The sequence below is a fragment of the Natrinema ejinorense genome, from assembly GCF_002494345.1.
GTDB classification, from domain to species: domain Archaea; phylum Halobacteriota; class Halobacteria; order Halobacteriales; family Natrialbaceae; genus Natrinema; species Natrinema longum.
In genome coordinates this window covers 729,163-785,103 of sequence record NZ_NXNI01000001.1, presented here as the reverse complement: position 1 = coordinate 785,103, position 55,941 = coordinate 729,163, and the positions used below count along the sequence as shown (strand labels likewise).

General features: G+C 64.0%; 59 protein-coding genes (2 of these 59 cut by a window edge). 31 read left to right on the top strand and 28 right to left on the bottom strand.

Annotated features, from left to right (window positions below):
• On the bottom strand, positions 1–1,383 hold the 5' portion of the coding sequence (locus CP557_RS04035; protein ID WP_097378720.1) for a PrkA family serine protein kinase. Its footprint begins 690 nt before the window's first position; the window shows 1,383 of its 2,073 coding nt (coding positions 1–1,383); the start codon lies at positions 1,381–1,383; its stop codon lies off the left edge, out of view.
• A gap of 527 nt (positions 1,384–1,910) precedes the next feature.
• Between CP557_RS04035 and CP557_RS04025 the strand changes: the two genes are divergently transcribed.
• Positions 1,911–2,333: a DUF5820 family protein gene (locus CP557_RS04025; protein ID WP_097381523.1), complete on the top strand. Its 423-nt coding sequence runs from the start codon at positions 1,911–1,913 to the stop codon at positions 2,331–2,333.
• Between the two features lie 154 nt (positions 2,334–2,487).
• Complete coding sequence (locus CP557_RS04020) at positions 2,488–2,934, top strand: UPF0179 family protein (RefSeq protein ID WP_097378718.1); 447 nt, start codon at positions 2,488–2,490, stop codon at positions 2,932–2,934.
• 191 nt (positions 2,935–3,125) lie between these two features.
• Here the strand turns inward: CP557_RS04020 and CP557_RS04015 are convergent, their stop codons facing one another.
• Both CP557_RS04015 and CP557_RS04010 read right to left on the bottom strand, forming a co-directional pair.
• On the bottom strand, positions 3,126–5,393 hold the full coding sequence (locus CP557_RS04015) for a CDC48 family AAA ATPase (RefSeq protein WP_097378717.1): 2,268 nt from the start codon (positions 5,391–5,393) through the stop codon (positions 3,126–3,128).
• Entirely contained in the window at positions 5,390–5,638 is a 249-nt protein-coding gene (locus CP557_RS04010) for a DUF7127 family protein (protein WP_097378716.1), read from the bottom strand. Before CP557_RS04010 ends, CP557_RS04015 begins: the two co-directional genes overlap by 4 nt.
• Positions 5,639–5,868: 230 nt before the next feature.
• On the opposite strand from CP557_RS04010, the gene CP557_RS04005 reads away from it, so the two are divergent.
• The gene (locus tag CP557_RS04005; protein ID WP_097378715.1) at positions 5,869–6,666 is read left to right on the top strand and encodes an alpha/beta fold hydrolase; all 798 of its coding nucleotides are present in this window, start codon (positions 5,869–5,871) and stop codon (positions 6,664–6,666) included.
• A gap of 113 nt (positions 6,667–6,779) precedes the next feature.
• Here CP557_RS04005 and CP557_RS04000 read toward each other — a convergent pair whose 3' ends face one another.
• Together CP557_RS04000 and panB are read right to left on the bottom strand one after the other, a co-directional pair.
• Positions 6,780–6,977 carry a DUF7511 domain-containing protein gene (locus tag CP557_RS04000; protein ID WP_097378714.1) on the bottom strand — a complete coding sequence of 66 codons (198 nt, stop codon included), beginning with the start codon at positions 6,975–6,977 and terminating at the stop codon, positions 6,780–6,782.
• A gap of 209 nt (positions 6,978–7,186) precedes the next feature.
• Complete coding sequence (gene panB, locus CP557_RS03995) at positions 7,187–7,999, bottom strand: 3-methyl-2-oxobutanoate hydroxymethyltransferase (protein WP_097378713.1); 813 nt, start codon at positions 7,997–7,999, stop codon at positions 7,187–7,189.
• Positions 8,000–8,117: 118 nt separating this feature from the next.
• Here panB and CP557_RS03990 point away from each other — a divergent pair, with 118 nt between their 5' ends.
• The gene (locus CP557_RS03990) at positions 8,118–8,351 is read left to right on the top strand and encodes a DUF5822 domain-containing protein (RefSeq protein WP_097378712.1); all 234 of its coding nucleotides are present in this window, start codon (positions 8,118–8,120) and stop codon (positions 8,349–8,351) included.
• A 52-nt stretch (positions 8,352–8,403) separates the two neighbouring features.
• Here CP557_RS03990 and CP557_RS03985 read toward each other — a convergent pair whose 3' ends face one another.
• Positions 8,404–8,943: an HAD family hydrolase gene (locus tag CP557_RS03985; protein ID WP_097378711.1), complete on the bottom strand. Its 540-nt coding sequence runs from the start codon at positions 8,941–8,943 to the stop codon at positions 8,404–8,406.
• Positions 8,944–9,134: 191 nt separating this feature from the next.
• Between CP557_RS03985 and CP557_RS03980 the strand changes: the two genes are divergently transcribed.
• Complete coding sequence (locus CP557_RS03980) at positions 9,135–9,977, top strand: hypothetical protein (RefSeq protein ID WP_245852895.1); 843 nt, start codon at positions 9,135–9,137, stop codon at positions 9,975–9,977.
• 54 nt (positions 9,978–10,031) lie between these two features.
• Here CP557_RS03980 and CP557_RS03975 read toward each other — a convergent pair whose 3' ends face one another.
• From CP557_RS03975 to CP557_RS03965, 3 genes are all read right to left on the bottom strand, one after another.
• Entirely contained in the window at positions 10,032–10,967 is a 936-nt protein-coding gene (locus tag CP557_RS03975; protein WP_097378710.1) for a dihydrodipicolinate synthase family protein, read from the bottom strand.
• A 122-nt stretch (positions 10,968–11,089) separates the two neighbouring features.
• Positions 11,090–11,770, bottom strand: a complete 681-nt coding sequence (locus tag CP557_RS03970) for a helix-turn-helix domain-containing protein (protein ID WP_097378709.1) — start codon at positions 11,768–11,770, stop codon at positions 11,090–11,092.
• A gap of 314 nt (positions 11,771–12,084) precedes the next feature.
• Positions 12,085–13,383: an HAD family hydrolase gene (locus CP557_RS03965; protein WP_097378708.1), complete on the bottom strand. Its 1,299-nt coding sequence runs from the start codon at positions 13,381–13,383 to the stop codon at positions 12,085–12,087.
• Positions 13,384–13,511: 128 nt separating this feature from the next.
• Here CP557_RS03965 and CP557_RS03960 point away from each other — a divergent pair, with 128 nt between their 5' ends.
• Positions 13,512–14,636: a glucose 1-dehydrogenase gene (locus CP557_RS03960; protein ID WP_097378707.1), complete on the top strand. Its 1,125-nt coding sequence runs from the start codon at positions 13,512–13,514 to the stop codon at positions 14,634–14,636.
• Entirely contained in the window at positions 14,633–15,286 is a 654-nt protein-coding gene (gfcR, locus tag CP557_RS03955) for a transcriptional regulator GfcR (protein WP_097378706.1), read from the top strand. Before CP557_RS03960 ends, gfcR begins: the two co-directional genes overlap by 4 nt.
• A 122-nt stretch (positions 15,287–15,408) precedes the next feature.
• On the opposite strand, the gene CP557_RS03950 is transcribed toward gfcR, so the two are convergent.
• A complete protein-coding gene (locus CP557_RS03950) occupies positions 15,409–16,371 on the bottom strand; it encodes a transcription initiation factor IIB (RefSeq protein ID WP_006184711.1) in 963 nt (320 codons plus the stop codon).
• 162 nt (positions 16,372–16,533) lie between these two features.
• Here CP557_RS03950 and rnhA point away from each other — a divergent pair, with 162 nt between their 5' ends.
• Together rnhA and CP557_RS03940 are read left to right on the top strand one after the other, a co-directional pair.
• Positions 16,534–17,127, top strand: coding sequence for a ribonuclease HI (gene rnhA / locus CP557_RS03945; protein ID WP_097378705.1), 594 nt, complete (start codon positions 16,534–16,536; stop codon positions 17,125–17,127).
• 67 nt (positions 17,128–17,194) lie between these two features.
• Positions 17,195–17,812, top strand: coding sequence for a DUF7108 family protein (locus CP557_RS03940; RefSeq protein WP_097378704.1), 618 nt, complete (start codon positions 17,195–17,197; stop codon positions 17,810–17,812).
• Here CP557_RS03940 and CP557_RS03935 read toward each other — a convergent pair.
• Positions 17,809–18,168, bottom strand: a complete 360-nt coding sequence (locus CP557_RS03935) for a PadR family transcriptional regulator (protein WP_097378703.1) — start codon at positions 18,166–18,168, stop codon at positions 17,809–17,811. The two genes, CP557_RS03940 and CP557_RS03935, sit on opposite strands and share 4 nt — an antisense overlap.
• Positions 18,169–18,373: 205 nt before the next feature.
• Here CP557_RS03935 and CP557_RS03930 point away from each other — a divergent pair, with 205 nt between their 5' ends.
• From CP557_RS03930 to CP557_RS03900, 8 genes are all read left to right on the top strand, one after another.
• Positions 18,374–18,904, top strand: coding sequence for an inorganic diphosphatase (locus tag CP557_RS03930; protein WP_006182111.1), 531 nt, complete (start codon positions 18,374–18,376; stop codon positions 18,902–18,904).
• A 137-nt stretch (positions 18,905–19,041) separates the two neighbouring features.
• Entirely contained in the window at positions 19,042–19,170 is a 129-nt protein-coding gene (locus CP557_RS23235) for a hypothetical protein (RefSeq protein ID WP_281255547.1), read from the top strand.
• A gap of 175 nt (positions 19,171–19,345) precedes the next feature.
• The gene (locus CP557_RS03925) at positions 19,346–20,689 is read left to right on the top strand and encodes an alkaline phosphatase family protein (protein ID WP_097378702.1); all 1,344 of its coding nucleotides are present in this window, start codon (positions 19,346–19,348) and stop codon (positions 20,687–20,689) included.
• A gap of 69 nt (positions 20,690–20,758) precedes the next feature.
• Complete coding sequence (locus tag CP557_RS03920; RefSeq protein ID WP_097378701.1) at positions 20,759–21,127, top strand: hypothetical protein; 369 nt, start codon at positions 20,759–20,761, stop codon at positions 21,125–21,127.
• 156 nt (positions 21,128–21,283) lie between these two features.
• Positions 21,284–21,697: a DUF371 domain-containing protein gene (locus CP557_RS03915; RefSeq protein ID WP_097378700.1), complete on the top strand. Its 414-nt coding sequence runs from the start codon at positions 21,284–21,286 to the stop codon at positions 21,695–21,697.
• Between the two features lie 97 nt (positions 21,698–21,794).
• Positions 21,795–22,613, top strand: coding sequence for an endonuclease III domain-containing protein (locus CP557_RS03910; protein ID WP_097378699.1), 819 nt, complete (start codon positions 21,795–21,797; stop codon positions 22,611–22,613).
• Between the two features lie 88 nt (positions 22,614–22,701).
• On the top strand, positions 22,702–23,436 hold the full coding sequence (bluB, locus tag CP557_RS03905) for a 5,6-dimethylbenzimidazole synthase (RefSeq protein ID WP_097378698.1): 735 nt from the start codon (positions 22,702–22,704) through the stop codon (positions 23,434–23,436).
• A gap of 395 nt (positions 23,437–23,831) precedes the next feature.
• Entirely contained in the window at positions 23,832–25,529 is a 1,698-nt protein-coding gene (locus CP557_RS03900) for a sensor histidine kinase (RefSeq protein ID WP_097378697.1), read from the top strand.
• A gap of 128 nt (positions 25,530–25,657) precedes the next feature.
• Here the strand turns inward: CP557_RS03900 and CP557_RS03895 are convergent, their stop codons facing one another.
• Positions 25,658–27,592, bottom strand: coding sequence for a beta-CASP ribonuclease aCPSF1 (locus CP557_RS03895; RefSeq protein ID WP_097378696.1), 1,935 nt, complete (start codon positions 27,590–27,592; stop codon positions 25,658–25,660).
• A gap of 360 nt (positions 27,593–27,952) precedes the next feature.
• Between CP557_RS03895 and CP557_RS03890 the strand changes: the two genes are divergently transcribed.
• The gene (locus tag CP557_RS03890) at positions 27,953–28,438 is read left to right on the top strand and encodes a hypothetical protein (RefSeq protein WP_097378695.1); all 486 of its coding nucleotides are present in this window, start codon (positions 27,953–27,955) and stop codon (positions 28,436–28,438) included.
• Between the two features lie 39 nt (positions 28,439–28,477).
• Here CP557_RS03890 and CP557_RS03885 read toward each other — a convergent pair whose 3' ends face one another.
• Positions 28,478–29,050, bottom strand: coding sequence for a hypothetical protein (locus tag CP557_RS03885; RefSeq protein WP_097378694.1), 573 nt, complete (start codon positions 29,048–29,050; stop codon positions 28,478–28,480).
• A gap of 133 nt (positions 29,051–29,183) precedes the next feature.
• Between CP557_RS03885 and nucS the strand changes: the two genes are divergently transcribed.
• Positions 29,184–29,927, top strand: coding sequence for an endonuclease NucS (gene nucS / locus CP557_RS03880; RefSeq protein ID WP_097378693.1), 744 nt, complete (start codon positions 29,184–29,186; stop codon positions 29,925–29,927).
• Between the two features lie 170 nt (positions 29,928–30,097).
• On the opposite strand, the gene CP557_RS22900 is transcribed toward nucS, so the two are convergent.
• The 4 genes from CP557_RS22900 to CP557_RS22405 all read right to left on the bottom strand — a co-directional run bounded on the left by CP557_RS22900 (position 30,098) and on the right by CP557_RS22405 (position 31,451).
• Positions 30,098–30,334: an EamA family transporter gene (locus tag CP557_RS22900; RefSeq protein WP_245852893.1), complete on the bottom strand. Its 237-nt coding sequence runs from the start codon at positions 30,332–30,334 to the stop codon at positions 30,098–30,100.
• A complete protein-coding gene (locus CP557_RS22895) occupies positions 30,331–30,510 on the bottom strand; it encodes a hypothetical protein (protein WP_245852891.1) in 180 nt (59 codons plus the stop codon). Before CP557_RS22895 ends, CP557_RS22900 begins: the two co-directional genes overlap by 4 nt.
• A gap of 209 nt (positions 30,511–30,719) precedes the next feature.
• Positions 30,720–31,175 (bottom strand): YbhB/YbcL family Raf kinase inhibitor-like protein, encoded by a 456-nt coding sequence (locus tag CP557_RS03870; protein WP_097378691.1) that lies wholly within the window; start codon positions 31,173–31,175, stop codon positions 30,720–30,722.
• Positions 31,176–31,307: 132 nt separating this feature from the next.
• Positions 31,308–31,451, bottom strand: a complete 144-nt coding sequence (locus CP557_RS22405) for a hypothetical protein (protein ID WP_169924333.1) — start codon at positions 31,449–31,451, stop codon at positions 31,308–31,310.
• A 105-nt stretch (positions 31,452–31,556) separates the two neighbouring features.
• Here CP557_RS22405 and CP557_RS03865 point away from each other — a divergent pair, with 105 nt between their 5' ends.
• Positions 31,557–32,084, top strand: a complete 528-nt coding sequence (locus CP557_RS03865) for a GNAT family N-acetyltransferase (RefSeq protein ID WP_097378690.1) — start codon at positions 31,557–31,559, stop codon at positions 32,082–32,084.
• Between the two features lie 7 nt (positions 32,085–32,091).
• Here CP557_RS03865 and mutS read toward each other — a convergent pair whose 3' ends face one another.
• Positions 32,092–34,815 carry a DNA mismatch repair protein MutS gene (mutS, locus tag CP557_RS03860; protein WP_097378689.1) on the bottom strand — a complete coding sequence of 908 codons (2,724 nt, stop codon included), beginning with the start codon at positions 34,813–34,815 and terminating at the stop codon, positions 32,092–32,094.
• A 502-nt stretch (positions 34,816–35,317) separates the two neighbouring features.
• On the bottom strand, positions 35,318–36,805 hold the full coding sequence (locus CP557_RS22775; RefSeq protein ID WP_211290172.1) for a hypothetical protein: 1,488 nt from the start codon (positions 36,803–36,805) through the stop codon (positions 35,318–35,320).
• Between the two features lie 370 nt (positions 36,806–37,175).
• On the opposite strand from CP557_RS22775, the gene CP557_RS03850 reads away from it, so the two are divergent.
• Together CP557_RS03850 and CP557_RS03845 are read left to right on the top strand one after the other, a co-directional pair.
• Positions 37,176–37,568, top strand: coding sequence for a DUF5802 family protein (locus CP557_RS03850; RefSeq protein WP_097378688.1), 393 nt, complete (start codon positions 37,176–37,178; stop codon positions 37,566–37,568).
• Between the two features lie 29 nt (positions 37,569–37,597).
• A complete protein-coding gene (locus CP557_RS03845) occupies positions 37,598–38,527 on the top strand; it encodes a Vms1/Ankzf1 family peptidyl-tRNA hydrolase (RefSeq protein ID WP_097378687.1) in 930 nt (309 codons plus the stop codon).
• Positions 38,528–38,545: 18 nt separating this feature from the next.
• Here the strand turns inward: CP557_RS03845 and CP557_RS03840 are convergent, their stop codons facing one another.
• On the bottom strand, positions 38,546–38,740 hold the full coding sequence (locus tag CP557_RS03840; protein ID WP_097378686.1) for a hypothetical protein: 195 nt from the start codon (positions 38,738–38,740) through the stop codon (positions 38,546–38,548).
• A gap of 119 nt (positions 38,741–38,859) precedes the next feature.
• Here CP557_RS03840 and CP557_RS23230 point away from each other — a divergent pair, with 119 nt between their 5' ends.
• A complete protein-coding gene (locus CP557_RS23230; RefSeq protein WP_281255546.1) occupies positions 38,860–38,985 on the top strand; it encodes a hypothetical protein in 126 nt (41 codons plus the stop codon).
• A gap of 75 nt (positions 38,986–39,060) precedes the next feature.
• On the opposite strand, the gene CP557_RS03835 is transcribed toward CP557_RS23230, so the two are convergent.
• The 4 genes from CP557_RS03835 to CP557_RS03820 form a co-directional block, all read right to left on the bottom strand.
• Complete coding sequence (locus CP557_RS03835; protein WP_097378685.1) at positions 39,061–40,425, bottom strand: MFS transporter; 1,365 nt, start codon at positions 40,423–40,425, stop codon at positions 39,061–39,063.
• Between the two features lie 85 nt (positions 40,426–40,510).
• Positions 40,511–40,972 (bottom strand): YqaA family protein, encoded by a 462-nt coding sequence (locus tag CP557_RS03830; protein WP_097381522.1) that lies wholly within the window; start codon positions 40,970–40,972, stop codon positions 40,511–40,513.
• A 198-nt stretch (positions 40,973–41,170) separates the two neighbouring features.
• Positions 41,171–41,596 carry a GtrA family protein gene (locus tag CP557_RS03825; protein ID WP_097378684.1) on the bottom strand — a complete coding sequence of 142 codons (426 nt, stop codon included), beginning with the start codon at positions 41,594–41,596 and terminating at the stop codon, positions 41,171–41,173.
• A complete protein-coding gene (locus tag CP557_RS03820; RefSeq protein WP_097378683.1) occupies positions 41,596–43,032 on the bottom strand; it encodes a sulfatase in 1,437 nt (478 codons plus the stop codon). Before CP557_RS03820 ends, CP557_RS03825 begins: the two co-directional genes overlap by 1 nt.
• A gap of 373 nt (positions 43,033–43,405) precedes the next feature.
• On the opposite strand from CP557_RS03820, the gene CP557_RS03815 reads away from it, so the two are divergent.
• Both CP557_RS03815 and CP557_RS03810 read left to right on the top strand, forming a co-directional pair.
• The gene (locus tag CP557_RS03815; protein WP_097378682.1) at positions 43,406–44,425 is read left to right on the top strand and encodes a DUF1611 domain-containing protein; all 1,020 of its coding nucleotides are present in this window, start codon (positions 43,406–43,408) and stop codon (positions 44,423–44,425) included.
• 1 nt (position 44,426) lies between these two features.
• Positions 44,427–45,473, top strand: coding sequence for a dipeptide epimerase (locus CP557_RS03810; RefSeq protein ID WP_097378681.1), 1,047 nt, complete (start codon positions 44,427–44,429; stop codon positions 45,471–45,473).
• Positions 45,474–45,516: 43 nt separating this feature from the next.
• Here the strand turns inward: CP557_RS03810 and CP557_RS03805 are convergent, their stop codons facing one another.
• On the bottom strand, positions 45,517–46,467 hold the full coding sequence (locus CP557_RS03805; RefSeq protein WP_097378680.1) for a formyltetrahydrofolate deformylase: 951 nt from the start codon (positions 46,465–46,467) through the stop codon (positions 45,517–45,519).
• A gap of 534 nt (positions 46,468–47,001) precedes the next feature.
• Here CP557_RS03805 and CP557_RS03800 point away from each other — a divergent pair.
• Together CP557_RS03800 and CP557_RS03795 are read left to right on the top strand one after the other, a co-directional pair.
• On the top strand, positions 47,002–47,700 hold the full coding sequence (locus tag CP557_RS03800; protein WP_097381521.1) for a helix-turn-helix domain-containing protein: 699 nt from the start codon (positions 47,002–47,004) through the stop codon (positions 47,698–47,700).
• Between the two features lie 411 nt (positions 47,701–48,111).
• Positions 48,112–48,681, top strand: coding sequence for a DUF7344 domain-containing protein (locus CP557_RS03795; RefSeq protein ID WP_097378679.1), 570 nt, complete (start codon positions 48,112–48,114; stop codon positions 48,679–48,681).
• Between the two features lie 41 nt (positions 48,682–48,722).
• Here the strand turns inward: CP557_RS03795 and CP557_RS03790 are convergent, their stop codons facing one another.
• Complete coding sequence (locus CP557_RS03790) at positions 48,723–49,172, bottom strand: hypothetical protein (protein WP_097381520.1); 450 nt, start codon at positions 49,170–49,172, stop codon at positions 48,723–48,725.
• A 190-nt stretch (positions 49,173–49,362) separates the two neighbouring features.
• On the opposite strand from CP557_RS03790, the gene CP557_RS03785 reads away from it, so the two are divergent.
• From CP557_RS03785 to CP557_RS03770, 3 genes are all read left to right on the top strand, one after another.
• Positions 49,363–50,100, top strand: coding sequence for a GNAT family N-acetyltransferase (locus tag CP557_RS03785; RefSeq protein WP_097378678.1), 738 nt, complete (start codon positions 49,363–49,365; stop codon positions 50,098–50,100).
• A gap of 120 nt (positions 50,101–50,220) precedes the next feature.
• On the top strand, positions 50,221–51,399 hold the full coding sequence (locus tag CP557_RS03780; RefSeq protein ID WP_097378677.1) for a redox-regulated ATPase YchF: 1,179 nt from the start codon (positions 50,221–50,223) through the stop codon (positions 51,397–51,399).
• Positions 51,400–51,917: 518 nt separating this feature from the next.
• Positions 51,918–52,595 (top strand): IS6 family transposase, encoded by a 678-nt coding sequence (locus CP557_RS03770; RefSeq protein WP_097378676.1) that lies wholly within the window; start codon positions 51,918–51,920, stop codon positions 52,593–52,595.
• A gap of 10 nt (positions 52,596–52,605) precedes the next feature.
• On the opposite strand, the gene CP557_RS03765 is transcribed toward CP557_RS03770, so the two are convergent.
• A complete protein-coding gene (locus tag CP557_RS03765) occupies positions 52,606–53,427 on the bottom strand; it encodes an IS5 family transposase (RefSeq protein ID WP_097378675.1) in 822 nt (273 codons plus the stop codon).
• A 569-nt stretch (positions 53,428–53,996) separates the two neighbouring features.
• Positions 53,997–54,857, bottom strand: coding sequence for a UbiA family prenyltransferase (locus CP557_RS03755; RefSeq protein ID WP_097378673.1), 861 nt, complete (start codon positions 54,855–54,857; stop codon positions 53,997–53,999).
• A gap of 130 nt (positions 54,858–54,987) precedes the next feature.
• On the opposite strand from CP557_RS03755, the gene CP557_RS03750 reads away from it, so the two are divergent.
• A protein-coding gene (locus CP557_RS03750) for a thiamine pyrophosphate-binding protein (protein WP_097378672.1) crosses the window boundary here: on the top strand, positions 54,988–55,941 show its 5' portion. 738 nt of this gene lie beyond the right edge of the window; only the first 954 of its 1,692 coding nucleotides appear in the window; its start codon is at positions 54,988–54,990; the stop codon falls past the right edge of the window.

The window sequence follows — 55,941 nt, the reverse complement described above, 5'->3', positions numbered from 1 at the left end:
CACCATCCCCTCGCCGATCTCGGCTTTCGCGGCGGCTTCGTCGCGAAGCTTCTTGATGTCGATGTCGTCGCCTTCGTCGATCTCGCCGTTGTACGCTTTCGCCTTCGAGAGCAGCCCGACGGTCTCGGTGTCGGGTTCCTCGATGCGCGTGAGGACACCGAACAGCCCCGCCATCTCCAGGGTGTGTGGCTCGACGTTGATGTCGGGGACGTCGGCGTTGTTCAGCATCTTCTCGTAGATGTTGGCCTCGTCTTCGTAGGAGAGGACGTAGGGGAAGTCGATCCGCTTGGTGCGGTCGTTGAACGCTTCCATCTTCTCGTCGCCCTTCTTGTCCTTGTACTCGGGCATGTTGGTGCGGCCGACGATCACCTGGTCGATGTCGATCCGGGGGTTGTTCTTGGGCTTGATCGTCTGTTCCTGGGTCGCGTGCAGGAAGTCATAGAGGAACTCCCGCTGGAGTTTGAGCAGCTCCTCCCCGGAGAAGATACCGCGGTTCGCGTTACAGAACGCCCCCGAGTAGTCGAAGGCTCGCGGGTCGCTCTCGCCGTAGATGGCGATCTTCGAGTAGTTGACGTCGCCGGTGAGTTCGGTCTCGTCCTGGTTCTTCTTGTCTTTGGGTTCGAAGGTCTCCAGCCCCTGCCGTTTGTTCTCGTCGGCGACGAAGCGGACGATCTCGACGTGGTTCTCCAGGACCTGTTGGAGGTCGTCGTCGTAGTACGCCAGCAGCCGATCCATGTAGAACTCGCTTTCGGGGTCCAGGGACTGCTCGTTTTGAATCGTGTACGGGGCGTCCAAGTTCTCGTTGAGATCGTCGATGACCCGCTGGCGCTGCGCGAGGGGGAGGAGGACGAGCGGATCCTGGTTCATCGGTGACCGGACGGTGTCGTCGGCGGGGTCCTGATCCTGAATGACGTCACAGAGGTTGATCCACCGGAAGGTGTACATCCGGCCATCGTCCCGGAGCGTGTAGTCCTCGAAATACGTACGGACCTGCTTGTCGAAGTGGGATTTCCCCGACCCGACCGGACCCAGAAGGAGCTTGATCCGGCGCTCGGGCCCGAGTCGGCGGGCTCCCGATTTCACCTTGTTGACGAACTCGTGGATCGACTGATGAATTACCTTCCCGTAGAAGGTGTTCTCGCCGTCGTTCAACGGATCCTCGCTCGCGAGCTGGTACTCGACCATGCCCTCGGTCTCGTCGTAGGTCGTCCCGTAGTAGTCGAACATGTCCGCGACGCGCTGATGGGCGTTGCGGGCCACCTTCGGGTCCTCGTAGACCTCCTCTAGGTACCAGTCGAAGGACTTGGTCTCCCGCAGGTCTGCGGGCATCGATTCCTTGTAGTCCGTACTGAGCTGCTCGAGTGTTTCGATATCACCGGTCATGGTATCGTTGGTTGCGGGGGTCCCCCCTCTTCGGTGTAGTCGTTCGACCAGCCGTGGCACCACGTGGCCGAACCGTCGGAATCCGTCGCCTCGCGTCACCCGGCGTGAACGCGCAGTACTCGTCGGTCTCCTCGAACGGGCGTCCGAGGAGCGTAACCCAATCGCGGGCGGCGTATTGTCGTGTCATATGCCGTTTCTCACCACGTGACGTTGCGCGACACCCCTCGAGGTCTCGAGCAACGATGCGCCGGGGACGGGCGCGGAGTGGATCGGTCCGGCAAACGGATACCGATAGTATTTAATGAGTGAGTAATCCAGCCACTTAACCTTAGCCCCAAAAGGTATTTACCAGAATTTCATTCCGGCCCGACAATTGCAGAATAATGTATTGATGTAGTGTAACATGCACCACATTCGATGGACGCGGGCATAAGTTGCCGGCCTGCAGCGTCCACGTCGGCTCGCGCGCGCTGTCGACCGGCTGCGGTGACGACGGGAATTTACGGTCGGCGGTCGTACGGACGGCCATGTCGGACCCGGCGACAAACGACGGCGTGGACCGCTCGAGGCTACCCGATGGCTGGACGGTCTGGAGCGAGGGCGAGCACGGACGACTCGTTCTCGCGTACCGCCCGGACGTCTTCGACGGTGGGGAGTTTCCCGCGGCGTGTTTGCCCACGCTGTATCTGACCCACGGCAAGCGGACCCGCCGCCCCGGCGTCAACCCCGCCGATACCGCCGACGCCGAGGACTGGTTCGTCACCCTCTATCTCGAGCCGGACGTCTCGCTTGACGAGACGCTGCGGTTCCCGACGCGGGGGGCGGCACTCGAGCGGACCGTGGAACTCGCGCGGGCGTTCGACGACGGCGAGATCGCGTATCGAGAGCTGTATCAGGTCCCCCGTGAGGCGTACTTCGATCGGCTCGACGAACTCACGGGCGGCGAGTGATCCGAGTCGTCTCCGTCGACAACGTCGTCCGTGAGGGACAGGAAGGCGGCCCCGCCGGTCGACACGAGATGCGACTCTGACGATCAGCGAACGATACGGTCGTGACGGCCGGCGGGACGTGACGCTTAACCGCCGGTGGCAACTACCGGGAACCATGTCGACCGTTACGCTCATCGGCTCTCGGCTGGCCGAACCGGGAACCGAGTTCGTCTACGAGGGCGAAGCCGACGCCTGTGCCGGCTGTCCCTACCGTAGCCAGTGTCTCAACCTCTCTCAGGGGACGAAATACCGCGTTACGTCCATCCGCGAGAACGCCCAGACCCTCGAGTGTGCCATCCACGACGGCGGGGTTCGCGCCGTGGAGGTCGAACCGGTCACCGCGCGTGCGAACATCACCTCGAAGGGCGCGTTCGCCGGCAGCAAAACGAGTCTTCCCGGTCCCTGTCCCTACGTCGAGTGTCCGAGCCACGAGTACTGCGAACCCGACGGCATCGAGTTCGACGAGGAGTATCGCATCGAAGCGATCATCGGCGAGCCGCCACACGAGGTCTGTCACCTCGATCGGTCGCTCGAACTGGTCGAACTGAATACCGACGACTGAAACGGGCTGCTGTCCCGGCGCACCCGCGGATCCGATCGCTCGAGGCTGTCACCGAAAGACGGCTAAGCCGCCGCTGTCGGGAGTGAAGCCGGTGAAAAATCGCGTGTAAGCGACCGATCTCGTCCTCGAGGCAGTCTCCTCGCTCGTGGCGTCAGCCGGAACCGTTTCCCGTGACCGAACGGACCGACCGGTTACTGGAAGGTCCGACCGAGCTGTTCGTCCTGTCCCTCACCGGGTTCGGCCTGCTGGAGTTTTTCTTCGAGTTCCTCGTACTCCTCGCGGGTTTCGGGGGTGACGCTCGGCTTGACTTCCTCGAGCGCGTGTTCGAAGTGCTCGCGGCCGATGCGGACGTTTCCGAGGGTCTCGTTCATGTCCTCGGGGTCGACCGAGTTGATGAACTCGCGGCTGGCGGCCATCGAGGCCTCGCGGCAGACCGCCTCGATGTCGGCACCGACGTAGCCCTCCGTCTTGCCCGCGAGCCACTCGAGGTCGACGGACTCGGCCAGCGGCTTGTCGCGGGTGTGGACGTCGAAGATCTTCTTGCGACCGTCCTCGTCGGGAACCGGCACGTGGACGTGGCGGTCGAGGCGACCGGGTCGCAGCAGGGCGCTGTCGATCAGGTCCGGCCGGTTGGTCGTCGCGATGACGACGACGTCCTCGAGCTCCTCGAGCCCGTCGAGCTCGGTCAGGAGCTGGGAAACGACGCGTTCGCCGACGCCGGAGTCGCCCTGGCGTTGGCCGCGTTCGCCCGCGATCGAATCGATCTCGTCGAAGAAGATCACGGTCGGTGCGTTCGACCGGGCCTTCTCGAAGACCTCGCGGACGCCCTTCTCGGACTCGCCGACGTACTTGTTCAGCAGCTCGGGGCCCTTGATCGAGATGAAGTTCGACTGGGCCTCGTTGGCGACGGCCTTGGCGAGCAGGGTCTTCCCGGTGCCCGGCGGACCGTACATGAGGACGCCTTTGGCGGCCTGCATGTCCAGTTGCTCGAACACGTCGGGGTAGTCGAGTGGCCACTGGATCGTCTCGCGGAGTCGCTCTTTGGTGTCCTCGAGGCCGCCGACGTCGTTCCAGGTGACGTCGGGGACTTCGACGAAGACCTCCCGCATCGCGGAGGGTTGGATGCCCTTGAGCGCCTCCTTGAAGTCACCTTCAGTGACCTGCAGGGACTCGAGGACGTCGGCGTCGATCTCCTGGGACTCGAGGTCGAGGTCGGGGCGGATCCGCCGGAGCGCGTTCATCGCGCTCTCGCGGGCCAGCGACTCGAGGTCGGCTCCCACGAAGCCGTGGGTGTTGGAGGCGTAGTGCTCGAGGTCGATCCCCTCGTCGAGGGGCATCCCGCGGGTGTGGACCTGCAGGATCTCCTTGCGGCCCTCCTTGTCGGGGACGCCGATCTCGATCTCGCGGTCGAATCGGCCACCACGCCGGAGCGCGGGATCGATGTCGTCGACGCGGTTGGTCGCCGCGATGACCGTCACCCGGCCCCGTTCCTCGAGGCCGTCCATCAGGCTGAGCAGTTGGGCCACGACGCGTCGTTCGACGTCGCCGCCGGCGTCCTCGCGCTTGGCTGCGATGGAGTCGAGTTCGTCGATGAAGACGATCGCGGGGGCGTTCTCCTCGGCCTCTTCGAAGACCTCACGGAGCTTCTCCTCGCTCTCGCCGTAGTACTTCGACATGATCTCCGGGCCGGAGATCGTCTCGAAGTGGGCGTCGATCTCGTTGGCGACGGCCTTGGCCATCAGGGTCTTCCCGGTTCCCGGCGGGCCGTGCAGGAGGACACCCTTGGGCGGCTCGATGCCCAGCTGCTGGAACAGCTCGGGGTGGCGCATCGGCAGTTCGATCATCTCGCGAACCTGGTCGAGTTCGTTGTCCAGGCCGCCGATGTCCTCGTAGGTGACGTTCGGGACGCCGTCGGCGGAGGCGGGGCCGCCGGAGCTCACCTGCTCGGCGGGCGTCTCGGAGACTTCGATGTTCGTCGAGTCCGTAATGACGACGGTACCCGACGGCGAGGTGCTCGCGATCTTCAGCGGAACCGACTGACCGGAACTGGCCATCGGCCCAAAGGAGAGCGAGAACGGGACCGTCTGCCCCTCAGTGACGGCCTGTCCGCTCAGCTTGTCGCGAACGAGCGGACCGATGTCGCCGCGGATCCGCAGGTTCTGTGGGAGTGCGACGGTAACCGATTTGGCGGGTTTGACGTCCGCCGGTTCGATACTGACGTTGTCGTCGATCCCGACGTCGGCCTCCTGACGCAAGCGGCCGTCGATGCGGACGATACCGCGTCCCTCGTCTTCGGGGTAGCCGGGCCAGACGCGAGCGACGGCCTGTCCGTCGCCGTTGCCCGAGATAACGACGTAATCTCCGTTCTCGAGGTCGAGCTCGGTCATCGAGACGCGGTCGATCGCGGCCAGTCCGCGACCCGCGTCCTTTTGCTTTAGTGGTTTTACAGTAAGTTTCATCGGTCTTCCTCCAGTTCGATAGTGAGAACGCCGTTTTTCATAAACGTGTGCGCGTTCTCGGTATTCGCAGGGAGATCGATCTCGTGTTGGTCGTCAGCGAGGACGACGATAACCGTATCGTCGACGAGATCGACCGAGGCGTCGGCCGCGTCGGTACCGAAGTCGACAGCCATCACCGTGCTGTCGTCGTACTCGTACCGACGGGCCACCTGCCCCTCTTCGGGGGTGAATTGGTCGAGAGTCATGCTGTAACTAACCCAAAGTAAGCACCAAGAGCATATAAATCTTTCGCAGGCTGATCGCACGAGGGAACGGTAGTCGATACGAAGCTGATTGTTCGTGGTTCACAGTGGATTCGCGGGCAGCTATGCGGAGATAGCGACCGTTGGATCGGAAGGATCGTATCCTCGTTGCTGGCGTGTTCCGGTCGCAACTGTCTCGAGTCTTTATACCCGCCCCGGTCGTGAGACTCCGTATGGAGACGGTATCACAGCACGGTCGAGAGACGGCATACGACGTCGTTGATCGAGGTGGTGAGGGCCCCCCGATCTGTTGCGTTCACGGGAGTGGGAGATCGGGAGAGATGTGGAACGGACAACGGGCGCTCGCAGAGACCCATCCGATCGTCACGATCGATCTCAGCGGTCACGGCCGGTCGGACGATATCAACGCAAGCGCCGGATACACGACGTTGTCGGCGTACGCCGACGACGTACTGGCCGTCGCGGAGGCGACGGACGCGGAGATCCTCGTCGGAAACTCGCTTGGCGGTGCCGTCGTCCTGCAGATCCTGCTCGAGCGTCCGTTCGATCCCGAAGCAGCCGTGCTGACGGGAACCGGCGCGCGACTCGGCGTCCTGGACGATCTGTTGGCGTGGCTCGAGTCCGACTTCGAGCGGGCCGTCGAGTTCCTGCATGGCCCGGATCGACTCTTCCACGACCCCGATCCGGAGATCCGGGAGCGATCGATGGAACGGATGGTCGACTGCGGACAGGCGGTCACACGTCGGGACTTCCTGACCTGCCACCAGTTCGATGTCCGCGATCGTGTCGACGAGATCGACACTCCCACGCTCGTAGCGTACGGGGAGTACGATCAGCTGACGCCGCCGTGGTTTCACGAGTATCTCGCCGACGAAATCCACGATGCCGGGCTGGCCGAAATCGAGGACGCGGCACATCTGGCGATGATCGAGCAGTCTGCAGCGTTCAACGGAATCGTCGAGGAGTTTCTGTCGGGACTCAATGCCGATCGGAACCGAGACTGGTACTAGACTGTGCGGAGGCGACCGAGCCGTTCCCGCGGCTGACGGGCAGTATCAACGCGGGTCGATCTCCAGTGCCCTCACGGTAGACTTCCGAGCGACGGACAGCCACCGTCGGCGGGTTACCTGCTCCCCTCGAGAGCGACGAACGAATCGGCGGTTGCCGCGATCCACTGCGTCGATGTCGCGTCTTCGCCGACCGCTCGCGGGAAGATCGTACAGACTGCGATGTCGGCCCGTTCGACGGTCACGTGTTGTAGCCCCGAGGCGTGATCGGCCTCCGAGTCGCGGTCGCAGGTGTTCCTCGATGAGTGTGACATGGTATCGGTTTCCGCCGTTCAGTTTCGTTTTATGCCTGCATGTCATATAAATACTGCCACTGAACGCAGAATGGAATTATATACTATATTATTTCCCTAGTATTCCGTGTTCGTGACGGGATCGCCGAACGGGTTCACTGCCGGGGCGATACCAGCCCGATCGAACCGGCTTTCCAGGCCGGAGACGATGCTCTGCTCCGACCCTCGGCTCAGTAGATCTCCTCGAGGTCGCTCTCCTCGTGGCTGTGTTCGTCAGCGGGGAACTCGCCGGATTCGACCGCCGAGACGTACTCGCCGACCGCGGATTCCATCTCCGCTCGGACGTTCCCGAACTGTTTCGAGAACGACGGCGACCACTCGCTGAGCCCGACCGCGTCGTCGACCACGAGCACCTGTCCGTCGCAGTCCGGGCCGGCACCGATCCCGATCGTCGGGATCTCCAGTGCCGTCGTCACGTCGGCCGCCAGGTTCGACGGCACGTGCTCGAGGACGAGCGAGAACGCGCCGGCCGCCTCGTGGGCCTGTGCTAACTCGAGGATGCGTTCGGCGGCCTCCTGGTCCGTCCCCTGTCGGGGATAGCCACCGTACTGGTTGACGTGCTGGGGCGTCAGCCCGAGGTGGCCCATCACGGGAATCCCGAGTTCGACCAGCTTTTCGGTCAGATCGACGGTATGGGGTCCACATTCGAGTTTGACCCCGTGAGCGTCCGCCTCTTTGAGCATCCGGCCGGCGTTCTCGATACTCGCTGCCTCGTCGACGCCGATCGAGAGAAACGGCATGTCGGCGACGACGAGCGCATCGTCGGTCGCCCGTGCGACGGCGCCGGTATGACGGGCCATGTCGTCGACGGTCACCGGAAGCGTCGTCTCGTACCCCAGGCTGGTGTTGCCGAGGCTGTCCCCGACGAGAATAATGTCGACGCCGGCCTCGTCGACGATCGACGCCGTGGGTGCGTCGTAGGCCGTCAGCATCGTGATCGGTTCCTCGCCCGCTTTCGCCCTGATATCCCGCACGCTAGGCATACCCACAGGTTAGTCTCCGGCGATTAAACGTCGTTGTTCTTCGACCGCCGTCGATCCAACCGCGTTCCCCTCGCGGCGACTCGGCGCGCTTAAGACGAATGGACCGCCATACACGGACGTGCCAGAACCTGTCGAGACGAGTTCGCCCGACGGGGTCGACTACGGCTGGGTAATGCAGACGACGTTCGTCGCAACCATCATCGTCGGAGCACCGCTGGTCGCCGTGCTGTCGACGACCGCGACCCTGCCGACCTGGGCCGATCGCGCCGAGTTCGCGATCCGGATCGGTGCCCCCGTCTGGTTAGCTACGTCTCTGGTCGTGTTCGCCTACGCGAAACGAAAACGGACGTGACAGATTCGACTACCGTGCCGAACCCGACCGTCCGCGATCGCGCTCGAATGTTTCAAACGCCCGACGGACCGTCGCCAACGAACTCGAAGTCGACACCAGCTCGTTGTGCCGTCCGCCGATCCCGCTCGGAATCCCCGATGAAGAGGGCCCCCTCCGGCTCGACTCCGAGTCGACGAACCGTCGCGAGCAACGGCTCCGGATCGGGCTTCCACGTCCCGACCGTGTCACGCCCGACGACGGCAGCCACTGCCGGCGCGAGCGCGTGTTCCTCGAGCGCGATCCGGCAGGCCCGCTCGCAGTTCAGCGAGCAGACGCCCGCCGGCAGCGCTCGCTCGAGAAGTTCGTCGGCGTGCGTGAGCCGAGTCGAGGTCCGTGCCCCCCTGTGTTCGTGGGCGGCGATCGCTGACTCGACCTCGGCAGCCAGTCCGACGTCGGACGCGGTCTCGAGCATCCCCCAGAGTCCGTCGCCGGGCGGCTCGACGTTCGCACGCTCGTAGACGGCGGAGACGTCGACGGCGACGGCGTTCCAGTCGACGTCGAGATCGACGAGGGTCCCATCGAGATCGTAGACGACTGCGTCGTACTCGGTCACGACTGTGGATACGAGCGACACCGGAATAGGAACTTCGGTCGCGACACCGACAGGCCGATCGATCGGTTGTCCGACCCGGAGACGACCGTCGGCTCGCCGATCCGGAACCGGCCGATTTCGTCACCGACGCCTACGAGGTTCGCAACCGCGAGTTCCGAGCGCGATGGTTCCGGTATCAGGATCCCTCGGTCGTGTTCGAACACGACGATCGGCTCTCCTACGACGATCTCTGGGGGCGGTTGGTGCGGGACGCCGTCAACGTTCCCGCGATGGACCTCGAGTGGCAACTCGTCCAGTACGTCGACTGGTGGCTCGACCTCTTCAACGCCGACACGGGCGCGGCTGTCGAAAAAACAACGGCCCAGCCCGGGATCCACGTCCTCGCGGGGTCGTTCGATCCCGACGAGATCGAAGCCCACCTCGAGGACGATTCGAACGGCGACGTGACCGCCGACGGGACGACACGCGGGTTCGATCTGTACACGCTCGGGAGCTCCAGGTTCGCCGTTCGGGACGATTGCCTGGTACGAACGCTCGGCAGCCTCTGGATCGACCCCGATGCGGTACTCGAGTACGTCCTCGAGGCCCGCTGGGCGCGGACCGAGGAGGGCGGGACCGATGGCGGTCGCCGGTGGGCCGACGACGAACGCGCGGGCTCTCTCCTCGCCGAGCGCGGGTCGGGCCAGTTCGCGGACGGGGCCGTCTTCCCGCCGCGGGACCCGATCGAGGAACCGGCTTACGACTGGGAGTGGCAAACCGGGCTGGTCGGCACGGCGCGGTCGCTCGCGGTCGACGGCGCGACGACCGAACTCACCGATGTCGTCCACTACGAGTCGGCCGACGACGCCGATCTCGAGGCGCTACGGGAGTTCGTCGACACGAACCGCGACGTCGACGACGACGCCTTCCCCACGCTCGAGGAGTATGCGGTCGAGCGATCGGACGACGCCGGATCCGTCCTCGTGCTCACCGGGACGGCGCGAACGAGCGCGATCGTCCGTTCGCCAGGACCGAATATCAATCGTAACGACTGAAACGATTTACACGCCGATCGCACAGTCGTCGCGCGGTCGGGTGTGCAGCGGCCGTCAGTGGCTCCCATCGCGCCCGTCGAGAACGCCATCGAGGTCCGCGAGGCGCTCCCGAAGTTCAGCGGCGGAGTCGTCGTCCTTGAGCCGGAGGGGACTCCGCAGCGGGCCGACATCGAACTCCCGCATCCGGAGTGCGGTCTTGACGCCGGACATGTACGCGCCGCCGGTTTTGAACGCGTCCCGAACGTCGAAGATCGTACTCTGGAGTTCCTGGGCGCGATCCTCGTCGCCGTCGGTGAAGGCCTCGTAGCACTCGACGACGAGCTCCGGGAACGCGTTGGCGACGGCGCTGACCGCGCCCGAACAGCCGATTTCGAGCCCGGTAAAGATCAGCGAGTCCGAGCCCGCGAGGAAAGTCAACTCGGGGTTGCGGTCGATCGCCTGTGCGAGCCAGGGGACGTCCTTGCTCGAGTCTTTGACGCCCACGACGACGTCGCGTTCGGCGAGTTCGGCGAGGGTCTCGAGTGGCAGTTCGTTGCCGGTCTTGCTCGGGATGTGGTAGACGTAGACCGGGAGGGAGACGGCGTCGGCGACGCGGCGATAGTGCTCGAGGGTCCCCTCGCGATCCAGCGGGTAGTAGTAGGGCGTGACGACGACGAGTCCGTCCGCGCCGACCGACTCGGCGTGTTCGGCGTGGGCGACGGTCCGGTAGGTACTCGGCGCGCCGACGCCGGCGATGACCGGGACCTCGTCGCCGACTTCCTCGACGACGGCCGTGACGACCCGGTCGCGCTCGTCGCCGGACAACAGCGGAAATTCGCCGTTGGTCCCGAGCGGGAAGACGCCGTGGACTCCCCGGTCGACGACGAATCGGGCGTGGTCGGCGGTGCGGTCGTAATCGACGGACTCGTCCTCGTGAAACGCGGTGACGGTCGGCGGGACGACGCCACGAAGCGACAGCGGATCGGCAGCGCCGGGGTCCTGATCGACCATGGGAACCGTCCACCGGGCACGAACAAAAAACGTCGCCCGTCAGACGGTCCGCTGTACCGATGTCCCGGCGAAACCCCGGGGCGGTTCGCGGGTGCGCCGCCACTGACTGACAGGAGTCCGTCTCAGTCGGTGGTTGCCATCTCGCTTGTGGGCTCGTCTAACTGTTCGCCGGCGAGTACGCGGTTTGCCCGGCGGAGCCGCTCGGAGAGCGCCTGATGCGAAATATCGAGTTCGTTCGCCAACTCCTCGAGGGAGATCTCCCGCGGGACGTCGTAGTAGCCCTGGCGATAGGCTTCGGCGATGGCCTCCTGTTGGGGCTCGGTCAGTGCCGCCGTCGTCTCGAGGTCCTCCCCCTTGCCGGCCTCGACCATGCGCTTGACGTCGATCCGGACGCCGTGGTCCTCGATGGCAGCGACGGCATCCGAGAGCCCCTCCCGATGGGGAAACAGGAGCCTGAGCGTCCATCGACCGTCGGAGATCTGGGCGTCGAGAACCGTCCCCCCGTGTCTGTAGACACAGGAACAGACCGAGCTGACTGCCTCGGAGTACTGGAGCCGATAGAACAACTGGCCGTCCTCGGTCGTCTCGAGCAACTGCCGGTACTCCTCGACGGTCGAGTCGGCATCGAGCGCCGCCTCGAGTTCGCTCCGATCGACGTTCGAGAACCAGACGAGCGGGACCGTTCGATCCGGCCCCTCCGCGACGACACTTTCGACGCGGACCTCGAGCGCCGGTCGTTGCTGAAGGGTCTCTGCGAGCGCGAACGCGTCGGTCGAAAGCGAGAGTTCTGCGATCGTCGTCATTGGATACTCACCTCGAAGTGGTCGCTCGAGTTCGATCGGGGAACGAGACCGACGTCATAGCGTGTGAACCCGATCCGTCCGAGACGTATCGGGCCGATCGACCACCTGTCGCCACGGCCATCTCCGAACGGCCGTGAAACTGGTGTTGACGACTACGTTCGCCCGGATCGTGCTGATAGAAGGGACGACTCGAGTACGGTTGATGAACGGGCCTTCCCTTTCCGGCCGTTTAAGGGAGTTCGTCGCCGCCACCGACGGTCAAAATCACGTTGTGGAACGGTGGTGGCGACGGGTCCGCGAGCGCTCCGAGTCGCTCACCCGAGATGGGCCAGTCGGTTCAGGGCGTACACCGTTCGCAGGACGTCGACGCTCTTCCCGCGATCGAAGACGAGCTCGTCCGTCTCGAGGACGTGCTCTAAGGTGTCCTGGGACGCGTGTTCCGGGGCGGCCGCGATTCCGGCGTCGTTGTCGGCGACCCACTCCATCACGCGGAGATCGCTCTTTGAGTCCCCCATGACGAGCGCGAACGGGTCGTCGACGCCCAGGACATCCAGCGCGTGCTCGACGCCGACGACCTTGTTCAACTCGAGGCTGCCGATCTCGGCCGCATCCGCCTCGTAGTAGGCGACGTCGATGCGATCGAGCACCGTGGTAAGGGTCTCGGGGACGTCGTCGACGGCGAGGTCGGGATAGGCCCCCTCGCCCTCGAGGACGGCCCTGATCTCGGAGTCCTGTGCGGCGTAGAAGGCACGAGTCCAGTCGACGACCGTCTCGCCGGCAAGCGTCGTGGTACCGTTGTCCGCCGCGCTATCGGTCGCCGAATCGCTGTCGTCTCCCTCGAGTGTGGTGCCGACGGCGTCCGCCAGCAGGTCGATGAGATAGACCAATGCCTCGTCGATGATGTCGCGGGCGTCCGTGGTGCCGGTCTCGTAGTTCGGTTTCATCGTGACGTTGAACTCGTTGCCCTGCAGGTGACAACCGCGTCGGAGGTCCTCGGGGGCTTCGGGGAGCACGCGCGACCGGACGTCGTCGAAGACGGTCCGGATCTCCTCCTCGAGGTCGTCGTAGAGCAGTTGCTTCGTCGCCGCGCCGTGGCCGGGCGTGAACACGCCCGTCCCCGCTTCGTAGACGATCGAGAGCTCTCCCGAGTGGACGATCTCGCTGCCCAGTCCCTGGATGGCAAACCCCTTGACGTTCTCCAAGGTCTGGCCCGTACAGATGACGATCGGGACGCCGGCCTCGTGAAACTCCGTCAAGACGTGCAGCGTGTCCCGTGGAATCTCGTTGTCGGTGCCGCCAGCGGACCGCAGCGTCTCGTCGACGTCGAGGACGAGGACGTTCACCGCGCGACCGTACTTCGCCTCGAGGTCGAGCGCGGTAAAGGCCTGATCGCGGGTCGCCCGGGCGGCGATCTCCGCGAACGTTTCGCCGGCCGCAAACGACGAGCGGATCTCGTCCTTGCGATCCTCGAGTTCCTCGGTCGCGCCCTGCCAGTGCTCGAGGGCGACCCGCGAATCGACGGCCGGAAAGACGTCGACGAACTCCTGAAACTCCTGTAACGTCTTCGTGTCGTACTCGTCGTAGAGCTGATAGACGAGATCGTATCGTTCCATGTGAGCTACAGGCATCGGCAGTCGGATAATCGTTTCCAGTAGCGACGCGTCGGGGACGCTCTGTCGGCCGTCGAGGTATTTACTCGATTAGAAATAAATATTTACCTTCGCGGTCCCTACCGAGGAGTATGAAAGCCATCGCAGTCGTTCCCGGGTCGGGCGTCCCCGAGGTCGTCGAGCGGCCGGTTCCCGAGCCGTCGTCCGGCGAAGCGCTCGTTCGAATCTGCCGCGTGGGCGTCGACGGCACCGATTACGAGGTCATCGAGGGAAGCCACGGTGGCGTCCCCGACGGGGACGAGCAGTTGATTCTCGGTCACGAAGCCGTCGGGATCGTCGACGACCCGAACGGGACGCCACTCGAGGCGGGCCAATACGTCGTCCCAACGGTTCGCCGACCCCCCGCGGGAGTCGAGACCAACGCGTATTTCGAGCGGGGGCAGCCGGACATGGCACCCGATGGCGAATACGTCGAGCGAGGGATCGTCGGGGCACACGGGTTCATGGCCGAGTACATCACGAGCCCGGCCGACTGTCTCGTTCCGATTCCCGAGGCGCTGGCTCGATGGGGATTTCTCGTCGAGCCGATCAGCATTACGGAAAAGGCACTCGAGCACGCCCGGGCGACTCGCTCCGCGTTCGACTGGCGGCCCGAGTCCGCGCTCGTCCTGGGCAACGGCTCGCTTGGTCTGTTGACCGTCGCGATGTTCACCGAAACGCTGGGGTACGATCGTGTCTACTGTCTCGGGCGGCGGGACCGCCCGGATCCGTCTATCGACATCGTCGAACGGCTGGGCGCGACGTATATCGACTCCCGCGAGACGTCGGTCCCCGAGATTCCGGACGTCTACGAGCCGATGGACGTCGTCTACGAGGCCACCGGCTACGCGAAACACGCCTTCGAATGCATCGAGGCACTCGCCCCGAACGGCGTCGCCGCGCTGCTTGGCGTTCCCGACGACTGGTCGTTCGAGATCAACGGCGGCCGACTCCACCGCGAACTGGTCTTGCACAACAAGGCCCTCGTCGGCAGCGTCAACTCCAATCGCAGGCAGTTCGAACGCGCCATCGATACCCTCGCGGCGCTTCCGGAGTGGGTCCTCGAGGAGCTCGTGACCGGCGTCTACGGACTCGAAGCCCTCGATCGCGCGTTCCCGGCGGCGACGGCACCCGTCCCGACGGCTGGCTCCGGATCGACGACGGATACGGATGACGATACGACTATAAAAACCGCGCTCGAATTCGAACCTATATGAAAAACGTCGACGACCTGATCGAGAGCGCAGCCGAGCTCGCGACTCGGGGCCTCTCGAAGGGCGAAATCGCTGACGAGCTCAACGTCTCCCGGGAGACGGCGAGCTGGCTCGTCGAACGCAGCAACACGACGCCACAACCGACCGATCAAGCACCACCGCAGCCGGATGCGGGCGGCAGCGGTCCACAGGACATCCACGTCGACTGGTCCGCGATCGGCCGAGACAGCAAACGAATGAGCGCCATCGCGGAGGCGATGGCCGACATGCTCGCCAAACACGGCGAAGACGTCGATCTGACGATCGGCATCGAGAAGGCCGGCGGTCCCATCGCCACCCTCGTCGCCCGCGAACTCGAGACGGATCTCGGGACCTACACCCCCGCGAAACACCAGTGGGAGGAAGGCGACATCGAGGAACTCGGCGGGACGTTCTCGCGGAACTTCGCCGGGATTCGGGACCGCGAGTGTTACATCGTCGACGACACCATCACCAGCGGAACCACGATGGAGGAGACGATCGAAGCGATCCGCGCCGAAGGTGGCACGCCACTCGCCTGTATCGTCCTCGCGGACAAACAGGGCCTCGAGGAACTCGAGGGCGTCCCCGTCTACTCGCTGTTGCAGGTCATCAGCGTCGGCAAAGAAGAATAACGGCTCTCGGCCACGATAGAGCGACGACGGCACTCGTCCGACGATTGCTCTCTGTATCGGAGAGCACCGCTGATCGAGCGAGGACGCAATAAAAAAAGCGAGTTCGAAACGGCGCGGCGACGTTATCCGTGAATGCCCATCGCTTCGATCTGTTCCTGATACCGGTTCCGGATCGTCACTTCGGTCACCTGTGCGACGTCGGCGACTTCGCGTTGGGTCTTCTTTTCGTTGCACAGCAGCGAGGCAGCATAGATCGCCGCCGCAGCGTAGCCGGTCGGTGACTTGCCCGAAAGCAGCCCTTCCTCGGCCGTCTTCTCGATGATCTCGTTGGCCTTGGTCTGGACTTCCTCGGAGAGTTCGAGTTCGGAACAGAAGCGCGGGACGTACTTTTTCGGGTCGACGGGACGCATCTCGAGGCCGAGTTCCTGCGAGATGTATCGATACGTGCGACCGATCTCTTTGCGTTCGACGCGGGAGACTTCCGAGATCTCCTCGAGGCTTCGTGGAATCCCTTCCTTTCGGCAGGCGGCGTACAGCGCAGACGTTGCGACGCCCTCGATCGATCGGCCACGGATGAGGTCTTCTTTGAGCGCGCGCCGGTAGATGACCGACGCGACCTCACGGACCGAGCGTGGGACTCCCAGTGCGGAGGCCATTCGATCGATCTCGCTGAGCGCGAACTGCAGATTCCGCTCGCCGGCGTCTTTGGTGCGGATGCGTTCCTGCCACTTGCGCAGCCGGTGCATCTGACTGCGCTTTTTCGAGGAAATAGAGCGTCCGTAGGCGTCCTTGTCCTTCCAGTCGATGGTCGTCGTCAGTCCCTTGTCGTGCATCGTCTGGGTCGTCGGCGCGCCGACGCGGGACTTCTCCTGTCGTTCCTGGTGGTTGAACGCCCGCCACTCCGGGCCAGGATCGATCTGTTCTTCCTCCACGACGAGCCCACAGTCTTCACAGATGAGCTCACCCCGGTCGGAGTCCTTAACGAGATTATCCGATTCACACTCGGGGCAGGCACGTACCCCCTCCTGATCCTCGGTCTCGTCCGTCTCGCGCGTTCGCTCCCGCTGGCGGGTGGACCGTGTCATCGCACTTTTATAGTAGTATCACCATGCTATATAAACCTTTGGCGAGTGGTTCGCGCTACTGAGTCATACCCCCGAATAACGCCCGTTACAGGGGGTGAAAGGCGAAGTTTACGATTCGGAACCGGAAAGCATTTATCCGGTTCCGGCCGATCACGGAGACGAATGCCGGTCATCGAGTGCGACGTCGAGGCCGCCCGTGAACGACTCGAGGAGGCGGATGTCGCCGTCGATTCTGGAAACACCGCCCACGAACGCTGGCGAGCGAGCCGCGGCGGTGCGACCGCCGTGGCCTACGACGACAAGGTCGTGATTCAGGGCTCGGATCCCCGCGACCTCGAGGCACTGCTCCGAGAGGGTGGCGGCCGAGCCCACGTCTACTTCGACGGTGGTTCGCGCGGGAACCCCGGCCCGGCCGCGATCGGCTGGGTGATCGTCACCGGCGACGGAATCGTCGCCGAAGGCGGCGAAACGATCGGGACGGCGACGAACAATCAGGCCGAGTACGAGGCGCTGATCACGGGCCTCGAGGCCGCGCGCGACTACGGCTACGACGAGGTTCACGTCCGGGGGGACTCCGAACTCATCGTCAAGCAGGTTCGCGGCGAGTACGACACCAACAACCCCGAACTCCGCGAGAAGCGCGTGACCGTGCACGAACTGCTTCGCGAGTTCGAGGAGTGGACCCTCGAGTACGTCCCTCGAGCGGTCAACGACCGCGCGGACGGCCTCGTGAACGAGGCACTCGATCAGGCATAGACGACGGGCAACGACCGCCGCGATCGGATCGGCAATGGGAAAACCGTTCGCGTGCATACGCTCTCCTATGACCGATGGGAACGCGATAGACGCCGATGGGGACGGTGACGGCGTAGCGACCGACGACGGGGACCTTCCTCGAGGAGTTATCGACGAAGTCGAACGGTTGACCCGCCTGAAACGCGCTGCGGTCGACGACAACGAGATCGAGGCCTACGAGGACCGCCGCGACGAACTACTCGACGAGCACGACTTTACGTTCCGTATCCGCGACGACGACGGCGACGACGTCCTCGTCTGCCATCCCGAAGAGTGGCACGAGGACGGCGTCATCCGGACCGACCGAATCGAGAACATCGATCGCGGCGTCGAGATCCCACTCGAGGGAACGGACGACCCGGACGACTGGGAAGCGGTCGACGAACGGAATCGGGACCTCGTCGGGGCAGTCAGAGATGCTCACGGGGACGCACACGGGGACAACGCTGCGATGCTTGCCGATTTCGCGGGCAATCACTACGCGAAACCGATCGAGTCGTTGACGAGCGAGGAACTCACGGAGTTTCGGGACGAGTACGTCGTCAGGAACGCCTGGCCGTCGGCAAGACAACGAGAACTGCTCGCGGAGTCGATCGAACTCGTCTTCGAGACGGCTGGAGAGCCGTTCCCGGAAGGCGAGCGTTAGTAGCTGTTCTCGACGATCTCGGTAATCTCGTCGGCGCGGTCATCGCCGGTGACGACCTTCGAGAGGCTCCACTGAAGCCCGTCGAGAACGGCGTCGTAGCCGTCGTCGGTCAGCGAGTACTGGTTCGTTCGCTTGTCGAGTTCGCTCTTTTCGACCAGCCCCAGATCGACGAGTTCGTCGAGGTTGGGGTAGAGTCGTCCGTGGTTGACCTCCGTCCCGTAGTAGTCCTCGAGTTCGCGTTTGATCGCCAGACCGTACATCGGCTCCTTGGCGAGGATGACGAGGATGTTGTTCTGGAACGCTGTAAGTTCGCGGGCAATGCTCTGTTCGCCGGTGATTGATTGTGCCTCTGACATACGTGGGTAAATGTCACCAGACTATTTAAGACTTGTCAACTAATCCTTCGTATCAGTCGGTCGGACATGCCCGAACCGACCGCTACACCGCCGGACACTGGTGTACGTGCCCGATTCGTGTCTGTTTGGTATCTGGCAACCGTCACGTAGATACAGACACTCGATTACGAAAGTACTTTTTGATCGACCGCGGACTCTCAGATACATGGTCAACCTCTGGGAAGACCTCGAGACCGGACCGAATCCGCCAGAAGAGATCTACGCCGTCGTAGAATGTCTCAAGGGCGAGCGCAACAAGTACGAGTACGACAAGGACGTCCCCGGCGTCGTCTTGGACCGCGTGCTTCACAGTAACGTCCATTACCCGAGCGACTACGGCTTCATTCCGCAATCGTACTACGACGACGAGGACCCCTTCGACGTGCTCGTCCTCGTCGAGGATCAGACGTTCCCCGGCTGTGTCATCGAAGCCCGACCGGTCGCTCTGATGAAGATGGACGACGACGGCGAGCAAGACGACAAGGTCATCGCCGTGCCAAGCGAGGACCCGCGCTACGATCACATCGAGGATCTCGACGACATTCCACAGCAGCAACTCGACGAGATCGACGAGTTCTTCGCGACCTACAAGAACTTAGAGGAGGGCAAGGAAGTCGAGACGCAGGGCTGGGAGGACAAGCAGGCCGCCTACGACGCGATCGAGCACGCTCAGGACCTCTACGACGAGAACTTCTAACCCACGTCGTCGCCGCGGTGTGGTCCGCTCCGTTTTCGAGCGGACGAGCGGATACCCGAGAGTTATCCACGCCCGTCGACCACATGCGTTATGAGCATGGGTAATTTTATGGCCGATCCTGCCCTATCTCTCGCTGTATGGCAGCATCGAACTCCCCAGGAACGTCGTCCGCCGACGATTCGACCGAGTCCGCCGCCGGCATGGCCCACCTCACGGTCGTTCCGACCAACTTCGATCCCGAAGCCGCGGGCGAGCACGACGCGTAGCCACTCACGGGCCGTTCGGACCAGCTCTCGCCCTTCGCCCGGTCGCGCCGATTCGGTGGCTCCCACTCGAGTTCGCCACCGGCGGTGACTATCGCACCGGCTCTCGAGTGTCAGCCATTCACAAAAGACTGTCTCGAAACGAACCTTCTTGTATGCGGTCGAACTACGTCCGTCCATGGGTCTGTTCGACCGATTACGGGGCGACGGTGACCCCCGGGTCGCGTTCATCGGGGTCGACGGCGTGCCGTATAGTCTCCTCTCGGAGAACGAGGAACTGTTTCCGAACTTCGCTGCGATCGCCGACGACGGGACCGCCGAGGAGATTTCGAGCATCGTCCCGCCGGAATCCAGCGCTTGCTGGCCGTCGCTGACGACCGGGATGAACCCCGGCGAAACCGGCGTCTACGGCTTTCAGGACCGAGAAGTCGGCACCTACGACACCTACGTTCCGATGGGCCGGGAGGTCCAGGCCGACCGCGTCTGGGACCGCGTCCAGGAGAACGGTCGCAAGGCGACGGTGATGAACGTCCCCGTCACCTTCCCCCCGCAACGGAACGTCCAGCGGATGGTCTCGGGCTTTCTCTCGCCCAGCCTCGAGAAGGCGGCCTATCCCGACGACGTTCGTGACTACCTCGAGACGCTCGACTACCGGATCGACGTCAACCCGAAACTCGGCCACCAGGAGGACAAAGCCGAGTTCATCGAGGACGCCCACGCGACGGTCGACGCCCAGTACGAGGCCTTCCAGCACTACATCGAGGAGGACGACTGGGACCTGTTCTTCGGCGTCTTCATGACGACCGACCGGGTCAACCACTTCCTGTTCAAGGATTACGAGCGCGACGGCAAATACAGGGACGAGTTCATCGAATTCTACAAGAAAATCGACGACTACATCGGCCAACTCCGGGACTCGCTGCCCGAGGACGTCACGCTGATCGTCGCCTCCGATCACGGCTTTACCAGCCTCGACTACGAGGTTCACTTCAACGAGTGGCTCCGAGAGGAGGGTTGGCTCTCCTTCCGGACCGACGACCCCGAGGAACTGGACGACATCGCCGACGACACGACGGCCTACTCGTTCATCCCCGGTCGCTTCTACATCAACCTCGAGGGACGGGAGCCCCGCGGTTCCGTCCCCGAAGCCGAGTACGACGCGGTCCGGGACGAACTCAAAGCCGACCTCGAGGCGCTCGAGGGGCCCGACGGGGACCCGGTCGTCGAGCGCGTCGTCGAGAAGGAGGAGGCCTTCCGTGGCGACCACGACGACATCGCACCGGATCTGGTCGCGATCCCGAACAACGGCTTCGACCTCAAATCCGGTTTCAAGGGCGACGCCGAGATCTTCGACACCGGCCCACGAAACGGGATGCACAGCTTCGACGACACGTCGCTGTACATCGACCACCCCGACGCGACGATCGACAACGCCGACCTGTTCGACATCACGCCGACGATCCTCGATCTGATGGACGTCGAGTACAGTCGCAGCGACTTCGACGGCGCGAGTCTGGTCTAGACCTCGAGACGTCGCGGTCGATCCCACGGCCGCCACAACACGCTTAAGTTTTCAAACAAAAATTTGCGTATGAAACGGTCGTTCGTGGTCGTCGGCTGTCTAGGCGCGGCGGTTCTGCTGGCCGGACTCGTAAGCGCCATCACCGAAAGCGCCGCGGTTCTGGGCGTTACTTCGGCCGGTATCAGTCTCTATCTGGCCGTCGGGATCGGACTCCCGCAGTATCTGCTCTACAGAACGAGCGGGTCTTTGCTCCAACTCGGACTGGCAACCCTCGCAGTCGCCGGTGGCGCGATCGCGGTCCTCGTCGGTCTCGTCCGCGGCTCGCTGCACGCGGACTGGGGAACAGGGTTCATCGTACTCCTGGTGTACGTCGTGGTCGGGAACCTGCTCGGGGCCGGCGTACGGGAGTTTCGGGCCGGCTATCGGTCCGGGTCGTGAGTTGGGCGTTCCCGCTGGCACCGTGGGCGCTCCGACGAGAGTCACCGCGGGACCGATCCCCACCCGACCGATCACTCCGCGGATCGCGAGTTGGGAGCACACGAGTAGCCGAGCCGGATTCGAGGGCGTTTTCCGCTCGGCACCGAACCGACGGCCATGGAAGAAATTATCCACGCTCGCGGCCACGAGCACGTCAGCGCCGAGCACGCGAGCACGTTCGAGGTGACGACCGACGACTACCTCACCACCGCGGGCGACTGTATTCTCGCGATCGAGGCCGACCGTGCGCCGGCTGATTTCGACCCAGAGTTCGTCGCTGCGTGCCGGGACACCGACGCGACGATCACGGTCACCATCGAAGCCGACGGCTACACGGAGTCCGTGACGGGACGGGGCGATCCCGACCTCGAGTTCACCAGCGAGCGCAGCGCGGTCGGGCGTACGAGCGAGTACGTCGACGAACGGACCGTCGTGGTGGGGGCGGCGTTCGCAGCGGAGGGATTCGATCGCGACCTCGTCGCGGCGCTGGCGGACGGAGCCGAGGCGACGGTGACGATTACCGTCGAGTAGGCGGTTTCGTGGCATCGGCCCGAGAGGCCCTCGAGCCGCGATGGCCGTCGGCCGATAGTCCGTCGCGGTTTTGATCTCGTAGTCCTAACGGACGGACATGAGCGACGATCCGGAACCATCGGTCAATATCAGCGGTGGTACGGCGGGCGGCGGGGCGGCGACCGAGTTCGATCCGGCGACCGCGGAAACCCGCGCGGAGGAGGTCGTCGATCGACTGGGCGAGTTGTTCTGGCAAAAGGAGTACGGCGGCCGCGATGCCTTCACCTGCCTCGTGCGAACGATCCTGAGCCAGAACACCAGCGACAAGGCGAGCCAGCCGGCTCACGACGCGCTGATCGAACGATACGACGGCGACGGTATCGACCTCGCCGAATCGCTCGCGAGCGCCGAGGGATCGACGCTCGCCGAGACGATCAGCGGCGCGGGGCTGTACAATCAGAAGTCCGAGACCCTCATCGATACCGCGGCGTGGGTTCTCGAGGAGTTCGGCTCGGCCGCCGCGTTCGACGCCTTCGTCAGCGACGAGGCCTCCGCCGAGGTCCGCGAGACGCTCCTCGAGGTCAGGGGCGTCGGTCCGAAGACCGCCGACTGCGTCCTGCTTTTCGCCGGCGGTCGCGGCGGCGTCTTCCCCGTCGATACGCACGTCCATCGGATCTACCGCCGCATGGGAATCGCGAGCCCGGACGCGGATCACGAGGCCGTTCGCGCCGTCCTCGAGCGCGACGTGCCCGCAGCCAAGTGTGGCTTCGGACACACGGCGACGATCCAGTTCGGCCGGGAGTACTGCCGGGCGCGCACGCCGGCCTGTCTCGAGGACCCCGACGCCTGCCCGATGGCCGACGTCTGCGATCAGGTCGGCGTCTTCCCCGCGACGGGTGAGGTCGTCGACCCGGCCGAGGCTCCCGAGGCGGAGTGACGGGGCCACTCCCGAGTCGCCCCGCTCGAACCGGTGATTCGACGGTCAGTCAGGTCCTTTATACAACTGAGGTTGCTTTCGTGAACTTATGGTTGGATTTAGCGATGCGGAACGGGATGCAGTGTACAAGACGATCTGCGCTCGACGCGACATCCGGCGGTTCCGCGACGAGCCGATCCCGGACGCCCTCCTCGAGCGCGTCATCGAGGCCGCACATCACGCGCCGAGCGTCGGCTTCTCCCAGCCGTGGGATCTCGTGGTCGTCGAGGACGAGGAAACGAAAGCCGACATCGCCGACATCGCGGAGCGTGCCATCGCGGCCGCACGAGAGGGGTACGAGGAACCACGCCGAAGCGAGTTTGCGGAGCTGAAACTCGAGGGAATCCGCGACTCGCCGGTCAATATCTGCGTGACTTGTGATCCGACGCGAGGCGCGCCACACGTCCTTGGTCGGAGTTCGATGCGGCGAACTGACGTCTACTCGACGTGTCTCGCCGTACAGAACCTCTGGCTGGCTGCTCGAGCGGAGGGGGTGGGCGTCGGCTGGGTAAGCGTTCTCTACCCATACGAACTCAGGGAGGTCCTGGGGATTCCACCACATATCAAACCCGTGGCGTATCTCTGTCTGGGGTATCCGGCGGACGGATTCCCCGACGAACCCGTCCTCCAACGGGAGGGGTGGCGCGACCGACTCGACGTCGAGACGCTCGTCCACGAGGAACAGTGGAATCCGGATCGGACGACCGACGCTGTCTGCGAGGGTGGCGCTGACAACGGTCGCGGTCACGGGCCGAGCCCCCGATCCGAATCGCAGCCACGGTAGTCGCCTTCCGGCAGTGGACACCTATAGTAGCACCTGAAACGAGTTACACGCTGATCGCAACGCTGTCGTGCGAGTCGGGTATGCAATGACGTTCAGGTGCTACTATAGACGAGAGTGGTCGCCGAGACACCGTCGGTGTAGCCACTGACGGTCGAATTCGACCGCCACGAGCACCCGGTGCAGCCCCGTCTCCGCCACAACGTTAATGAGATTCGAACACTGATAAGTTATGTCATACGAAGGATACAGTATTTTATGTCTCTTCCATCGGCCGGTACACCGCGAGTTTGTCCGCGTAGAGACGGCCAGCGCTGCCGGACGGTCGGTAGAAACACGCGGCAGAAACCCCTCCCTCGAGGGGGCACATCCGGTCAACACCGCGGCGTCACCCGGATATGACGTACGAATTCACTCCCATCGCGCTCCCGTACATCGCCGCGGCGGTCGTCTGTACCGTGTTGTTGAGCACGATCTGGCGACACCGCGATCGGCGGGGAGCGAAGGGGTTCCTTCTGGACATCACTGGCGTGATCATCCTCTCCGTGACGGTGTCGCTTCAGTTGTTCGCGACGGCGGAGTCGACGAAACTCTTCTGGTGGAACTGGCGGTTCGTCGCGGGATCGTTCATGGGGATCGGCTATCTGCTCATGGCGATCGAGTACACCAACAACGAGGAGTACATCACGTATCGAAACGGGGCGGCACTCGCCGCCGTCCCGGTCCTGACCCAGTTTGTGGCATGGACGAACGATCGTCACGAATGGCTGTACACCGCGTCGATCGATCCGGCGACTGGACTTCTCGTCCCCACGTTCGAACCGCTGTACTGGATCTACGCCGTGACGATGATGGCGTACTTGGGTCTCGCAGTCTCCCTCCTGTTCCGGTTGCTCCGCTCGCTTCCGGGGTTCGAAAAGCAAGCGGGCGTCCTCATTGCGACGATACTGTTCGTCACGGTCGGGCTGATCGTCTGGTGGCTCGGGTTCGTCCCCGTCGATACGCTCGCCCTGACGAGTACGGTAAAGGTCGTCGGCTTCTACGTCGCAGTGGACCGATTACAGCTCCTCGATATCGTCCCCGTCGCGCGGACGAAGGTGATCGACAACATGCAAGACGCCGTCTTCGTCGTCAACGCGGCGAATCGGATCGTCGACGCGAATCCCTCGGCGAAACGACTCGTCGGCAGCGAGATGGCGGTCGGGGACTCCCTCGCGGAGACGTTCCCCTCGTCCCGGTTTCCGGAGTTCGACGACACCGCCGACGCCCAGACCGAATGCACGTTCGAAATCGACGGTGAGACTCGACACTACGCCATCCAGCTGTCGCCACTAACGGACTCGCGAGGGCGACAGTCGGGCCGGTTGATCGTTCTCCGTGACGTGACGCAACTGAAAAACCGAGAACAGGAACTGACCGTCCTCAATCGGATCGTCCGTCACGACATCCGAAACGAGATGAACGTTATCACGGGTCGTGGCGAACTCCTCGCCGACCACGTCAATCCCGACGGCGAGGAACACCTCGAGTTGATGCTCGAGAGCAGCGATCACGTCATCGACCTCACGCAGGTCATCGGCGACCTCGTGGAAACGCTGACTACCGACGGCGACCTGGACCTCAAGCCCGTTCACCTGATGCCGGTCGTCTGGAACCAACTCGAGAAGGCGCGAACCAGCTACCCCGACGCGGCGTTCCGTGTCGATGGTGAGCCGCCGACTGACGTGACGGTTCAGGCCAACGAGATGCTGTCCTCCGTGTTCACGAACCTCCTCAACAACGCCGTTTTACACAATACCGCGGACGCCCCACGCGTGGTGCTTTCGATGGAGGACCGAGACGAAACAGTTGGTATCCGCGTCGCGGACAACGGTCCTGGTGTGCCCGAGGGGCAACGGGAGGAAATCTTCGGGCGCGGTCAGAAAGGCCTCGAGAGCGAGGGCACCGGCATCGGCCTTTACCTGGTCGACACCCTCGTCGAGGGCTACGGCGGCGACGTGTGGGTCGAAACTGCCGAGGAAGGTGGCGCGGCGTTCGTCGTCGAACTCCCGAAAGCCGGGGCGACACGGGAGCGTCCAGCACCGCTCCAGGAATGACCTGCCGCACTCGAGTCACGGGGGAGGGCAGGCCGACCGCGCGGCGCGCGGATCCGCGCGCCGCGCCAGAGCGGTCCTGGCGGACATGAAAAGGGCGAGGCGAGCGCGCCAGCGCTCGCCGAGGGCTTTCAGAGGAAGCGGAACGTTTCCAGGTTCTTCGGCGCGAAGGTCCGCATGTCGTAGTCGTGGTAGAGCGCCGAAGAGAGGTCCTGCGTGGAGCGCTCGTCGCCGTGGACACAGAGCACCTTCTCGGGGCGCGGATTCATCGTCTTGACGAAGTTCTCGAGACCGGCGCGGTCGGCGTGGCCGGAGAAGCCGTCGACCGTTTCGACGTCCATGTTCAGCGAGAGGGTGCCGCGGCCGCCGCCGTTGCCCATGGCGCCGACTTCGCTGGTGGGGATCTCGTCCCAGCCGTTCTGGATGCGTCGGCCGAGGGTCCCCTGGGCCTGGTAGCCGACGAAGACGAGCGTCGAGTCCGGATCGGGACCGATGTGGGAGAGCCAGGACATGATCGGACCGCCGGTGACCATCCCGGAGGTCGAGAGGATGATACAGGAGTCGCCGTCGGCGATGTCCTGTCGTTCCTCCTCGCCGGCGTCGATGTGGTTGAACTCCTCGGCGAGGAAGGGGTTCTCGTCTTCGTGGAAGATGCGGTCCCGAAGGTCGTCCCGGAGGTACTCGGGATAGGTGGTGTGGATCGCCGTCGCCTCCCAGATCATCCCGTCCAGATGGACCGGCATCGAGGGGATGTCGCCGCTGCGCATCGCCTCTTCGAGGACGAGCATGATCTCCTGGGATCGACCGACCGCGAACGCGGGAATGACGACCTTACCGCCCTTGTCGTAGGTCTCGTTGATGACCTCCTTGAGTTTCTCCTCGGAGTCCTCCTGATCGGTCTGGTAGTCGTTGCGACCGCCGTAGGTCGACTCGAGGACGAGCGTCTCGACCCGCGGGAAGTCGTTGACGGCGCCGTTGAACAGGCGGGTGTCCTCGTAGTGGATGTCGCCCGAAAAGGCGACGTTGTAGAGTCCGTCACCGATGTGGAAGTGCGAGACGGCCGAGCCGAGGATGTGGCCGGCGTTGTGGAAGGTGAGTTTGATGTCCGGCGCGATGTCGGTCACGTCGCCGTACTCGAGCGGAATGGTGTGTTTGATCGCTTCGCGGACCTGCTCGCTCTCGTAGGGCGGGGCTCGACCTTCCTTGGCCGCGACGTCGAGATAGTCGAGGGTCAACAGTCCCATCATGTCGCGCGTGGGTTCGGTACAGTAGATCGGGCCGTCGTAGCCGTATTTGAACAACAGCGGGATCAGCGCGGAGTGGTCGAGGTGGGCGTGGGTCAGGACGACGGCGTCGATGGTCTGTGGTCCCGCGCCGAGCGCTTCGGGGGCGTGAAGGTACGGTACTTCACCCTCCGCGCCGGGTTTGTCACCACAGTCGATGAGGATCCGCGTCTCGGGCGTCGAGAGGATAAAGGATGCGCGGCCGACCTCGCGACAACAGCCCAGCGTGGTGATGCGGACGTACTCGTCGTCGGACATCTCCTCGCGGTGGATCTGTCGGCCGACCTTCTCCAGGATGTCTCGGCGCTCGTCGCGTTCCTGTTTGAGGAAGCTCCGGACGTTCGAGACGGTCGAGGACTCGATCGGCGGCGTGCGGACGACTTCGGGCGTCCAGCCGACGTTTTTGGTGATGTCTCGGAGCGTCGATCCGTGCCGGCCGATGACCATGCCGGGCTTTTCGGCCTCGATAACGACTTCGCCGGTGTCGGCGTGGAAGTCGAGGTCGGTGACGCCTGCATCGTCCGGAATAACGTCCATGATCTCCTCGCGAGCCTGTTCGGGTCGCGAGAGAACGCTAGGGTCGGGCCGGACGGTGATCCGCTTGCGAAGCTTGCTCGCGAGCTGCCGAATGAGGTCGCCCTGCTGGGCGAACTTCTTCGGGTCGCGCGTATAGACCACCAGTTCGGGGCCTTCGTACTTCACCGAGGAGACCGAGATATCGCTCGGTAACTCGCTCGTGATCTGTGCTTTGAGATCGTCGAGTTGCTGCTCTACAGTGCTCATAATCGCCGAATGTGGCTTGCGTGAACTCACCGTCCGGAACCACGTACGACGTCAGGTCGAGCAGGGACGAGTGGGAATCGGAACCGGCTCGCGATTCGTCGATGGTTTCCAAACGGCGTCTGCCGCGTCGAAACCGATAGCGAGCGCCGTCGTCCAGGTCGGACAACGTAGCGTACACTCCATCTCGTCTCCCGATTCATCGTATCCTACTCCGTGCCTGACGAACACGCTTCCGGATCGGTTATCCTGGTCCGTGCGGGACAATTCCAGGGAGAACCCGCTTACTCGGGGCTATTCTTTGCGTGGTATAAAAGCCTTCGCAAAAACCAGGGCCGTGGAGATAGTAGTCGTCGGTCGCAAATGCATCTGACAGCTGCTCGAGTCCGTGAGGAGCGGGATTGGGTCGTCGATCGTACCGAGACGGTCGTCCCCCTGATCAACGACGTCCGCGACGATCTCGGCGAGATCTTCGGTACCGACGTCGATGCCGTCACCGACGACCAGTACGTCGAGGCGGTCGACGCCGTCTTCGCGGACGGCGATCTCGCAGTCAACGTCGCCGCCATGGTCGCGATCCTCAGGGATCTCGACGTCGAGGGGGACTATCCGGGGTTCGTCGTCGACGAGATCCTCGGTCGAGAACTGGCCGGGACGATCGCCGGCAGCCAGCCCCTTCGGACCCTCGGGGAGGCGACTTTCCACTACGCCGACGTTCACGTCCACGGCGACGCCGGAGAAAACGCCGGCATCGACGACTGCGAGGCGGCCCTCGCGGCCGGCTTTCAGGAGCGACTGCCCGGGTGGAACTGGACCGAACGGGAGAGTCCGTTCTCGATCGAGCGGTAGGACTGGTGGAACGTATCAGACCGCCAGCCAGTATCGCCGCTACCCGTCGGTTTCGTTTTCGGTTCCGGAGTCATCGGTCGCGTTTTCCGTCCCGGCGTCGCCGGTCGCGTTGTCCGCGTCCTGGGCTTGCTGTTGTTCTTCGAGCATCGCCCGTCGTTGCTCCTCCTGTTGCCGTTGCTGGATGATGAGATCGTACTGCTCGCCGGGGTAGATACCCCTGACGTCGCCGCTTCGGAGCGTTTCCATGATCGCCGTGTCGGTGCCCGTCGCACGGAGCAGTCCGTACTCCGGCGCCGACTCCTCGATCGTGAGATCACTGCCGGCGGACTCTTCGACGGCTGTCGTGGCTTCCGCCGTCAACTCAGCCCGGCCGTCGCGGAACTCCTGTGCTGCCTCCCGTTCGCTGAGGGTCTCGTTCTCGATCTCGGAGCGGATCTCGGATTCGAGCGCCGCTAACTCCGCTTGGGCCGGCGTGACGGCCAGGGTGACCGCGTCGTTCGAACCGCCGCCCGATTGCGACAGAGAATCGAGTTGCGAACAGCCGGCCAGCGACGCGGCTGTGGCGGTGCCGGCGAGTGCGAGGACTCCACGACGGGTCGGATGATTCGACATCGTGTCTCTCGAGCGGGGACGGACGAAAATATACCTTCTGCGTTCCGCCCGGCGCGGGCAGCGACCGCGGAATCGACGCGGGATTCACCCGACAGCGGGCACCTTTTATCCGCCCCGGTACTACCTCGCCCCAGTGACGGATTCAGGGCACGGCCAGCGAACGGAAACCCTCCAGGGACCGACGCCGGCGGCGGCACGCGACGTGATCGCGGACGGGATCGACCGCGACGCGATCGTGACCGTCTACGGCCGTTGTACGGTCGATTACGACGGTCGAGCCTCGAGTCGCCTCGAGGCGGGCGATCGCCACGTCATGCTCAAACCCGACGGGGCGGCGCTCGTTCACACGGACGAGGGCCAGCAGCCGGTCAACTGGCAGCCGCCGGGGTGTGAACACGACGTCTTCTGTGCGGACGGCGCGCTCGTCCTCGAGAGCGTGCGGTCGACGCCGGCCGAACGGCTGTGTGTCCGGTTTCAGGACGTCCTGCAAGTGTCGGCGTTCTCGGGGTCGGACGAGAACGACCTCGCCCTCGTCGGGACCGAAGAGGACCTCCGACAGCGGATCCTCGAGGACCCCGCCCTGCTCGAGGCCGAGTTTACCCCGCTGGCGACCGAGCGCGACACGCCCGCGGGTGCGGTCGACATCTACGGCGAGGACGCGGCCGGTCGAGCGGTCGTCGTCGAACTGAAACGCCGACGGGTCGGTCCCGACGCGGTGGGCCAGCTCCGACGCTACGTCGACGCCCTCGAGCGCGACCTCCACGCCGACGCCGCCGTTCGGGGCATCCTGGTCGCGCCGTCGGTGACCGACCGCGCGAGTCGATTGCTGACCGAACACGGCCTCGAGTTCGTCTCGCTCGAGCCCCCCGCCGAGTGATCGCGTCGCGGACGGTCGGATGACCCCATCGACCACTCGAACGGTATCGGAGGGTCCACTCACGGCCGTGATTTCGAATTCCGTTCCGATGACAGGCCCGGCACGTATACGTGCGTATCGTGCCGTTCTCTCAGGACTTGCTCAGGCCACGAGTGCGGAGACGCGGGCCATCACGTCGCAATGAGGACGACCGCGGCAGCACCGAACGCGATTCCCAGCGCCTTCTTCGCCGTGACCGGCTCTCCCAAGACGACGATGCCGAGGAGTGCACCACCGACGAGAAACATCCCGAAGATCGGAACGACGATGCTGACGGGGCCAGTCGAGAGCGCACGGAAATAGCCGACGACAGCACCGGCGAGACAGATTCCTGCCGCGAGTGCGAACCCGACGGGCCGGCTCGTCACCGACGGAACTGACCACTCTCCGAACAGGGCCGCCACGGTCGTCGCTCCCAGGCCAGCGTGCCGACCGCGATCGGCATGACAGTAAACGTCGGCAAGTCTTGGATTGCAATTTTCATAAACAGGAACGCGAACGAGTAACAGACCATCGCCAGCAGCGCCCACAACACGTAGCTCACGGTACCGCCCCCTCCAGTTCACACGCAATTGCTCGACCTCGTGAATGAGTCATCCGTTCCGTCGAGTATCCGGAGGCTTCGGAGAAAAACCCCCTGTCCGACCGACCCATAACTGAATCAGCCGCCAGCGGTCGATCGGTCTACTGTACGAAGCGATTCGATGGCTCGCACGGGACGGGAGCCAGAGCTGCTCTCCGAGGCCCCGTCAGTCAGGCAGGATACGTGCCCTCGAGTCGCGCCTGCTCGAGCACGTGCCCCTCGATCGCCGACTCGAGGTCGGCGGCGGCCGCATCGGGTCCGAGGTCGACCGACGTCTCGAGGGCGAACAGTCTGAATCGGTACGTGTGCTCCCGGTCCGGCGGGTTCGGGCCGCCGTAGCCGCGGTCGCCGAAATCGTTCGTTCCCTCGGTTGCGTCCGCGGCGTCCCAGTCCTCCGAAATCGGCCCCGTCTCCGGCGGAACGTTCCAGACGATCCAGTGGTCCCACACCTTGCCGGCGGGCTCCATCGCGTCCGGATCGTCCACGATCAACGCGAGGGTCTCCGCGTCGTCGGGGACCCCGCGGATCTCGAGGGGCGGGTTGACGTTCGTCTCCGTGTAGCCATACTCCTCGGGGATCCGTTGGCCGTCGTCGAAGGCCTGACTCTCGAGTGTGAGGTCACCCATGTTGTTCACGCTCCGTGTGCGCCCGTTTCGAGCGTTCACCGCCGAGAGAGAAGAAACTTACACGCGGTGCCACGAACGGCGGCGTCACTGGCTGACGTGTCGCTGACCATCGACGAGACGGCGGGCGAGTAGCTACCGACGACCGACGAATATAGCGATCCCGAGGACCAACAGCCCGATGCCCCACCAGAGCGAATCGCCCGGCAGGAAGGCGAGCAACAGCGTGACGATACCCGACGTGATGAAGGACCACCCGATCGTCGTTCGGTATGTCATACCGCTAGCTTCTCGCCGAGGCGGTTGTGCGTTGTGCCGGTCCTCGCAACCTGACCGAGTCCCCAGAACCGAAGCTGTTTGACTCGAAGTGACAGAGCGTTATACATGGCGAACGAACTCACGATCCGTCGGTATCGACCTGACGACGGCCCCCGCGTTCGAGACCTCCACGAAACGGCCATGCGCGACGCCGACGCCTACGTCCCGGGTGTTCCGGACGACGACCTCGAGTCGGTCACGGAGACGTTTCTCGAGACCGGCGGCGAGTTTTTGGTCGGCGAACTCGCTGATCGGATCGTCGCGATGGGCGCGTTTCGACCGGTCGACGAATCGGCGTCTATCGCGACGTTCGTCCCCGATCTCGTCGACGCGGCGGTCGAGGTGACTCGACTGCGCGTCGATCCCGCCGTGCAGCGCCGCGGCTACGGACGGCAAATATACCGGGAACTCGAGGAGCGCGCCCGATCGCGGGGGTTCGAACAGGTCGTCCTCGATACGAGGCCGACCCAAACCGCGGCCCGCGGACTGTACGATACGGAAGGACTCGAAGCGGTGTGTCGCGAGCGGTTCGAAGCCTTCGACGATCCCTTCGAACTGATCTTCTATCGGAAATCGATCGCCGACGATGGGTAGTCGGTCGTCACTCCTCGAGTAACCGCTTCAGTCGGTCGAGTTCCGTCAGCGCCTCGACTGGGGTGAGGTGAGCGAGATCGAGTGCCCTGAGTTCGGTGGCGACGTCCGTCGGTACGTCCCCACCGTCCGCGGTCGCGGCTTCCGTAGCGCTCTCCGTCGGCTCGGAAACGGGGTCGCCACTCGAGCCGACAGCGCCGGTGCCGTCCGTCTCGATGCCCTCTTCGGCAGCGTCCCCGACCAGCTTCCGCGACCGCTCGACCACGGGGTCGGGAACGCCAGCCGCGGTCGCGACCTCGACGCCGTAGGAGCCCGTCGCCGCGCCGGGCGCGATTTCGTGGTGAAAGACGACCTCGCCGTCGGCCTGCTCGACCTCGAAGTGCAGCGTGAACGCGGCCCCGAGGTCCTCCGTGAGTTCGGTCAACGGGTGGTGGTGGGTCGCGAAGAGCGTCGTCGCGCCGACCTCGTCGTGAAGGTGCTCGGTGATGGCCTGTGCGATAGCCATCCCGTCGGCCGTCGAGGTACCCCGGCCCACTTCGTCTAGCAGGACCAGGGAGTGCTCGTCGGCCTCTCGGAGGATCGTCGCGAGCTCGTCCATCTCGACCATGAACGTCGAGCGACCGCCCGCGATGTCGTCGCTGGCTCCCACGCGGGTGAAGATCCGGTCGACCGGCGCGATCCGGGCGGCGCTTGCCGGGACGAAACTCCCGACCTGTGCCAGCAGGACGATCTGAGCTACCTGTCGCATGTACGTCGACTTCCCCGACATGTTCGGTCCCGTGATCACCGCCAGCCGCCGATCGTCGGTGAAGCGGGCATCGTTGGGGACGAACGACTCCTGTGTCCGCTCGACGACGGGGTGGCGACCCCCCTCGATCTCGAGGGTCTGACCCCCGTCACGCTCGAGGATTTCGGGCCGACAGTAGTCGTACTGGGCGGCGGCCGACGCCAGCGAGACGAGGGCATCGAGGGTCGCGAGCGCCTCGGCGAGCCCTTGCACGCGTTCGACCTCCGCCGCGATCTCGCGGCGAACGTCACGGAACAGTTCGTACTCCCGTTCGTCCGCGCGTTCTTCCGCGCCGACGATCCGGTCCTCGCGCTCTTTGAGCTCCGGCGTGACGAATCGCTCCGAGTTCTTCAGCGTCTGCCTGCGCTGGTAGTTCTCGGGAACGGCATCGAGGTTCGGGTTCGTCACCTCGATGTAGTAGCCATGGACCGAATTGTAGCCGACCTTCAGCGAGTCGATCCCGGTCCGGTCGCGCTCGCGGGCTTCGAGATCGTCGATCCACTGCTTGCCGTCCCTGGCGGTCGCACGCAACTCGTCGAGGTCCCCGTCGTACCCCTCAGCGATGACCCCGCCCTCGGTGATCTCGATCGGCGGATCGGCGACGATCGCGTCGTCGATCAGTTCGCGGACCGCCGTCAGCGGATCGAGATCGTCGGACAGTTCCCGGAGCCGATCGCACTCCGCATCGGCGAGTTCCTCGCGAACGTCGGGGACCACGGCCAGGGTGTCACGGAGCGACCGCAGGTCCCGGGCGTTCGCTCGCTCGCGGGAGATCCGGCCGATCAACCGCTCGAGGTCGTAGACGTCCCGCAGACGCTCGTGCAGTCGCTCGCGCGTCCGGACCGCGCTCGTGAGCTCCGCGACGGCGTCGAGTCGCGCCTCGATGCGGTCGGGTTCGAGCAGCGGCCGCCGGAGCCAGTCCCGAAGTTTCCGGCCGCCGAGTGCGCTTGCGGTTTCGTCGAGGACGCCGACGAGCGTCGCGTCCTCGCGCCCGTGGACGGCGCGTGGTTCGAACAGCTCGAGGCTGCGCAGCGCCACGGCGTCCAACAGCAGGTATTCGCGGGGATCGTACCGCGTGAGGTGGGTGAGGTACTCGAGGCGGGCACCCCCCTCGGAACTCGGGATGTCGCTCGTCTCGTCGTCGCTCGTCTCGCCGCTTTCGCCCTCGTGTGTCCCGCCGCGGACGTACTCGGCGTAGGAAAGCAACGCGCCGCAGGCACGGATTTCGGCGTCGCTCGCGAGCAAGGCGTCGGGGTTGCGGAAGTACGTCGAAAGCTTCGTCCCGGCGCGGGCACGGTCGAACGCGGCCTCGTCGTACGGCGTGACCATACAGTCCTCGGGGACGAGGTCGGCGGGCGCGTCCGGTCCGACGACGGCCTCGGCGGGTGCAAAGCGGCTCACTTCGTCGGCGATCGATTCCCTGGCGGTGGAACTCGTCGCGAGGAAATCGCCCGTGGAGACGTCGAGCAAAGCGAGTGCCAGTTCGTCGTCCCCCGTTCGGGCCGCCCGCTCGCGAGCGATGGCGGCCACGAAGTTGTTGTCGTCGCTCGCGAGGAGTTCGTCTTCGGTGAGCGTTCCGGGCGTAATCACGCGCGTCACTGCCCGTTCGACGACGCCCGCGCTCTCGCCGGGCTCTTCGACCTGATCGGCCACTGCAACCCGGTAGCCCGCCTCGAGTAGCGCTTCGATGTACGATTCGGCGTTGTCGATGGGGATGCCGGCCATCGGGTACTCGCCAGTACTGTCCTCGCGGCTCGTCAGGGCGATCTCGAGCAGGCGAGCGGTCCGTTCGGCCGCACCACAGAACGTCTCGTAGAAGTCACCCACCTGAAAGAGGACGATCGCGTCGTCGTAGCGCGCACAGAGATCGTGGTACTGCGCCATCATGGGCGTCAGCTCGTCGCGCTTTGCGGCCATCGCCTCGGGCGGGCCAAGCGCCGGATCCATACCCGAATTCGGCCCCCCGACGCGGAAATACCTTGCTGGATCGCCCCTTCGGATCGAGTCGTCCGTTCGACCAGCATACACGGGGACTCGTGGATCGCGATTCGGGGCCAGACCTGTCCTATCGTCGGTCGTGGTCACGCGAGCGGGACCGCGACCACCGGTCGGGGTTCGGTCGCTGCTCAGGATCGGGCGCGAATACCACTCGCGAGGACGAAATCGTACCCGAGAGCACAGCCACCGCCGACACCACTGCCGAGAGCGCGAGCGAACTCGAGGAGGCGACTCCTGAGACGGGCTGCTGTCACTGGGTCCCGGCCACCCCACAGGGGGTCGCGGCTGGGCCGGCGCTGATTGACAGGTGCCCGTATAAGGGACAGGTACAGACCTGAGACGGGCTGCTGAGCCACCCGGACGGGATGGGAAGCCCTACTGACAGCCGGTCGACCGCTCGAAAACGAGCCGCATTGTAACGGTGTCGGTGACTGGCGGGCGACAGGTGCTGTCAGTCAGCCCCGCTTCCTGACCCACCGCCGTTTCCGGAGCCGCTATTCGATGCTGGCTCACCGCTCGCACCGTTTCCAGCCCCGTTCCCGGCCCCCGATTCACCGTCGGTTCCGGGCGTCCTCTCGGGCCCCGACTCACCGCCGTTGTTCCCAGGTGTCGGATCCGATCCAGGCTCACTAGCGCTGTTCCCGGACGCACTGTCAGGTCCCGACTCACCGCTGTTTCCGGGCGAACTCTCGGGTCCCGACTCACCGTTGTTTCCGGGCGTGCTCTCGGGTCCCGACTCACCGTTGTTTCCGGGCGTGCTCTCGGGTCCCGACTCACCGTTGTTTCCGGGCGTGCTCTCGGGTCCCGACTCACCGTTGTTTCCGGGCGTGCTCTCGGGTCCCGACTCACCGCTGTTTCCGGGCGAACTCTCGGGTCCCGACTCACCGCTGTTTCCGGGCGAACTCTCGGGTCCCGACTCATCGCTGTTTCCGGGCGAACTCTCGGGTCCCGAATCACCGTTGTTTCCGGGCGAACCCTCGGGTCCCGAGTCACCGCTGTTGCCAGGTGTACTCTCGGGTCCCGACTCACCGCCGTTCCCGGGTGTGTTATCCGTTCCACCAGGGCTGCTCCCGGGCGAACTCTCGGACCCCGAGTCGCCGCTGTTCCCGGGTGTACGCTCTGGTCCCGAATCTCCGTTGTTTCCGGGTGTACGCTCTGGTCCCGAGTCAGCACCGTTCCCGGGCGTGTTATCCGTTCCACCGGGGCTGTTTCCGGGTGTACCCTCGGGGTTCGAGTCGTTGCCGTTTCCGGGTGCGCTCTCAGGCCCTGACTCACCGTTGGCGTTTCCGGGGGTGCCATCAGGCCCTTTCCCGCCATTGTCGGCGGGCCCGCCACGATCGGCCGGTGGTCCCATGCCGACACCGGCCGAACCGTTCGGCTCGGACAGTCCTCGAGCGACCGGCTCGATGCTGGGACCTGCCTGTTCCGAGGCGTTCCGTCGGGCCTCGGTTGCGTTCTCCCGAAGCGCAGCGAGTCGGGTTTCGGTACCACCCGTCTCGGCAGCATGGCGCTCGGTTCGATCGATCGATCGTTCGAGGGCCGCGATTTCGACCGTCACCGTCGCCATTCGAGACTGATAGGACCCACGGGAAAGATTGTCACGTTGCTCTCGGAGTTCGGCGCGTTCCGCCTCGAGATCTCGCAACTGCGCTTCGAGGTCGGTCGTTCGTTCGTCGACGAGCGCAGTTTGGCTGTCGTTGTCCGCAGCGTCGTACGCTGCGTCGAACATCTCGGCATCGACCGTCTGTTTGGTATCGGCTGCGCTCGCTTGCATCAACGCCCCGACTGACGCGTTCGTCGCTCCCGTCTCGGCGTGGTCGGGTTGGGTGAGTTGGGCCCCGGTCAACGGACTCACGCCGGCACCGCTTACCAGCGGTGCGGCTGTGAGTGCGAGGGCGGCGAGGGCCACGAAGAGGGCAACCGACCGAGTGGTTGTCATCGACTCTGACCTTGACCGGAACGTACTAAAAAGGCGGAGCTTCGTTCGAACCGTTTACACCGTCCGTTCAGCGGTCGAGAACGCTTTTGAGCGTTCAAGAGAGGCACAGTTCCCATGACTGGTCTCGTTCGGGAACAATCGTCTCTCGGATCGTCCGACCGTTGCTTACAGCGTCAACAGCCCGAAATCCCGCCGTTGAGCCCGTGAGAAAATCAGCCTCGGTCCGATTCGTCGACTCGAGAGGACAGCGATCGCGGCCGACGACTGATCACCGACGCCGGAAGCCGCCTCGAGCGAACGGTCTGATAGCGCGCCGATTTAAACGTCTCGGCAAACAGTTATACCGATCCATACCGTGCTATTAGTTAGCATGTTCGAGGTGTTCTCACAGGGCTACTATCTCGGACGCCTCTACGTGACCCCGACCGACGGGGATCGCGCACTCATGGATCGGACCCAACACGAGCGGATCAACGAGGCGGTGTACGCGAGCGGGACGGGCCTCGAGCGACTCGACGCCCCGCTGGTGATGAAACTCGAATCCCGGCACTTCCCGGTTCACGGGTCGGCGACCGTCCCGACGAACACGCTCGCGCTTCCGGAATCGATACTCGAGGGGACCGAAATCAGGAACCCACCCTCGCTTCGAGAGGTGTTCCTCGCCCGTCGAGAACGTGCCAGGCAGTTGCTCGAGTTTACCGGAAACTGGCAGGAGCGGGGCCACACCCGCCCGTCAGACGACCGAGGAAACGTCGGAACGTAGAAGTAGGCTCGCTTCGCGTTTTCGGCTGGATGCTCGACGAGTTGCTCGGCCGCGCATCGCTCAAGGAGCGAATCGACGAACTCGAGGACGAAAACGAGCGGTTGCAAAAGCGCTACGAGGCCGAATCCGAACGGCGGGCCGACGCTGCGACCGCCAGACAGGACGCCGAGGAGCGAATCAACCGACTCGAGGATCGGATCGCCCAACTCGAGGGCGAACTCGAACGGAAACCCGAGGCGGACTCCGGGCTCACCGTCCGTCGCCGTGATCGACTCCGGGGCGGCGAACTCGAAGCGGTGTTCGAGCGACTCTCCTCGTATCGGACGGGTCCCGAAGGCGCACTGACTGTCGGGGTGGACGACGAGGTTTCGGACTCGATTCGGGCTGCCCTCGACGACGTCCTGGGCGATCGGATCGCACTCCTCGAGGACGCCACACCGTGTCTGTGTTGCGTCGACGATGCAGGACTTCTCGCGGTGACCCTCGAGCCCCCTCTCGTCCCCGAGCAGGACGCAGTCTGGTGCGACAGGTTCGCACTCGAGCGGGAGTGGTTCCTGCCGACCGGTCGACATGCGATCGCGCTCGTCCGGACGGATCTGTTCGCCCTCGGCACCTACGAGGACGACGACCGCGTCGCCTATCGCGGGTTCGAGAGCGACGTCAAGGGGAGCCACTCGAAAGGTGGGTTCTCCCAGGCTCGATTCGAACGGATTCGAGACGGACAGATCGACGACCACCTCGAGCGCTGTCGGGAGGCGCTCGCCGAGTACGAGACCGGGGGCGACCGGGCCGACACGCCGCTGTATCTCGTCGGCCAGCGCGGCATCGTCGACGCGCTCGTGGAGGAATCCGATCTCGAGCCGAGCGCGACGGCGGCCGTCGACGCGACCGGCGATCCGAAACCGGCGCTCGAACAGGCCGTTCACTCGTTCTGGACGACCGAACTGCGAGTCCTGTAGGGGTCGACCCCGTCGGTCTCAGTAGCCACCTCCCTCGTCGAAACAGCGCCCGCACCTGTCGGCGTCGCCGCCGTCGATCGCTTGCTCGACGGGAACCAGCCGGAGGTGTTCGTGGGCGACGTGGGACGTCGCTCCGCAACTCGTCTGAAAGTCCGACTGACCGGATTCGTACTTGTGGATCTTGTTCGTCGTCTCGTTAAGGACCCCATTCATGTTCCACGGTATCACGGCGCATAAGCATAAGCGCATCGTCCGTTACACCGGAATGGACGCCAAGAACACGTCCCGAGAGGGGTCGAACACGTTTTTCGCTCTCAGAGACGAACGGTCGAGTGCGTACGTCTGCCTTCGAAACCATCTCGTGTACGCAGTGTGGTGACGAATTCGAGGCGTATCCGGACACCGAGGCAGCCCAGAGAGGGTACTGTTCGCCAGCGTGTGCCCTCGAGGCGAACTGAACGGCGATCGGATGGCTGGGATCTTTCTCGACCATGATCGATCACAGCGTTGCAACTCTCTACGGCGAACACCGCTCACCGGGTGGTGTCCGGAGGCGCGGCGTCGCTCTCCACACTCTCGGTAGCCCTCGACGCTGACGGCGACCCAACGGGATCGCTCGGAGAGATCGCCTCGAGCGAGAGGACGAGGAGCGCACCGATCGAGACGAGTCCACCGGCGACGACGAACGCAGCGAGATAGCCGAGAGTCGCCACCCAGCCGCCGAGAACGCCCCCGAGACCGCCGCCGACCGCCCCCAGGGCGACGTAGCCCCCGAGCATCTCGCCGCGGACGCTCGGCGGTGCGAGCCGGGTGACGATCGCCGTCCCGACGACGGCGATTCCGGCCCAGGTGACCCCGACGAGTGCCAGAGCGAGGCCCGCAGTGCCGAAGGCGACGGAGACTCCCAGCCCCGTGATGGCGACAATCGACGGGAACAATACCGCCCTCGCGGCCAATACCCCCCCTTGCAGGTGCCGGAGGTCGTATCGAGCGGAGAGACTGCCAGCGCCCTCATAACAGACCGCGGAGCCGAGACTCGAGGCGAGATAGAGCCCGAACACCTGCCCCGAGTCGAACCCGACATCGGTCAGAAACAGCGGGAGCGGAGCCCAGAACGCTGCGGAGCCGGTAAAGAAGAAGAGTCCGGCGACGAAGTAGGTCGTCAGTGCCGGATCGAAACGAGTGGCCAGCCGTCGTGGATCGATCCCACGCGTCGTCCAGTAGAGCCGGTTCGGTGCGAACACGAACGTCGCACCCTTGATGCCACGACCCGAACTCGTGAGGAGTCGACCGATCCGTCGAACGGCACGATCGTCGGTGACGTGGTCCGACGGTGCGGGCCGCGGGAGCGTTCGTGCCGCGAGGACCGCACTCACGCCGGCACAGGCTGCGAGTACCCAGAACAGGGTTCTGGTCACCGCGTCGGCTGCGAGCAGTCGGCTCCCGACGAACGGCCAGACCGTTCCGAGGACGAGGCCGCCGGCCCAGCCGTAGCCCTGATACTTATTGACGAGCCCGATCCGTTCGCTCCAGCGGGACTCCGGCGCATCGTCGACGACGAGCATGGTCAAGACGGGGCCGACCGACGAGACGAACAGCCAGAGGACCGCGTTCGCGACGATGACCGCGGTAATCGACGACAGCAACGGGATGACGACGAGCGATGCCGAAACGCCGATCAGCGTCACGAGTACCAGCGGTCGACGGCTATCGACACGGTTCGCGAGTCGACCGAACGCGATCGCACCGGGTGCGCCGACGATGGCTGCCGTCGCGGCCAACACCCCGAGCTGTACGGGCGATGCACCGAGCAGGACGATATAGAGGGGGACCAGTAGCGATGCGCCCCCGAATGCGACCGAGCCCAGCCCCCAGGCGACGAGCCAGCGGTCAGTCATTACGTAGCGGTCGGCTGCGAACTGGTAAACACTGGTGATATGTGTCTCGAGCCGAACCGTTCCAGCGGTCGACCCGGCGGCGCGCTCAAAACACGCTCGCGAGACCGCCGACGAAGGCGACCGTCACGACGAGCCGTCCGAGGCTCCCGAGAAACGTGGCCGCGGCGAACTTCGGGTAATCCCGCTCGAGGACGGCAAACGCGTATATCGAGATCGTGTCGGGAAAGAACGGCACGGACAGGGCGATCGCGAGTCCGCCGTAGCCGTAGCGTCGTGCGAGCTGGAGGGAGCGCTTTTCCGACCACCCCAGGACGTCCCATCTGGACTGCCGTAGCCACCGAGTTACCGGCCCGGATTGCTTGACCTCCTGCCCGATATGGAACGCGAAAACGCTGCCAGCTGCCTTTCCGATCGCGCTGACGAGCATGATGCTCGAGAGCGCCAGCCACCGCGGGAACCCGAGGTCGATCGGTGCGAAAAGGACGACCTCGCTGGGGCCGGGAAGCGCGAACGCGATCAGGAACGAGTAGAGGAAGACGATTCCCATGCCGGGCCAACCGGTCGCGGAATCGACGATCGTCTCGGTGCTTCCGGCGAGGAGGGCAGTCAACCCATCGAGGATGAGGACCACGGATATCGCGACCATTGCTTGTATCGTTTGTCGGATACTCGACTTCCGTTCCGTTTAATCGTTCGATACGTCGTCGCGATCGGGACGCTACCGAGTCGAGACGGATCCGAGCCGTCACGTCCCCCACGTCCATCGCGCATCGAGGACGTACCGATAGACGCCGCTGAGAACGATGGCGATCCCGTTGGCCACCAGATACGGCGCGTGTGCCCACTCGACGATGCTGAAGAGCACGGCGATCTGGATCGGGATCGCCGTCCCGCGGACGACGTTCGTCTTGAGCAATCCGACGAGATAGTCGACGGTCCCGGTGTTTTGAGACCGCTGGAACGTCCACGCGTTGTTGAGAACGTAGGAGAGGACGATCGTAATCTCGATTGCCAGCAACGCACCGAGCAGGTAGTGCAGCCCGGCACTGTCCACGAACGCCCACAGCAACACCAACTGTACGCCGGCGGCGACGGCCCCGACGATAACGAACCGGCGTAGCTGGCGGGCAAACGGCCCGTCGTGGAGACTGCGAAGGAACGATCGGATCATTATCGATAGCCGAGGGCCGACAATCGGGCCTCGAGGTCCTCGTCGACCGCCCCATCGTCGGCCGTCTCCTCGGAGTCCTGTGCCCGTATCATGGTCGCATGCTCCGTCGCGATCGGTGCGAACGAGTCGACTCGGTCCCGTTGCTCGGGGGTCGGATCGGGAGCGAGGTTGGTTTGTTGGCGCGGATCGTCGGGCCGGTAATACAGTTCGGTTTCGTCCGTGTCGACGTTTTCGATGTACGTCCAGTCCCGGTCCCGGACACTGACGAGGAGGTCGCCGTCCGCGAGCGATCGTGGAATCGGCTGTGCCGTCACGGAGTCGTCACGAACGGTGACCGAGACGATCGGCTCGTCCGTCGGCGAGTCACCCCCGATCACGCTCGGAACGAGCGTGTCGCCGGTCCAAGAATCCGATGGCTGGACGTCGAGCAAGTCGGTGACGGTCGGTGGAAGCGCATCGAGCCCGACCTGTCTCGCTACCCGTCTCCCCTCGGCACCGGGCACGTCGACGATCAGCGGGACCCGAATCAGTTCGTCGTACAGCTTCGGGTAGTGCGCGAGGTGACCGTGTTCCTGAAACTCTTCGCCGTGGTCTCCGGCCACGATAACGGCCGTTTCGTCGTCGAGTCCGTTCGCCGAGAGCGTCTCGAGTAGCCGTCCGATGCTCGCGTCGACCTGCCGAACCGACGCCTGGTAGAGGGTTCGAAGGTCCGTCAGCGTTCGATCGCTGACGTCCAATCCCAGCCCGGTCCGGGTATGGGCGAGCAGCATTCGATGCGTCCCGAGCCGATCGGAGGAAACCTCACGGATGTACCGCGGCGCAGGGACGTACGGCGTGTGGACGTCCATGTAATGGACCCAGAGGAAAAACGGCGATTCCGACGTTTCGACGAACGAACACGCGGCGTGTTCGACGTCGAACATCCGTGACGTGTCCAGGAACGGACGGTCGTCGGTTTCCCCACGGAGCCACGAGCCGACCCGTCGGATCGGCGACGCGGCCAACTGGAGCCACGCCTCGACGGTGGGGTGGGTCGCGAGATACCGGCTGTAGACGTTGGAACCGACGTTCGCGACGAAGGAGTCGAACTCGTCGAACCCGTCGTCGTATCCCCAGTGTGTCGTGAGGAACCCGTTTGCGGCGTTGAAGCCACCGGTCGAAACGCCCGCCTCGGAGACCGCTTCCGCGAGCGTCGGCGAATGCTCGACGCCGATCCGTCCACTATCCCCAAATACGGGGCGCGAAGCCAGCATCGACGGAAACGAGAACGGCGTCCAGTTGCCGGTCGCGAACGCTCGTTCGAAAACGGTTCCACGGTCGGCGAGTGAGTCCATCACTGGCGTATGGCGGTCGGCATCGTATGGACCGATCGCGTCCGCCCGCAGGGAGTCGACCGTCACGAGCACGACGTTCGAGACTGAGGAATCAGTTGCCATATATATCCAGTTACTCCACCGGTCGGCGGTTCGTCACGATACTGCGGTTCCACCGAGCAACGACGGACGTGCCGAAGAGCGGGGCGAGATCGGCCTGTCCGAACTGGTGAACCATTTCGTTGCAACCGAATCGGTGAGTAATTGGAATGAGGGTTTCGGTATCGGCGAATTGATATATTTATGCTAATACGATACTCCCTCAAATATGCACTCAGCAGCTGAGACAATCACGGTATCGAACAGTTCGGCACTCATTACAGTATCCGACGTGATCCGAACCACGACGCCGAGCAGTCGCCTCCTCGGCCGGGTCGTCTCCCTGCTCTCGGTTCCGTGTCTCTATCGTTAAGTAGCCCCTCGCTCATGTTCGGATATGCGCGTTGCCATCCTCGCCCACGAACTGTTTCCCGACCAGGCCAAGACCGCTCTCGGCGTGCTCCGGTATTCCGACCACGAAGCCGTCGCCGTTCTCGACCGCGCGAATACCGGCCGACGGGTCGCCGAGTTCGTCCCCGACGTCCAGGACGCACCGATCGTCGCCGGGATGGCCGATCTCGACCCGACCGATGTCGATGCGCTCGTGATCGGGATCGCTCCGATCGGCGGCGGCTTCGACGAACAGTGGCGTGAAGACGTCCGAACGGCTCTCGAGGTCGGCTGTGACGTGATCTCGGGACTGCATTACTTCCTCGCCGACGACGAGGAGTTCGCCCGACTGGCGGCGGAAAACGACTGCGAGCTCCGAGATATTCGGGATCCGCCGGCCGATCTCACGGTCGCGGACGGCGTCGCCGGCGAGGTCGACGCCGAGGTGATCCTCACCGTCGGTACGGACTGCTCGGTCGGCAAGATGACGACCACGATGGAGTTGGCTCGCGACGCCCGCCGGGCCGGCCACGACGCCGCCGTGATCCCGACCGGGCAGACGGGGATCGTGATCGAGGGTTGGGGCAACCCGATCGATCGGGTCGTCAGCGACTTCACGGCGGGTGCGGTCGAAGCGATGATCCTCGAGAAGGGTGACGATCACGACTACCTGTTCGTCGAGGGGCAAGGGAGCATCGTTCATCCCGCGTACTCACCGGTTACGCTGGGGATACTCCACGGGTCGATGCCCGACGCCCTCGTGCTCTGTCACGAGGCCGGCCGGGAGGAAATCCACGGCTACGAGTCGTTCTCGCTGCCGTCGATCCCGACGTACGTCGACCTCTACGAGCGCATCGCCGCGCCGGTCGCCGAGAGTCAGGTCGTCGCCGGCGCGCTCAACACCGCCGGCCTCGAGGACGACGAACACGCCCGCACGGCCGTCGACGAGTACGCCGACGCGCTGGGCACGCCCGCGAGCGACGTGCTCCGCTTTGGAACCGACGAGTTGCTCGAGGTGCTCTGCTGAGATGTCCCTCGAGACCGCCGTCGAACGTCGCTCGCTTCCCCTCGAGTATCCGTTCGGGATCGCCCGCGGGACGACGACCGAGACCGAGATCGTGCTCGTCCGGATCCGGGCCGACGACGGAACGACCGGCGTCGGCGCGGCAGCGCCGTCGGCACACTACGGTGAGACTGCCGCGACCGTCGCGGCCGTCCTGCCCGACCTCTGTGCGATCGTCGAAGACATCGGCGATCCTCACCAACTGGAGCGGATCGAGCGTCGCATGCGTGAGACGGTCCGGCGGAATCCGGCCGCTCGGACCGCAGTGAGCATCGCCTTACACGATCTCGTCGCGAAACGGTTCGACGTCCCGCTGTATCGATACTGGGGACTCGACCCGACCGAGACCCTCGAAACGTCCTACACCATCGGGCTGGACGACCTCGAGACGATGCGCGAGAAGGCGACGACGGCCGTCGACCGCGGCTACGGGACGCTCAAGGTCAAACTCGGCACCGGCCGAGATCTCGAGATCGTCCGGACGATCCGGTCAGTTGCGCCCGACGCCCGGCTGTTCGTCGATGCGAACGAGGCCTGGACGCCCCAGGAAGCGCTCACGAAGATCGACCGGCTCGCGGAGTTCGACCTCGCGTTCGTCGAACAGCCGGTCCCCGCGGAGGATCCCGAGGGGCTGCAGTTCGTCTACGAGCGCTCGGCGCTGCCGATCGCCGCCGACGAGTCCTGCGTGACGCTCGCGGATATCCCGCAGATCGCGGACCGCTGTGACATCGCGAACCTGAAACTCATGAAATGTGGCGGGCTCCGGGAAGCCAGACGGATGATCAGTGCCGCCCGTGCCCACGGTCTCGAGGTCATGTGTGGCTGTATGACCGAATCGAACGCCTCGATCGCGGCGGCCTGTCACCTCGCGCCGCTGCTCGATTACGCCGACCTCGACGGCTCCTTGCTGTTGGCCGACGATCCCGCCGACGGCGTCCCGATGCCCGACGGCCGGATCGATCTCGCCGGCCTCGAACGGCCGGGAACGGGTGCCGTCCTCGACTCGTCGTAACCGGTAGTTCGTGGGCGGTGACTCGCTCTCCGCGGGGTGTCCGTTACTGGTCGTCGGCGACCGCACTGCCGATGCCGTCGACCGGTCGATCGGGCGTGAACTCCTCGATCTCTTCGGGGAGACCGAGCTGGTAGCGGGTGCCGTTCTCCCGGACGGAGGTCCGACCGCGGTGGACGGAGACGTCGCCGTTGAGGTGGAGCTGGACGGCCTCGAGTAAGGCGTCGGCCTCCAGTGGTTGACCGCGGCGTTTCATGCCCTCGAGATCCGCGTCGTCGGGGACGTCGAACGCGCGCTGGGTGATGATCGGTCCCTGGTCGAGGTCGGTCGTGACGTAGTGGGCGGTGACGCCGGCCACGCGGACGCCCTCTTCGATCGCCTGCCGATAGGCTTCCGCACCGGGGAACGCCGGCAGCAGGGAGGGATGGACGTTGATGATGCGGTCCTCGTAGCGGAAGACGACGTTGGGGCTGAGAATCCGCATGTACCGCGCGAGGACGATCAGGTCGACGTCGTACTCCGCGAGGAGTTCGAGGAGTCGGTCCTCGTTTTGCTGGCCGCCCTCGTCGCCGATGTCGTGGAAGGGGACGTCGTAGTGTTCGGCCAGCGGCTGCAGATCGTCGTGGTTGCCGATGACCACCCCGATGTCCGCGCCGAGTTCATCGTTGGCCCAGGCCTCGAACAGCACCTCGAGGCAGTGGCTCTCCTTCGTGACGAGGACGGCGATCTGCTGGGTCTCGCGGTCGGCGGGGAACCGGACCTGGACGTCCAGTCCGAGGTCGTCGCCGAGGTCGTGAAGGTCCTCGCGGAGCGTCTCCTCCGTACAGACCATCTCGCTGGTGTCGACGGCGAGATACATCCGGAAGACGCCGTCCCGGACCGCCTGATCGAGGTCCTCGATGTTGATCCCACGCTCGAACAGGAGGCTGGTCACGTTGGCAACCAGCCCGGTGTCGTCGTCTCCGATCACCGTAATTTCGGTCACGTCGGTCGTCATCGCTGCCACCTCCGCTCGAGCGAGTCGCGAGTCATCATGACGAATCCCAGTCCACCAGTGGCTAAAAGTCCTGCTTTCCGAAGAGAGCCGTGCGAATCGACCGCATAACACGGTGACGGTCGAGGCAGCGACGAAGCTCGCGGTTTCGACCCCCGGTCGGCACCCACCCCACGCAAGCGGCCACGCGAGTGATGCCGTGCAGTCCCTGTCGGTCGATCGCTCACCCGTGGCCAGCCGGACGAAGACCGGGATCGTACTTGTCTCTGGCCGGGAGTCGCAGGGAGTGAGAACGCGATGGATCGGCCCCGATGCTCGGGTGGTGTCCGGAGGGAGTCACGAGACTTGTTTGTGAATTTATATATTGGGGCTACGGACCGTTCTCCTTCGGTCGTCAATAGCAGTCTCGACGTTCCTGTGGTGCAATCGGTTGTGATAGCTGAGGCTCACCCGGAAGTGACAGTCATCGGAATTGGGTTGCGGGAAAGGCTACCGGAAACCAAATCCGTCTATACGTCTTTGTGGTGGAACCCGATGATGACTACAGTCGTCGAACTCGAGGTTCCGACCGATCGACTCGGATTCGCTCGCACGTTCGATCGAGTGTCGGGGTTCGAGTTCCAGATCGGCGGCATGATCGGTGGATCGCCGCCGCTCGTCTGGGCGAGTGGTCCGGATCGCGACACCCTCAGGCGGGCGCTCGAGGCGGATCCGTCCGTCGACGTCCTCGCGAGCGTGGCCGCTGACGGGACGAACGCCACGACGGACGACGCAGCCGATATCGGCCAGCACGACCGGTGGCTTTTCCGACTCGAGTTCGGTGACGGCGTGAAGCTGTTCGAGGAGATCGTGACGGAAAACGACGGCGCGATCCTGACGGCCCAGGGCCGAGAGGGTCGCTGGAAACTGAAGCTGCTCTTTCACGACCGGGCGTCGGTCTCGACGTGTCACGAACTCCTCGAGCAATACGAATTCGGCGTCGACGTCACCAGAATCAGCGGCGTCAACGACCTGGCGAGCGCACGGACACCGTTGACCGAAACGCAGTACGAAACGATCTGCAAGGCCCACGAACTCGGCTATTTCGACGTCCCGAGAGGGGTGACACTCAAGGAATTGGCCGCGGAACTCGATATTTCACATCAGGCGCTCTCCGAACGGCTCCGTCGGAGTCACGCCGCGCTCGTCAGCGCGGAGTTGTCCGATGGAACCGCCCCGATGACGATCGATCCCTGAGAATCGAACGCTCGTCGTCGACTCGCGTTGCGAACCCGATCCGGATCCGTCTCGGTAACCGTTCTCCGAGCCAATCCGTACAACGTACGGGCATATTACTGCACGGAAACAATCTATTCTCCATCTATCGCTCGAATTTGAGGCAATGAATAGCTTTATTAGTGAACGTAGTAACAATAGAACGTCGGCGTGATGCCGATCCCGACACGCCGAAGCGTTGTGAACGCCGGTGGATCACCCGTGCTCACGCATCGTGACGCGGTCATTCGTGGCTGTGTGACCGCTTCACTATCGGGCCAATAACGGGCCGTCTCACGGCCCGGAGTTCGATTTTTGCCCTGTCGGAACGTCGCCCGTAAATAGTGGGTAGTTTTATTTGTTCGACGAGAATATTGTTCAGCGAGATTCGATGTGATCGGACGCAACCGGATGGATACCGCCGACGAGTCGGCGCGAGCGTCCGACGAGGTCGAGAGCCCCCCGGAACTATCGCTGGACGAGATCTACCATCTCCTGCAGACGAAACGCCGTCGAGACGTGATTCGCTACGTTCGTGACGGAGAGGAACCGGTCCGGTTGCGGGAGCTCGCCGAACAGGTCGCCGCCTGGGAGCAGGGAACGAGCGTCGAGAGTCTCAGTTCCAACGAACGCCAGCGGGTCTACATTTCGTTATATCAGTCCCACCTTCCGAAACTCGACAATCACGGGATCATCAACTACGACAAGGACCGTGGCGTCGTCGAAGCGACGCCGCAAACGGCACAGTTCGACTCCTATCTCGATCCCGCTCGTGAGCCCGCTCCCTCCGATCAGTGGCCACAGCGGTACGCGGCGACGATCGCCCTCTGTACCCTGTTGGTCGGTACGACCGCTGCAGGGCTCGTCCCCATCTCCGGACTCATCACCACAGGGATCGTTCTCGTCGCGATGTCCATCGTTACGGGCGCACATGCGTGGTCGACGGGCTGGCTCCACGCGTAGGTTCGGGTCGCCAGCCGGCTGAGGGACAGAACCGACGATCGTCAATCGGCGCGAGCGGGGCCGACGGTGTTCGATTCGGCGGTCTCCTCGAGAAGTCGATGGACGTGGAAGGCGACCGAGAAGTCCTGCGGGCTCGGGAGCGCACAGGCGAGCCAGCCGATAGCCGCCGTGGCGACGATCGGTGTCTCGGTGGTCACGTAGCCGGCACCGGCCAGTCCGAAGACGGGAACCGCGAGGACGAACGGTGCGAGTGCTGCCAGACGGAGCGCCCAGGGAGATTCGCTGCCGGTTGGCCGGGGCGAGACGACGGCCCAGGGACGTGCCACGAGGAGTCCGAGGATCCCGTCGGAACGTCCAGGAAAGTAGGAAACGGAGTACTCGACGCGTGCGAGTCGAAGCACCGCCGCGTGCGTCCACTCGTGGGCAACCAACCCGACCGCTACCGCGAGGACGAGCGCACAGCCAGCGACCACCACGTTCGCGTCGATCATCGAACCGGAGAGCCACACCCCTCGGGAGCCCGCCGAGGCGGAGACGACCCGCACGCTCGGGCCGAAGAACGGCCAGCCCAAACCCTTCCGCCTGCACCAGTTTTCGATTTAATTGTCCGCTCGGGAGAGCGGCGAGTTCGAGCGTTTCAGCCGGCCAAAGATTAAGTACTGGAAAGTGGTAGCAAGTAGCATGGCGTCAACAGATACGCTCGAGTTCGGTCACACGGACCGGAAACGGATATACGAGTACGTCGAGCGACACGGGGTCGTCGACCCCGACGAGGCACGGGACCGCCTGGGCCTCGACCCCGGTGGGTTCCGCCATCACGTCGCGATCCTCAAGCGGGACGGCCGTCTCGAGGAAGACGACGGGGAGCTCAGAGTCACGATCGACGCCGGTGCCGAGGAGGAGTACGTCTCCGACGACCTCGAGTTCCATATCCGGCCGGCGCGCCAGGAGGACCTGTCGGGGATCGTCGGCGCGATCCGGCGGGTCGCCGAAGAGAAGACCTACATCGTGGCCGAGAGCGTCGCCGACGAGATCGATCACGAGGACGCCCTGCTCCGGCACAACGAACTCCAGTCCCGGATGTTCTTCGTCGCGACGGTCGAGGACGAGGTCGTCGGCTGGGTCCACCTCCACGCGCCGGAACTCGAGAAGTTGAGCCACACCGCCGAACTCACCGTCGGGGTCCTAGAGGAGTATCAGGGCCACGGCCTTGGCTCGCACCTCCTCTCGCGGGGCCTCGAGTGGGCCGGCTCTAACGGGTACGAAAAGGTCTACCAGAGCGTTCCCTCGACCAACGACGAGGCGATCGCGTTCCTCGAGGAACACGAGTGGGAGACCGAAGCGATCCGGGAAGACCACTACAAACTCGACGGCCACTACGTCGACGAGGTGATGATGGCCGTCGAACTCCGAGACTAACGAGTCGGATCGACCCCTGCGACGGTCGCGACGGGAACCGGTGGCCGACTCCACCACGACGGCTCCCGTCGGATTCGCGGAATCGAAAGACAATTCCTGTCGACGGGGCTACGGACCGGTATGCTTTCGATCGCGCTTGCCGGGAAGCCAAACGCCGGCAAGTCCACGTTCTACACGGCGGCGACGATGGCGGAGGTCGACGTCGCCAACTATCCGTTCACGACGATCGACGCCAACCGCGGGGTGAGCTACGTCCGGACGGAATGCCCCTGTCTCGAGCGCGAGGAGCGCTGTAACGCGGACAACTGCGAGGGCGGCAAGCGCTACGTCCCGATCGAACTCCTGGACGTGGCGGGGCTCGTCCCCGGTGCCCACGAAGGGAAGGGGCTCGGCAACCAGTTTCTGGACGAGCTCACGAACGCCGACGTCATCGTCAACGTCGTCGACGCTTCGGGCGGCACGAACGAGAAGGGCGAACCCGTCGACATCGGCGAGCACGACCCGCTCGAGGACATCGACTTCGTCGAAGAGGAGATGGACCTCTGGCTGGCGGGCATCGTCGATCGTAACTGGGAGTCGGTCGAACGCAAGTCCCGCTCGCCCGATTTCGACATCGACGACGCGCTGGCGGATATGCTCTCGGGCTTTGGCGCGTCGCCGAAACAGATCGCGATGACCCTTCGGGATCTCGACTATCCCGACGATCCCATCCAGTGGGAGGACGAGCACCGCGAAGCGCTGGCCCGTGACGTTCGCCGGCGGACCAAACCGATCGTCGTCGCGGCGAACAAGATCGACGTCGCACCCGAGGAGAACGTCGATCGCCTGCTCGAACTGGACAAACCCGTGATTCCCACGACCGCCGAGGGCGAACTCGCGCTCCGCCGAGCAGCCGACAACGGACTCGTCGAGTACGACCCCGGCGACGAGACGATCGCGATCGGCGACGACGTCAACGACGCCCAACGGGAGGCCCTAACGGGCCTCGCGGACACCATGGCCGAGTGGGGCGGCACCGGGGTCCAGACGGCACTCGATTATGCGGTTTACGACCTGCTCGAGCACCTCACCGCCTACCCGGTCGAGGACGCCTCGAAGTGGTCCGACGGCAGCGGCAACGTCTTGCCCGACGCCTTCCTGCTGCCCGAGGGCTCGACGCCGGTCGATCTCGCCTACAGCGTCCACTCCGATATCGGCGACGGCTACCTCCACGCGGTCAACGCCAAGTCGAATCGAGAGATCGGCGAGGAGTACGAACTCGAGGAAGGCGACGTGATCAAGATCGTGAGTACCAACTAACAATCTACGATAATCTCGAGGTGGCCCGAGTCGATACTGGAGCAGGTATCGACACAGTCACGCTCACGATCAAACGAGAGAAGGGGTAAACGGCTCTGTTGAAATCCCATTCTTCAGATGAACTATCGCCTGAAACAGCCGGTCGATGAGAGTTGCGTATCGATCGCTGAGGGTTCTGCCAGTTCTGATAGTTGTTCAAGTAGTCGTGCAAGCCCAAAGCGCGCATTCAGTAGCAAATCGATTACAGGACCAGGTTACTCGTCATGATCGTCATCGATCTGTTCAAGAAACCGACGTACCTCGTTGAATTTCATTCCTCGCCGTACCTTGTCTTCGAACCTGTCGAACTCGACGAACCCCTCATCCGATAATTCGGGAAGTAGGACGTGATGGAGTTCGTAACAAATCGTGAGGTACTCCCCGGAGTTGAGAGTCTCTCCCTTACGAAGAATCGGGTCAGCAGGCACCGTCTAGTTAGCGCGGTTTGAGAAGCGAGCAGGTCATGGAGTGAGTTGAGGATGATGCTCGCAGACCTGCTCAGCGAGTGTTACGCGGCGGAATTTGATGAAGCTTGGGAGCGTGAGCGGACGGCGACGCCCGTCAGGGTGTTCGCTGTCCGTCTTCACGCGACCGGTTGTTCGCTTCGAGAGACACAAGCGATTCTTCGCTTGATCGGCGTAAAACGCTCTCATCAAGCGATCTGTCACTGGGTACATCGGCTGGCTGACAGCGTGCCAGACCCGCCGACGGCGAAGCCGTCGCGGGTCGCCATTGATGAAACCGCTGTCAAGATTAACGGCGATTGGTCTTGGGTATACGCTGCAATCGACCTAGACGCACGGTTGATTCTCGATGTCGCAGTCTTTGGACGCCGAGGCACCGATCCAGCCGCTGCGTTCCTCCATCGATTGACCGAGAAACACGATCGCTCTGACACGGTGTTTCTCGTCGATGGCTACGGCTATCTGACTGCCCTCTCTCGATTAGGATTGAGCGGTCAGCTCAACTACGTCGAAAGAAACCTGATCGAAAAGTGGTTTCACACCTTGAAGATGCGAGTTGACCGCTTCCATAACTCGTGGGTGGGCAGTCGGGCGAGCGTCAGAGAATGGCTTGAACAGTTTGTACACTACTATAACACACAACGACCGCACCAGTCACTTAACGGACAGACTCCCGCCGAGGTGCTAAACTAGACAGTGCCGCTCAGAGTGATCGGTCTACATTATGAATGAGACAGGCGATGGTGAGTTCACGGAACTGTTTCCACCAGCGTCGTGACCGGACGAACGCACCGTACTTCCGCTTGAGCGTTGAGTTGACAGTCTCGGATTGACTCCGCTGGCCGTAGAGATCAGCGTCTAAGCGCGCGTTCCATGCCTTATGGAGCGATGTGAACTCACGATGCTTGATCAGTGGACGAACCTCATATTGACGGGCAAGTCGTCTGATCTTCTGGTCGTCGTACCCCTTGTCACCGAGCAGAATATCGATACTCTCGGGATTGCGCTTGATCAACGATGGAGCGATCTGGCTATCGTGTTTTCGTATCGTCGTCACGTGTAAATCGAGAATTACGTTTACCTTCGCATCAACCAACAGCGTCACTTTGAGCTGCTGAATCGTAAGTTCAGTTCGTTTGGTGTAGTGTTTCGAAGCGTGACTGCGATCAAAGCCGGAGGCGTCGATTCCGACGACACCGTTGGTTGGGAGAAGCGTGACTGAGAGATTGAGAAGAACCCGCCAAACAGCCATGTCAAGGCAGCTGAACGCCTTACACAACGTCGAAGGGGCCGGAATTTCTTCAAGATCGAGGGCGCTCCGAATCCGAGGCATCTCGATAAGTTCGTCAAGAATCGTCCGATACGTCGTATTCTTCCGAACCTTGAGACAAAGCAGGACGATGTGCTGGTGAAGTGTGTACCGCTGTTTCGAGAACTTAGAAGAGTAACGAGTGACAGCTCGCCGAGCCAAGTGCATCGCTTGCTCAACGAACCGGAGTAACCGCGACTTCGGGAGGGCTTTCATCCGATTAGACTACCGGGCGAATCTGTAACCCTCTGAGGATTTCAACAGAGCCGGGTAAACGCAACTTCGGAATTCCACCGGAGAGACACCGCGAAAGCGACTGGCGACGGCGAATCGGGGCTCACGGAGCCCTGCTCGTTGCAGTCGTGGCGAATTCGGAACCGAGAGGCGACGCGGTCAACGGCCAGTGTCCGGAGGAGTGTATCCGACTATTTTTCGCAGTATCAGGCCTTCTATCGGGTAGAGAGTAGCTTTTGACTGTTGGCCTCCTACAGGTGCCATGACCCCTCGTCCAACCCGTGTTTCAGGTCCCCGGCGCGACCGAGCGACTCCGGTAGAGTTAGCCGTCCTCAACGACCGCCTCGAGGCTGCGGAGCGTCGGCAACGGCAACTCCAGAATACGGTCGCTGCACTCGGCCGAGAAGTCGGCGTCTCGGTCGGCTGTCTGTGTGGCCACTGTGATGAAAGCTTCACGCTCGTCAAAGCGGGCCGTATGTACTGTCCGAAGTGTGGACACGGCCAGTCGCTGTGAGACCGACTCGAGACGGCCTCGTCGGGGACGGTGTCGCTCACAGCAGTCGGCCGATCGGATCGAACCGGACCGCCGCCACGAGTACGGCCAAGAAGACGTACGAGCCGCGGATGAGCAACATCGTCGCGAGTTCCGGCTCGGCTCGCCGCGCGATACCGGCGACCGCGGCGAACGCGAGGGCCGCGAGAAGCGCCGTGATGGGGAATACCCGGGCGGCCACGAAGGCGACGACGGCCCCTAACGCGACGGTCATGAGTCCGTACGCGACGTCGTAAGCGCGATCGGGACCGACCGCCACTGCGACGGTCCGCTTTTCGATCGAGCGGTCGTAGGCGTAGTCCTGTGCGTCGTCGATCACCTTGATCCCCGAGAGGAGCGTGAGGAAGACGACGGCGAAGCCAAGCGGGACGGCGGTGATCGTCGCGGCCTGGACGTAGAAGCCACCGAGGACCGACAGGGCGATGCCAAGCGGGTAGCCGGTCGTCGCCGTCACCGGATTCGTGTCGAGCTGGGGCGCGTGGTGGTAGGCGATCAGCCAGGTCGGGAGGGTCACCGCGACCGCGATCGGTCCGACGAGGACGCCGAGGACGGCACAACACAGCGTGAACACTGCCGTCGACAGTGTGAGTGCCGTCCGACAGCCGCGTTCGGTCAAGGGGTGGTCGTCGTCCTCCCCTCGAACGTGGAAATCGACGTAGCCGTCTTTCACGTGGGCCGTGTAGACCGCCGCGAACATCGCGACGACGTGGACCCCGGCGAGCAGCGGATCGACGCTTCCGGCGAGGATCGCTCCGAACAGCGACGCGGCAAGCGGCGGCGTCATGAAGACGGGATGGACCTGCGACCAGAACGCTCGAGCCGTCGCATCGATGCCGGAGCCGTCCCTCGCGAGGGGCATATCCCGAGCGACAACGAACTGACGTATAATAACTCGGGTGGGGGACCCATGCCACGGCGACGATCCGAAAGACGGCGTTCGGGCTTCCGAAACACACAGTTTGATGTGGTGTGGCCTATCACGAGGGTGCATGACGGATAGCTACACCGGTGCGGATCTCTTCACTGACGCGCTCGAGTACTACGGGGTCGACTACGTCTTCGGCAATCCGGGGACGACCGAGCTCCCGATCATGGACGCGATCGGCGAGAGCGACCTCGAGTACCGGCTCGGCCTCCACGAGGACATCGCGGTCGGGATGGCCGGCGGCTACGCCCAGCGGCGGCGGTATCACGCACACCACGACGACTCCGTTACCCCGGTCGGGGTGGCGAACCTCCACATCGCGCCCGGCCTGGCCCACGGACTCGGCAACCTCTATGCGGCCAAGATCGCCGGTGCGCCGCTGGTCGTGACGGCGGGCAATCACAGCACGGATTTCCGCCACGAGGAGCCCATTCTCTCGGGAAACCTGGTCGATATGGCCGAGGAGTTCTGCAAGTGGTCCGACGAGGTACTCGACGTCTCGGCGCTGCCGGCGATGCTCCGGCGGGCCTTCCGCGTCGCGATGACGCCCCCGACCGGTCCGGTCTTCCTGGGGCTCCCCCTCGACGTGATGATGAGCGAAACCGACGCCGAGCCCGAACGGCTCGGCCCGATTCCGAACGGCGGCAGCGGCGATCCGGCCCAACTCGAGCGGGCCGCCGACCTGCTTGCCGAAGCCGACGACCCGGTGATGGTCGTCGGCGACCACGTCGCCCGCTCGGGAGCCGACGCCGTCGCCGCGGCGGTCGACCTCGCGGAGGCGACGGGGGCCCGCGTCCACGGCGAGATTCTCTCCTGTGAAGTGGATTTCCCGACCGACCACGAGCAGTGGGTCTCCTACCTGCCGACCAGCGAGGAGCTGGCCGCGATGTTGATGGATACCGATACGATCTGCTTTGCGGGCGTCTCGACGAACACGACGCTGACCCGCCACGAGGAGGCGCTGGTCGATCCCGAGACGACCTGCATCCACCTGAGCGACGACAGCTGGCAGGTGGGC

Bases quoted from the DNA above. Each gene is read 5' to 3' on its own strand.
- CP557_RS04025 (WP_097381523.1), top strand. From the start codon at position 1,911: ATGTCGGACCCGGCGACAAACGACGGCGTGGACCGCTCGAGGCTACCC.
- CP557_RS04020 (WP_097378718.1), top strand. From the start codon at position 2,488: ATGTCGACCGTTACGCTCATCGGCTCTCGGCTGGCCGAACCGGGAACC.
- CP557_RS04015 (WP_097378717.1), bottom strand. From the start codon at position 5,393: ATGAAACTTACTGTAAAACCACTAAAGCAAAAGGACGCGGGTCGCGGA.
- CP557_RS04010 (WP_097378716.1), bottom strand. From the start codon at position 5,638: ATGACTCTCGACCAATTCACCCCCGAAGAGGGGCAGGTGGCCCGTCGG.
- CP557_RS04005 (WP_097378715.1), top strand. From the start codon at position 5,869: ATGGAGACGGTATCACAGCACGGTCGAGAGACGGCATACGACGTCGTT.
- CP557_RS04000 (WP_097378714.1), bottom strand. From the start codon at position 6,977: ATGTCACACTCATCGAGGAACACCTGCGACCGCGACTCGGAGGCCGAT.
- panB (WP_097378713.1), bottom strand. From the start codon at position 7,999: ATGCCTAGCGTGCGGGATATCAGGGCGAAAGCGGGCGAGGAACCGATC.
- CP557_RS03975 (WP_097378710.1), bottom strand. From the start codon at position 10,967: ATGGTCGATCAGGACCCCGGCGCTGCCGATCCGCTGTCGCTTCGTGGC.
- CP557_RS03970 (WP_097378709.1), bottom strand. From the start codon at position 11,770: ATGACGACGATCGCAGAACTCTCGCTTTCGACCGACGCGTTCGCGCTC.
- CP557_RS03965 (WP_097378708.1), bottom strand. From the start codon at position 13,383: ATGGAACGATACGATCTCGTCTATCAGCTCTACGACGAGTACGACACG.
- CP557_RS03960 (WP_097378707.1), top strand. From the start codon at position 13,512: ATGAAAGCCATCGCAGTCGTTCCCGGGTCGGGCGTCCCCGAGGTCGTC.
- gfcR (WP_097378706.1), top strand. From the start codon at position 14,633: ATGAAAAACGTCGACGACCTGATCGAGAGCGCAGCCGAGCTCGCGACT.
- CP557_RS03950 (WP_006184711.1), bottom strand. From the start codon at position 16,371: ATGACACGGTCCACCCGCCAGCGGGAGCGAACGCGCGAGACGGACGAG.
- rnhA (WP_097378705.1), top strand. From the start codon at position 16,534: ATGCCGGTCATCGAGTGCGACGTCGAGGCCGCCCGTGAACGACTCGAG.
- CP557_RS03940 (WP_097378704.1), top strand. From the start codon at position 17,195: ATGACCGATGGGAACGCGATAGACGCCGATGGGGACGGTGACGGCGTA.
- CP557_RS03935 (WP_097378703.1), bottom strand. From the start codon at position 18,168: ATGTCAGAGGCACAATCAATCACCGGCGAACAGAGCATTGCCCGCGAA.
- CP557_RS03930 (WP_006182111.1), top strand. From the start codon at position 18,374: ATGGTCAACCTCTGGGAAGACCTCGAGACCGGACCGAATCCGCCAGAA.
- CP557_RS23235 (WP_281255547.1), top strand. From the start codon at position 19,042: ATGGCAGCATCGAACTCCCCAGGAACGTCGTCCGCCGACGATTCGACC.
- CP557_RS03925 (WP_097378702.1), top strand. From the start codon at position 19,346: ATGGGTCTGTTCGACCGATTACGGGGCGACGGTGACCCCCGGGTCGCG.
- CP557_RS03920 (WP_097378701.1), top strand. From the start codon at position 20,759: ATGAAACGGTCGTTCGTGGTCGTCGGCTGTCTAGGCGCGGCGGTTCTG.
- CP557_RS03915 (WP_097378700.1), top strand. From the start codon at position 21,284: ATGGAAGAAATTATCCACGCTCGCGGCCACGAGCACGTCAGCGCCGAG.
- CP557_RS03910 (WP_097378699.1), top strand. From the start codon at position 21,795: ATGAGCGACGATCCGGAACCATCGGTCAATATCAGCGGTGGTACGGCG.
- bluB (WP_097378698.1), top strand. From the start codon at position 22,702: ATGGTTGGATTTAGCGATGCGGAACGGGATGCAGTGTACAAGACGATC.
- CP557_RS03900 (WP_097378697.1), top strand. From the start codon at position 23,832: ATGACGTACGAATTCACTCCCATCGCGCTCCCGTACATCGCCGCGGCG.
- CP557_RS03895 (WP_097378696.1), bottom strand. From the start codon at position 27,592: ATGAGCACTGTAGAGCAGCAACTCGACGATCTCAAAGCACAGATCACG.
- CP557_RS03890 (WP_097378695.1), top strand. From the start codon at position 27,953: ATGCATCTGACAGCTGCTCGAGTCCGTGAGGAGCGGGATTGGGTCGTC.
- CP557_RS03885 (WP_097378694.1), bottom strand. From the start codon at position 29,050: ATGTCGAATCATCCGACCCGTCGTGGAGTCCTCGCACTCGCCGGCACC.
- CP557_RS03870 (WP_097378691.1), bottom strand. From the start codon at position 31,175: ATGGGTGACCTCACACTCGAGAGTCAGGCCTTCGACGACGGCCAACGG.
- CP557_RS22405 (WP_169924333.1), bottom strand. From the start codon at position 31,451: ATGACATACCGAACGACGATCGGGTGGTCCTTCATCACGTCGGGTATC.
- CP557_RS03865 (WP_097378690.1), top strand. From the start codon at position 31,557: ATGGCGAACGAACTCACGATCCGTCGGTATCGACCTGACGACGGCCCC.
- mutS (WP_097378689.1), bottom strand. From the start codon at position 34,815: ATGGATCCGGCGCTTGGCCCGCCCGAGGCGATGGCCGCAAAGCGCGAC.
- CP557_RS22775 (WP_211290172.1), bottom strand. From the start codon at position 36,805: ATGACAACCACTCGGTCGGTTGCCCTCTTCGTGGCCCTCGCCGCCCTC.
- CP557_RS03850 (WP_097378688.1), top strand. From the start codon at position 37,176: ATGTTCGAGGTGTTCTCACAGGGCTACTATCTCGGACGCCTCTACGTG.
- CP557_RS03845 (WP_097378687.1), top strand. From the start codon at position 37,598: ATGCTCGACGAGTTGCTCGGCCGCGCATCGCTCAAGGAGCGAATCGAC.
- CP557_RS03840 (WP_097378686.1), bottom strand. From the start codon at position 38,740: ATGAATGGGGTCCTTAACGAGACGACGAACAAGATCCACAAGTACGAA.
- CP557_RS03835 (WP_097378685.1), bottom strand. From the start codon at position 40,425: ATGACTGACCGCTGGCTCGTCGCCTGGGGGCTGGGCTCGGTCGCATTC.
- CP557_RS03830 (WP_097381522.1), bottom strand. From the start codon at position 40,972: ATGGGAATCGTCTTCCTCTACTCGTTCCTGATCGCGTTCGCGCTTCCC.
- CP557_RS03825 (WP_097378684.1), bottom strand. From the start codon at position 41,596: ATGATCCGATCGTTCCTTCGCAGTCTCCACGACGGGCCGTTTGCCCGC.
- CP557_RS03820 (WP_097378683.1), bottom strand. From the start codon at position 43,032: ATGGCAACTGATTCCTCAGTCTCGAACGTCGTGCTCGTGACGGTCGAC.
- CP557_RS03815 (WP_097378682.1), top strand. From the start codon at position 43,406: ATGCGCGTTGCCATCCTCGCCCACGAACTGTTTCCCGACCAGGCCAAG.
- CP557_RS03810 (WP_097378681.1), top strand. From the start codon at position 44,427: ATGTCCCTCGAGACCGCCGTCGAACGTCGCTCGCTTCCCCTCGAGTAT.
- CP557_RS03805 (WP_097378680.1), bottom strand. From the start codon at position 46,467: ATGACGACCGACGTGACCGAAATTACGGTGATCGGAGACGACGACACC.
- CP557_RS03800 (WP_097381521.1), top strand. From the start codon at position 47,002: ATGACTACAGTCGTCGAACTCGAGGTTCCGACCGATCGACTCGGATTC.
- CP557_RS03790 (WP_097381520.1), bottom strand. From the start codon at position 49,172: ATGATCGACGCGAACGTGGTGGTCGCTGGCTGTGCGCTCGTCCTCGCG.
- CP557_RS03785 (WP_097378678.1), top strand. From the start codon at position 49,363: ATGGCGTCAACAGATACGCTCGAGTTCGGTCACACGGACCGGAAACGG.
- CP557_RS03780 (WP_097378677.1), top strand. From the start codon at position 50,221: ATGCTTTCGATCGCGCTTGCCGGGAAGCCAAACGCCGGCAAGTCCACG.
- CP557_RS03770 (WP_097378676.1), top strand. From the start codon at position 51,918: ATGATGCTCGCAGACCTGCTCAGCGAGTGTTACGCGGCGGAATTTGAT.
- CP557_RS03765 (WP_097378675.1), bottom strand. From the start codon at position 53,427: ATGAAAGCCCTCCCGAAGTCGCGGTTACTCCGGTTCGTTGAGCAAGCG.
- CP557_RS03755 (WP_097378673.1), bottom strand. From the start codon at position 54,857: ATGCCCCTCGCGAGGGACGGCTCCGGCATCGATGCGACGGCTCGAGCG.